At 40.9% G+C, this 55,622-nt stretch carries 53 protein-coding genes and 2 tRNA genes (1 of these 55 cut by a window edge); 32 read left to right on the plus strand and 23 right to left on the minus strand.

Annotated features, from left to right (window positions below; all coding sequences use genetic code 11):
• From AC4HAI_RS07165 to AC4HAI_RS07195, 7 genes are all read left to right on the plus strand, one after another.
• Window positions 1-234, plus strand: partial view of an ABC transporter permease gene (locus AC4HAI_RS07165; RefSeq protein ID WP_491111037.1) — the 3' end only. Its footprint begins 498 nt before the window's first position; 234 of the gene's 732 nt are visible here — the last part of the coding sequence; its start codon lies beyond the left edge, outside the window; its stop codon occupies window positions 232-234.
• Window positions 231-962, plus strand: coding sequence for an ABC transporter permease (locus AC4HAI_RS07170; protein ID WP_491111038.1), 732 nt, complete (start codon window positions 231-233; stop codon window positions 960-962). Before AC4HAI_RS07165 ends, AC4HAI_RS07170 begins: the two co-directional genes overlap by 4 nt.
• A gap of 349 nt (window positions 963-1,311) precedes the next feature.
• A complete protein-coding gene (locus AC4HAI_RS07175; RefSeq protein WP_491111040.1) occupies window positions 1,312-2,082 on the plus strand; it encodes a CPBP family intramembrane glutamic endopeptidase in 771 nt (256 codons plus the stop codon).
• Entirely contained in the window at window positions 2,079-2,864 is a 786-nt protein-coding gene (locus AC4HAI_RS07180; protein ID WP_491078668.1) for a CPBP family intramembrane glutamic endopeptidase, read from the plus strand. The genes AC4HAI_RS07175 and AC4HAI_RS07180 overlap by 4 nt, the downstream gene beginning before the upstream one ends.
• 252 nt (window positions 2,865-3,116) lie before the next feature.
• Entirely contained in the window at window positions 3,117-3,383 is a 267-nt protein-coding gene (locus tag AC4HAI_RS07185) for a DUF2089 family protein (RefSeq protein WP_491078726.1), read from the plus strand.
• 1 nt (window position 3,384) lies between these two features.
• On the plus strand, window positions 3,385-3,672 hold the full coding sequence (locus AC4HAI_RS07190; RefSeq protein WP_491078669.1) for a hypothetical protein: 288 nt from the start codon (window positions 3,385-3,387) through the stop codon (window positions 3,670-3,672).
• A gap of 127 nt (window positions 3,673-3,799) precedes the next feature.
• Window positions 3,800-4,384, plus strand: coding sequence for a DUF5067 domain-containing protein (locus AC4HAI_RS07195; protein WP_491078670.1), 585 nt, complete (start codon window positions 3,800-3,802; stop codon window positions 4,382-4,384).
• A gap of 40 nt (window positions 4,385-4,424) precedes the next feature.
• On the opposite strand, the gene AC4HAI_RS07200 is transcribed toward AC4HAI_RS07195, so the two are convergent.
• Window positions 4,425-5,039, minus strand: a complete 615-nt coding sequence (locus AC4HAI_RS07200; protein ID WP_491111041.1) for an NUDIX hydrolase — start codon at window positions 5,037-5,039, stop codon at window positions 4,425-4,427.
• Between the two features lie 178 nt (window positions 5,040-5,217).
• Between AC4HAI_RS07200 and AC4HAI_RS07205 the strand changes: the two genes are divergently transcribed.
• The 3 genes from AC4HAI_RS07205 to AC4HAI_RS07215 are packed head-to-tail and all read left to right on the plus strand — an operon-like array spanning window position 5,218 to window position 6,984.
• Complete coding sequence (locus AC4HAI_RS07205; protein WP_491111042.1) at window positions 5,218-5,544, plus strand: PadR family transcriptional regulator; 327 nt, start codon at window positions 5,218-5,220, stop codon at window positions 5,542-5,544.
• Entirely contained in the window at window positions 5,531-6,115 is a 585-nt protein-coding gene (locus AC4HAI_RS07210; protein ID WP_491111043.1) for a DUF1700 domain-containing protein, read from the plus strand. The genes AC4HAI_RS07205 and AC4HAI_RS07210 overlap by 14 nt, the downstream gene beginning before the upstream one ends.
• A complete protein-coding gene (locus tag AC4HAI_RS07215) occupies window positions 6,112-6,984 on the plus strand; it encodes a DUF4097 family beta strand repeat-containing protein (protein ID WP_491111044.1) in 873 nt (290 codons plus the stop codon). Before AC4HAI_RS07210 ends, AC4HAI_RS07215 begins: the two co-directional genes overlap by 4 nt.
• A 48-nt stretch (window positions 6,985-7,032) precedes the next feature.
• On the opposite strand, the gene AC4HAI_RS07220 is transcribed toward AC4HAI_RS07215, so the two are convergent.
• The 18 genes from AC4HAI_RS07220 to yfmF all read right to left on the minus strand — a co-directional run bounded on the left by AC4HAI_RS07220 (window position 7,033) and on the right by yfmF (window position 26,583).
• Window positions 7,033-7,236: a cold-shock protein gene (locus tag AC4HAI_RS07220; RefSeq protein ID WP_491111045.1), complete on the minus strand. Its 204-nt coding sequence runs from the start codon at window positions 7,234-7,236 to the stop codon at window positions 7,033-7,035.
• A gap of 509 nt (window positions 7,237-7,745) precedes the next feature.
• Window positions 7,746-8,357 (minus strand): 30S ribosomal protein S4, encoded by a 612-nt coding sequence (gene rpsD / locus AC4HAI_RS07225; protein WP_491111046.1) that lies wholly within the window; start codon window positions 8,355-8,357, stop codon window positions 7,746-7,748.
• Window positions 8,358-8,630: 273 nt separating this feature from the next.
• Window positions 8,631-8,912 carry a Veg family protein gene (locus AC4HAI_RS07230; protein WP_491111048.1) on the minus strand — a complete coding sequence of 94 codons (282 nt, stop codon included), beginning with the start codon at window positions 8,910-8,912 and terminating at the stop codon, window positions 8,631-8,633.
• A 9-nt stretch (window positions 8,913-8,921) separates the two neighbouring features.
• Window positions 8,922-10,283 (minus strand): replicative DNA helicase, encoded by a 1,362-nt coding sequence (gene dnaB, locus AC4HAI_RS07235; RefSeq protein WP_491078678.1) that lies wholly within the window; start codon window positions 10,281-10,283, stop codon window positions 8,922-8,924.
• A 31-nt stretch (window positions 10,284-10,314) separates the two neighbouring features.
• On the minus strand, window positions 10,315-10,773 hold the full coding sequence (gene rplI, locus AC4HAI_RS07240) for a 50S ribosomal protein L9 (protein WP_491078679.1): 459 nt from the start codon (window positions 10,771-10,773) through the stop codon (window positions 10,315-10,317).
• Between the two features lies 1 nt (window position 10,774).
• Window positions 10,775-12,736, minus strand: coding sequence for a GGDEF domain-containing protein (locus AC4HAI_RS07245; protein ID WP_491078680.1), 1,962 nt, complete (start codon window positions 12,734-12,736; stop codon window positions 10,775-10,777).
• Between the two features lie 96 nt (window positions 12,737-12,832).
• Window positions 12,833-14,731 carry a tRNA uridine-5-carboxymethylaminomethyl(34) synthesis enzyme MnmG gene (gene mnmG, locus AC4HAI_RS07250; protein WP_491111049.1) on the minus strand — a complete coding sequence of 633 codons (1,899 nt, stop codon included), beginning with the start codon at window positions 14,729-14,731 and terminating at the stop codon, window positions 12,833-12,835.
• An 18-nt stretch (window positions 14,732-14,749) separates the two neighbouring features.
• Window positions 14,750-15,493, minus strand: coding sequence for a hypothetical protein (locus AC4HAI_RS07255; protein WP_491111051.1), 744 nt, complete (start codon window positions 15,491-15,493; stop codon window positions 14,750-14,752).
• Between the two features lie 152 nt (window positions 15,494-15,645).
• Complete coding sequence (mnmA, locus tag AC4HAI_RS07260) at window positions 15,646-16,767, minus strand: tRNA 2-thiouridine(34) synthase MnmA (RefSeq protein ID WP_491111052.1); 1,122 nt, start codon at window positions 16,765-16,767, stop codon at window positions 15,646-15,648.
• Window positions 16,768-16,983: 216 nt separating this feature from the next.
• Entirely contained in the window at window positions 16,984-18,696 is a 1,713-nt protein-coding gene (locus tag AC4HAI_RS07265; RefSeq protein ID WP_491111053.1) for a hypothetical protein, read from the minus strand.
• 98 nt (window positions 18,697-18,794) lie between these two features.
• Complete coding sequence (locus AC4HAI_RS07270) at window positions 18,795-19,418, minus strand: transglycosylase SLT domain-containing protein (RefSeq protein WP_491111054.1); 624 nt, start codon at window positions 19,416-19,418, stop codon at window positions 18,795-18,797.
• Window positions 19,419-19,619: 201 nt separating this feature from the next.
• Window positions 19,620-20,585: an aggregation-promoting factor gene (gene apf / locus AC4HAI_RS07275; RefSeq protein WP_491111055.1), complete on the minus strand. Its 966-nt coding sequence runs from the start codon at window positions 20,583-20,585 to the stop codon at window positions 19,620-19,622.
• 414 nt (window positions 20,586-20,999) lie between these two features.
• A complete protein-coding gene (locus AC4HAI_RS07280) occupies window positions 21,000-21,794 on the minus strand; it encodes an energy-coupling factor transporter transmembrane component T family protein (RefSeq protein ID WP_491111057.1) in 795 nt (264 codons plus the stop codon).
• The gene (locus AC4HAI_RS07285; RefSeq protein ID WP_491111058.1) at window positions 21,787-22,626 is read right to left on the minus strand and encodes an energy-coupling factor transporter ATPase; all 840 of its coding nucleotides are present in this window, start codon (window positions 22,624-22,626) and stop codon (window positions 21,787-21,789) included. Before AC4HAI_RS07285 ends, AC4HAI_RS07280 begins: the two co-directional genes overlap by 8 nt.
• Entirely contained in the window at window positions 22,602-23,438 is an 837-nt protein-coding gene (locus tag AC4HAI_RS07290; protein ID WP_491111059.1) for an energy-coupling factor ABC transporter ATP-binding protein, read from the minus strand. Before AC4HAI_RS07290 ends, AC4HAI_RS07285 begins: the two co-directional genes overlap by 25 nt.
• A gap of 2 nt (window positions 23,439-23,440) precedes the next feature.
• The gene (gene pgsA / locus AC4HAI_RS07295; RefSeq protein WP_491111060.1) at window positions 23,441-23,983 is read right to left on the minus strand and encodes a CDP-diacylglycerol--glycerol-3-phosphate 3-phosphatidyltransferase; all 543 of its coding nucleotides are present in this window, start codon (window positions 23,981-23,983) and stop codon (window positions 23,441-23,443) included.
• Between the two features lie 76 nt (window positions 23,984-24,059).
• Window positions 24,060-25,331 (minus strand): EF-P 5-aminopentanol modification-associated protein YfmH, encoded by a 1,272-nt coding sequence (gene yfmH / locus AC4HAI_RS07300; protein ID WP_491111061.1) that lies wholly within the window; start codon window positions 25,329-25,331, stop codon window positions 24,060-24,062.
• 1 nt (window position 25,332) lies between these two features.
• Window positions 25,333-26,583 (minus strand): EF-P 5-aminopentanol modification-associated protein YfmF, encoded by a 1,251-nt coding sequence (yfmF, locus tag AC4HAI_RS07305; RefSeq protein ID WP_491111063.1) that lies wholly within the window; start codon window positions 26,581-26,583, stop codon window positions 25,333-25,335.
• 81 nt (window positions 26,584-26,664) lie between these two features.
• Here yfmF and AC4HAI_RS07310 point away from each other — a divergent pair, with 81 nt between their 5' ends.
• Window positions 26,665-27,063, plus strand: a complete 399-nt coding sequence (locus AC4HAI_RS07310; protein WP_491111064.1) for an RNA-binding S4 domain-containing protein — start codon at window positions 26,665-26,667, stop codon at window positions 27,061-27,063.
• A gap of 1 nt (window position 27,064) precedes the next feature.
• Window positions 27,065-28,159, plus strand: a complete 1,095-nt coding sequence (gene recF / locus AC4HAI_RS07315; RefSeq protein ID WP_491111065.1) for a DNA replication/repair protein RecF — start codon at window positions 27,065-27,067, stop codon at window positions 28,157-28,159.
• A 580-nt stretch (window positions 28,160-28,739) separates the two neighbouring features.
• On the opposite strand, the gene guaB is transcribed toward recF, so the two are convergent.
• Window positions 28,740-30,221 carry an IMP dehydrogenase gene (gene guaB, locus AC4HAI_RS07320; RefSeq protein WP_491111066.1) on the minus strand — a complete coding sequence of 494 codons (1,482 nt, stop codon included), beginning with the start codon at window positions 30,219-30,221 and terminating at the stop codon, window positions 28,740-28,742.
• Window positions 30,222-30,456: 235 nt separating this feature from the next.
• A complete protein-coding gene (trpS, locus tag AC4HAI_RS07325; RefSeq protein WP_491111068.1) occupies window positions 30,457-31,479 on the minus strand; it encodes a tryptophan--tRNA ligase in 1,023 nt (340 codons plus the stop codon).
• A gap of 196 nt (window positions 31,480-31,675) precedes the next feature.
• Here trpS and AC4HAI_RS07330 point away from each other — a divergent pair, with 196 nt between their 5' ends.
• A complete protein-coding gene (locus tag AC4HAI_RS07330; protein ID WP_491111070.1) occupies window positions 31,676-33,295 on the plus strand; it encodes an ATP-binding cassette domain-containing protein in 1,620 nt (539 codons plus the stop codon).
• Window positions 33,296-33,354: 59 nt separating this feature from the next.
• The gene (locus AC4HAI_RS07335; RefSeq protein ID WP_491111072.1) at window positions 33,355-35,958 is read left to right on the plus strand and encodes a YfhO family protein; all 2,604 of its coding nucleotides are present in this window, start codon (window positions 33,355-33,357) and stop codon (window positions 35,956-35,958) included.
• A 113-nt stretch (window positions 35,959-36,071) separates the two neighbouring features.
• On the opposite strand, the gene AC4HAI_RS07340 is transcribed toward AC4HAI_RS07335, so the two are convergent.
• A tRNA-Glu gene (locus AC4HAI_RS07340) sits at window positions 36,072-36,143 on the minus strand.
• Between the two features lie 136 nt (window positions 36,144-36,279).
• On the opposite strand from AC4HAI_RS07340, the gene AC4HAI_RS07345 reads away from it, so the two are divergent.
• Window positions 36,280-36,353: transfer RNA gene (locus AC4HAI_RS07345), tRNA-Arg, on the plus strand.
• 45 nt (window positions 36,354-36,398) lie between these two features.
• Here the strand turns inward: AC4HAI_RS07345 and rlmH are convergent.
• The gene (rlmH, locus tag AC4HAI_RS07350) at window positions 36,399-36,878 is read right to left on the minus strand and encodes a 23S rRNA (pseudouridine(1915)-N(3))-methyltransferase RlmH (protein WP_491111074.1); all 480 of its coding nucleotides are present in this window, start codon (window positions 36,876-36,878) and stop codon (window positions 36,399-36,401) included.
• Between the two features lie 194 nt (window positions 36,879-37,072).
• On the opposite strand from rlmH, the gene AC4HAI_RS07355 reads away from it, so the two are divergent.
• From AC4HAI_RS07355 to ftsH, 17 genes are all read left to right on the plus strand, one after another.
• Window positions 37,073-38,269, plus strand: coding sequence for a S1C family serine protease (locus AC4HAI_RS07355; protein ID WP_491111075.1), 1,197 nt, complete (start codon window positions 37,073-37,075; stop codon window positions 38,267-38,269).
• A gap of 123 nt (window positions 38,270-38,392) precedes the next feature.
• Entirely contained in the window at window positions 38,393-39,178 is a 786-nt protein-coding gene (locus tag AC4HAI_RS07360; RefSeq protein ID WP_491111077.1) for a ParB/RepB/Spo0J family partition protein, read from the plus strand.
• 200 nt (window positions 39,179-39,378) lie between these two features.
• The gene (gene dnaA / locus AC4HAI_RS07365; RefSeq protein ID WP_491111079.1) at window positions 39,379-40,764 is read left to right on the plus strand and encodes a chromosomal replication initiator protein DnaA; all 1,386 of its coding nucleotides are present in this window, start codon (window positions 39,379-39,381) and stop codon (window positions 40,762-40,764) included.
• 156 nt (window positions 40,765-40,920) lie between these two features.
• Window positions 40,921-42,057, plus strand: coding sequence for a DNA polymerase III subunit beta (dnaN, locus tag AC4HAI_RS07370; protein WP_491111081.1), 1,137 nt, complete (start codon window positions 40,921-40,923; stop codon window positions 42,055-42,057).
• A 372-nt stretch (window positions 42,058-42,429) separates the two neighbouring features.
• On the plus strand, window positions 42,430-42,627 hold the full coding sequence (locus tag AC4HAI_RS07375; RefSeq protein ID WP_491078704.1) for a DUF951 domain-containing protein: 198 nt from the start codon (window positions 42,430-42,432) through the stop codon (window positions 42,625-42,627).
• Between the two features lie 120 nt (window positions 42,628-42,747).
• Window positions 42,748-43,521, plus strand: a complete 774-nt coding sequence (locus tag AC4HAI_RS07380) for a CPBP family intramembrane glutamic endopeptidase (protein ID WP_491111083.1) — start codon at window positions 42,748-42,750, stop codon at window positions 43,519-43,521.
• 13 nt (window positions 43,522-43,534) lie between these two features.
• On the plus strand, window positions 43,535-43,876 hold the full coding sequence (locus AC4HAI_RS07385; protein WP_491111085.1) for a helix-turn-helix domain-containing protein: 342 nt from the start codon (window positions 43,535-43,537) through the stop codon (window positions 43,874-43,876).
• Window positions 43,877-43,981: 105 nt separating this feature from the next.
• Window positions 43,982-45,097 carry a redox-regulated ATPase YchF gene (gene ychF / locus AC4HAI_RS07390; protein WP_491078706.1) on the plus strand — a complete coding sequence of 372 codons (1,116 nt, stop codon included), beginning with the start codon at window positions 43,982-43,984 and terminating at the stop codon, window positions 45,095-45,097.
• An 83-nt stretch (window positions 45,098-45,180) separates the two neighbouring features.
• On the plus strand, window positions 45,181-45,750 hold the full coding sequence (gene pth / locus AC4HAI_RS07395; protein WP_491078707.1) for an aminoacyl-tRNA hydrolase: 570 nt from the start codon (window positions 45,181-45,183) through the stop codon (window positions 45,748-45,750).
• Window positions 45,743-49,255, plus strand: a complete 3,513-nt coding sequence (gene mfd / locus AC4HAI_RS07400; protein WP_491111087.1) for a transcription-repair coupling factor — start codon at window positions 45,743-45,745, stop codon at window positions 49,253-49,255. Before pth ends, mfd begins: the two co-directional genes overlap by 8 nt.
• 260 nt (window positions 49,256-49,515) lie before the next feature.
• The gene (locus tag AC4HAI_RS07405; RefSeq protein ID WP_491078709.1) at window positions 49,516-49,788 is read left to right on the plus strand and encodes an RNA-binding S4 domain-containing protein; all 273 of its coding nucleotides are present in this window, start codon (window positions 49,516-49,518) and stop codon (window positions 49,786-49,788) included.
• Window positions 49,775-50,146, plus strand: coding sequence for an FtsB family cell division protein (locus AC4HAI_RS07410; RefSeq protein WP_491078710.1), 372 nt, complete (start codon window positions 49,775-49,777; stop codon window positions 50,144-50,146). The genes AC4HAI_RS07405 and AC4HAI_RS07410 overlap by 14 nt, the downstream gene beginning before the upstream one ends.
• 4 nt (window positions 50,147-50,150) lie before the next feature.
• Entirely contained in the window at window positions 50,151-50,264 is a 114-nt protein-coding gene (locus AC4HAI_RS07415; RefSeq protein WP_491078711.1) for an SP_0009 family protein, read from the plus strand.
• Window positions 50,254-51,573 (plus strand): serine hydrolase, encoded by a 1,320-nt coding sequence (locus AC4HAI_RS07420; protein WP_491111089.1) that lies wholly within the window; start codon window positions 50,254-50,256, stop codon window positions 51,571-51,573. Before AC4HAI_RS07415 ends, AC4HAI_RS07420 begins: the two co-directional genes overlap by 11 nt.
• Window positions 51,570-52,838: a tRNA lysidine(34) synthetase TilS gene (gene tilS / locus AC4HAI_RS07425; protein WP_491111091.1), complete on the plus strand. Its 1,269-nt coding sequence runs from the start codon at window positions 51,570-51,572 to the stop codon at window positions 52,836-52,838. The genes AC4HAI_RS07420 and tilS overlap by 4 nt, the downstream gene beginning before the upstream one ends.
• On the plus strand, window positions 52,835-53,383 hold the full coding sequence (hpt, locus tag AC4HAI_RS07430) for a hypoxanthine phosphoribosyltransferase (RefSeq protein ID WP_491111092.1): 549 nt from the start codon (window positions 52,835-52,837) through the stop codon (window positions 53,381-53,383). The genes tilS and hpt overlap by 4 nt, the downstream gene beginning before the upstream one ends.
• 25 nt (window positions 53,384-53,408) lie before the next feature.
• On the plus strand, window positions 53,409-55,385 hold the full coding sequence (ftsH, locus tag AC4HAI_RS07435) for an ATP-dependent zinc metalloprotease FtsH (RefSeq protein ID WP_491111093.1): 1,977 nt from the start codon (window positions 53,409-53,411) through the stop codon (window positions 55,383-55,385).
• Window positions 55,386-55,622 lie beyond the last annotated feature (237 nt).

The raw sequence follows: 55,622 nt of genomic DNA on the forward strand, positions 1-55,622 counted from the left end.
GTCGGGACTTTTATTGGCATGTTGTTACAGCCACAAACACATAATTGGTGGAGTTTTCTGGTTCCTTGGTGTGGGATAGGCTACTTGGCTCCTTATCATATGACCTTTCATAAAATTATGATCTTCTCTCCTAATCCACATCTTATTTGGAAATTCTTCATTTACTTTCTCTACAGCTTATTTATCTATATCGTTACACAATTCTATCTTTCTAGAAGGGAGCTAGCTTCATGATTGCTTACATCTCTGCTGAATGGCTCAAACTCAAAAAAGGCCAATTATTACTAGTTGGGAGTATCTTTCTTAGCATCGCCAGTTTTACTGGACTAACTAACTATTATATTAACCGTCCTGACTTTGTAGACGGCACACAGTCTATCGTCATGTGGGGACAGTTGACAATGTTTTACAGCCAAATTTTTCTTCCGGCTATGCTAGCGATCTTCGTAGGTATCAGCCTTACACAAGAATTTGAGCATGCTACTCTAGATATGCTCAAAGCCAACCAAACTTCCATAAGGCAATTACTATTAGCTAAATTAGTAACACTGCTAATTATTCTAATACCTTTTCAGCTTCTTCTTGTCACCATATGGGGACTAGCGTTGACCATTGATGGTCACAGTATTTATCACGAATTCCTTATGCACATCAAATGGAGCATTCTTTCTCTTTGCGGCAGTGCCACTATTCTAAGTCTCCAAACTTTCTTGATAGCCAAAACTAGAAATTTTGCTAAATCGGTTATGTTTGCTGCACTGGGAACTATAGGTGGTTTTGTTCTCTTATTACTTGGTAGGGGTTATGAGATCTTTCCTTATACTCAACCCGCTCTTGCTCTACGTAGTCGGGAGTTTACTGATATGTCTTGGCAAGGTTGGACTCTATTTCTGATACTTAACCTCTCCTATTCCTTATTCTTTATATTCCTAGCTAGGAGAACGTTAACGAAAACCTCTTAAATCATTCATTGCGTAAGTATTAGTCTCTTAAAAAGCAAATTTTCAGATCCGTTCGTACTGTTCTAGATTTACTAGGTTGACTCAGTAGTTGGTCATAACCAAGTCATTTCAATTAAGATAAGCCATAAAACAAATGATGCTCATCTTATTTCTAGCCATGGTAATTTATCAGTAAAACCAAAGCAATCAATCCTACAGGCTGGGAACTTTTGTTCCAGCCTATTTTTAGTACTGATCTCAGCTATAAAAAAATTATATATAAAATATTGACACACTCATGTAAAAGGATTACACTATGGGTGTAAAATTTATATATATTTTTTTGATATATGTGGAAAGGAAAAAGATTATGGCTATTATTACGAAACTTAGAGGTTTGACACCTCTTACAAAGTCTATTTTAATGACTCTTATTTATTTGGTAATGAGCTTTTCAGCTTATGTTTTGCCTATTATGTTTGGGGTTACCTGGTTTTTCACTCGGAAGATTGATCAGGTTCCTTGGAGCTCTTTGGCATTAGGCGTCAGCAAGAAAGCTCTGCGAAGCTTTGGGATTGCTCTCGCCCTAACTGCGGTCATTGTTTTTCTAGGTTCTGCTATTTCCAGATATTTACTCCAGGATAGTATTTACCATATTCCTAGCTCTGTTGGTCCAACTAAGATCGCTTTGAGTCTGGTCATGGCTTTTGTGGTTGCTTTTCTTATGCAAGGCTTCCCAGAAGAGTTGGTCTTTCGTGGCTATTTAGTGCAAACCCTAAGCACCAAGTATAACCAATTAACCACAATGACTTTATCTGTTGGTCTCTTTACAGCTATACATGCTACTCATCTTGTCATGGAGGGTTTTCTATACGGCTGCTTGACCATGTTTTATGCCTTTAGCTTTGCTTGTCTGGCTTATCTGCTAAAATTCTTATTCCAGACGACTTGGGCTGCTGTAGCTGTTCACGGCGGTGTACACTTGACAAGGATGTTGCTCATGTTTTTTGGTTTTGCTGAGTCTAATCAAGCCATCTTTATCCAAGGTATTTTATTGCTACTGGTATCGCTTGCCTTGCTTTATACCTTAAAAGACCAGTTAGCTGCAAACACTCATATCACAAAGGAGGAAAAATCATGATTACGATTAAAACCATGTCAACTTGGAAAATTATTGGTATCTGCCTGTTAGCCTTCCTGGCATTTTGGCTCAGTGGTAACTGCTCTGTCTTGATCTATCAGGGCTCACAATGGCTTGGTCTTGCTCCTATTTTTAGCTATGGACTGTTTGCCCTTAGTTACATAACTCTATCTCTACTGTCCCTCTATCTGATCATCAGTAAGGTCATCCATCTAGGTTTTAAGGATTTTCGTATTAATCTGACTTTTCCTCACTGGTCTTGTCTCCTTATCGCCTTTCTTATGCCCTTAGCTGTTCAGGTGCTCTTACACTTGCTGGGCGGACGCAGTTATCTGGATAATGATTTGTATCAGACTATTATCCTAGGAGGAGTCGCAGCTCCCATTGCTGAAGAGCTCTTCTTTAGAGGGTTTATCATGAGACTGCTGGAAATCAGATATTCTATCGCCATTGCTATACTTTTGCCGTCCTTTGCCTTTGCAGCTCTACATTTGCTAAATGGCGCACTGCCTCTTATAACCGCCCTTCAACTGTTAGTGGCTGGAACTGCTGTGGGGGTCCTCTTTTCCCTGACGACCTATCTAACTGGCTCTGTTGTCAATAGCATTGCCATCCATGCGATTTGGAATCTCATCATGGGAGTCATACTATTTAAACAAGACTCCTTCTTATTCGGTGCCCAATACGGTTCAGATATTTCTCCTCTAGCAATTTTAGCGTATGTGCTAGCTAGTGTCACGATCTTTTACCTCTTTAAGAAGAACAATCATCATTCTGATTGAGCCAGCCACTATTTAATCATTGATAGAAAATCTTTAAGACGCTCCACAAGAATAGCCCCAGTTAGAGATTAACTGAGGCTATTTTCTAAAGCTGTTTTAACCCTTGGCTACAAGTAGTATTATTTGTGATAAACCTTCCTCCATGATTATCATTTTTATAATTTATTTTTATTTTTTGTTTAACTTTTTTTAAAAAATATTGATTTTTTTAAAGTTATAACCTATAATGACATGGAGGTGGCATCAATGAATATCGACTGGTTTTTATTTTTGGACGATGAGGATCGTGAGTTTATTAGAAAATTCGTTATAAGTTCTGGTTCTCTAAAAAAGATTGCTGCAGAGTATGATGTTAGTTATCCTACAGTCAGGTTGCGATTAAATAATATTATCGATCAAATACGACTTTATCAAACGCAAGGTCATCCCTTTGAAGCAAAAATTATGAAAATGGTTATTGAGGAAAAAATTTCTTTAGAAGTAGCCAAGGAAATTATCACTTATCACGAGGAGGACTAATATGTCAATATTGTTAACCATTGCTCTCACTGCTATTGTTATGTATATTCAGCATTGGCTGGGGTACCATGAACATTTTATTTTAGTGTGGATTCTTCCGATCTTATTTATTATTGTCTATATTGTCCTTATGGTACTAGAACCTACTTTTGATTTTCGTAGTCTCATTACACCGTTTATTGGACTTTTTTCATTAGTAATTGCAGCAGGGGATGGACAGTCTAAAAAAGAGAAAGAAGTCAAAAAAGAATTAGATAAAATGAAAGCAAAGGATTACTCAAGCCAGTAAATTTCAGCTGCATTAAGTATTAAACTCCCCTTATCTACTTCTGGATAAGAGGCTCATTTCTCGATAGAAGTTTTACTAAAAATCCTAACCAATCATACTGATATACTATAGTAAGGAGTCATTATAAATGAAGAAACGAACCAGTATCATTCTAGTCTTAATCGGAATAATAGGACTCATTATCCTTTGGTTTTCAACAACAGCCGTGCTTAGAAACTATTATCAAAACCAGACGAAAAAAGAGTGGAGCTTTTCTAAATCCCATGCAACCTTTACCAATAAAGAAGCTAAGATACAGGTGCTCAAGGCTACTAAAATCCCTCTCCAAAACGATAATTACGCTGTTCGCATTCATTATAAGATTACTAATCTCACCTCAAAAGCTGAGGATGGGTATAGTCTTATTTTAGATACGGTCGATAAAATTACCAAAAATAAAGAAGAAATAAACAGTGTTAGTGTCATTGGTCATGATAAGGAAGAAGATAAAGATGCTAGCTCTGTCAACATTGCACCAGATGAGACTAAGGAGGTTGTTCATGATTACGATGTTGGACAACTCGGGACACCGATCGTCATTCATTTTAGAGATTCTGACTATAACGCTGTTGCCAGCTATTCTATGAAAACTGATAATCTTCCTAATGCTCCACTTTCGGCTATTGATATTCCTACATTCCCATCAACCGACGCCGATACAAGTACACCATAGAAAAAACATACGATCCAGACTTTTGGGATCGTATGTTTTATTAATCAGACTGGGCTTTTATAAGCTGGATAAAATTATCGGTGAAGTTAGCCGTCATTCCCCAGAGATTTTCACCGGCTAAATCGTAGAAGAGAATGGTCCGTTTATCCTGACCGAAATTATAATCAGCACCTTGAGGCAGACGCTCCAAAGGAAAATCTGGTGATGGCTGAGCCTTTGCTATTAAGTGATAGGACTTAGGATTAGTGCTTAGGAGGTCTGTCAATCTAATCGTAAAGAGGCGATCAACTTCATCGGGGTTGGGTTTTAAGGCTCGCCAATCAGTAAAGAGGACGGCGACAAAGCAGTGAATGCTGCTACCTTGATAAAGGAGGTAGTCAATCTCACCTAATACCTCAATGCTGCTGGCTGAGATATTCAACTCCTCCGTCGTTTCCCTAATAGCAGCTTGCTCATAGGACTCCCCTGCTTCTACTCGTCCACCTGGAAAGGCGACCTCTCCAGGCTGAGAAATGGTTTGACTTCTTACTTGGTACAAAATTTCCCAATCTTGAGTTTCCTTGTCCCACACCAAGGGGAGTAAGACGGCATAGCGTTTCGTCTCACCTAGGGGCTTGGGATGGTAATGGGTCAAGATCTTTTTAAAATCAATCATCAGCAGGTTCCTTATCAGCTTATTTTTATTATAGTACCATGTTTAAGGGCAAATCGGCAGCGATTCGCCCTTTTTTATCTATATAAATATTTTATATATTTAATCTTGACATATCCTCCTATTAGCGCTATGATTAATATATAAAATTAATATACATAAAACCTTAGGAGGTACCTCTATGTATTATCCTGTATCCTCCGTCCTTATTGAGACCCTAATTCTATCTATTGTAGAGAAGGGGGATTCTTATGGTTATGAGATCAGTCAAACCATAAAACTCATCGCTAATATCAAGGAATCAACTCTTTATCCTATCCTTAAGCGATTAGAGAAAGCTGGCTTGATGACAACTTACAGTCAAGACTACCAAGGACGCAGACGAAAATACTATGCTATCACTGATGCTGGACGAGATGATCTCAAACAGCGCAAGGAATCTTGGCAGGAGCACACGACCACTATCGACGGCATCATAGAAGGGAGCATACGCCATGACAAGAAATGACTACCTAAAAGAGCTGGAGCGCTACTTAAAAAAATTACCGCCCACTGACTATGAAGAGGCTATGGACTATTTTACGGAATATTTTGATGAAGCAGGTCCTGAAAATGAAGCCAAGGTTATTCAAGAATTAGGCAGTCCCAAAGAAGCTGCTAATGAGATTCTCAACACCATCTTAGATGAAAAGACCCAGCAATCAGGGGTTTCTCCTAAGAGTCATGCTACCATCATTTGGATTGCTATCTTAGCCGTGCTAGCATCACCTATCGCTTTTCCCCTAGCCCTCACGATGATTGCCTTAATTTTTTCTTTGGTTGTCATCATTTTGTCACTGATCCTTTGCATTTTCCTAGCTGCTGTTGCTAGTCTGTTATCTGTCTTTCAATTCTTATTTGATAGTGTTACCTACTTTAATATTAGCTTTGCGGCTGGGATGCTCAATGTGGGATCGGGGCTTGCTCTCTTAGGCATTACTCTTCTTCTCATACTGTTGGGCATTGAATGTTCACGCGCTGCTGGTCATGGTACGGTCAAACTGGTAAGTTGGATTGCTAAGAAAGGAAAACGCTCATGAAAACCTGGAAAAAATTCTTACTGATCACTGGTATTAGCCTCAGTCTGATCGGTGGTCTACTGGTACTCATCGGACTGCGGCAAGGGGGACTGAGGGACGTTGCCAATCACCTGCGAGAGGATCGCAACTATGTTTCAACTGACCTCGGCCAGATCAAGGCGATTAACATTGATACCTTTAGCCATAATGTCGTCATCGAAGAAACAGCTGATAAAAATGCCAGTATCACTTACTACCAAAATAAAAAATCCCCCATTACAGTCAGCAATGACAAGGGGCAACTAACTATTAAAAATAAGGATAAGGTTGAGATCAATGTGTTTGGTCTTAAGGATTTGGGACTGATTCAACTCGGTCGTGATATAGATACTATTGTCATCAAGGTTCCCAAAGGCACTAAGATTAGCAAGATTAGCGCCCTTAATGATTTAGGTGATCTCGATATCTCCAAACAATCAATCAATGATCTGGAAGTCAGCGGCAACCTTGGCGATCTTAGTATCGATCAAAGCCAGGTCAAAAAAGGGCAACTGGACTTGGATACTGGTGATGTAGAAATCAGCAATAGTCAGTTAGCCGACTTTGACATGACCCTTAGTGCTGGCGATGTCGAACTAGATAGGGTTACACTAACGAATAGTAGCATGGATGCTGACACGGGTGATATTGATGGCTCCTCTCTCACCTTTAATAAGACCAACCATATCTCTGTAGAAACTGGTGATGTTGACTTAGAGCTGGCTGACTACCGATTGAATATCAGCAGTGACAGTGAGGTAGGTGATGAGGATATTACCGATGAGCTCAGCACCTCTCATGATAACTTCCTTGATATTCAGGCCGATACAGGCGATATATCTGTGGATTAACTGATAAGTAAAAGAGCTAGGCTCAAGCCTAGCTCTTTTATAATGTTATTAATCAATCTTAGTGATATTAACAGCTTGAGGGCCACGTTGACCTTCTTCAATATCAAAAGAAACTTTTTGTCCTTCGTCAAGAGACTTGAAACCAGTTGACTGGATAGCTGAGAAGTGTGCAAAGACGTCTGGACCATCTTCTTGAGTGATGAAACCAAATCCTTTTTCGCTGTTAAACCATTTTACTGTACCTTGTGCCATTGAGTTACCTCTTTAAAAATTTATTTGTAAAAATATTAAGAGGAAAAACAAAAGATCACTAATACTTCAACTCAAAAAATTATTACTCTCTTACTTTAACAGTATTATGGCATTAAGTCAAGTCATGTCTCTTACTTTTTGATTATAAGATAACTCTTCCCTCCAACTTAGCACCTAGAGGGGTAAGCAGCATATTTGCAGTCTTATTTTTCCAAAAGAAAGAGAGTGGGACACCTCCAACAGTTCCCCAAACTGTTGAGGTGTCACTTGCATGGTAGTTAAACAGTCCAGTGGACTGTTTAAGGGGGTGCCTGAAAATAAGAATGCGCCCCAAGATAAGGACTACCAATCAGCAGTGATTCATTGGTGCTAAAGCACCTAATGAACTGTGCAGGGGTAAGACTAAAGTTGGCATAGCCAACAAGTCTTACTCCCAACCACTGGAAATTGACTAAATAAATAAGGCTGAGAACTTTTGTCTCAGCCTCTTCAAATATTTAGACTCAGCATTAAAGCATTTTGTTGTAGAATTCAACGATAAGGGCTTCGTTGATTTCTGGATTGATTTCGTCACGTTCTGGCAAACGTATCAATGAACCTTCAAGTTTGTCAGCATCAAATTGGACAAATGATGGACGTCCCAAAGTTGCTTCAACAGCTTCCAAGATCGCTGGGACTTGAGCTGATTTTTCGCGAACTGAGATCACTTGACCTGGAGCAACACGGTATGACGGAATATCAACACGTTTTCCATCCACAAGAATGTGGCCGTGGTTAACGAATTGACGAGCTTGGCGACGAGTAGTTGCAAGACCCAAACGGTAAACAACATTGTCCAAGCGACGTTCAAGCAAGATCATGAAATTGTAACCAAGTGTTCCTTCTTTGATCTTAGTAGCTTGTACAAACAAGTTACGGAATTGTTTTTCACCCAAACCGTAAGTGAAGCGCAATTTTTGCTTTTCAGCGAGTTGCAAACCGTATTCAGAAAGTTTTGAACGGTTGTTTGGACCATGTTGTCCTGGTACGTAGTTACGACGTGCCAACTCTTTACCTGTACCTGTAAGTGACAAGCCAAGGCGACGTGATTGTTTCCATGATGGACCTGTGTAACGTGACATTTAACTGTCCTCCTCTAAGTTAATAAAATACTGAGGAAATAACGTCTTAGGCAAACCTAATTCGTGCAGATGCCCTTCGCCTAAACAGCCAAGGTTACTGGTTTTTCAGAACATCTGTTGACGAGCTTTATTTTGCCCTGCTGTTATTTCACACAAAGGTTAGTATAGCATAGAAAAAAGGCTCTGTAAAGCCTTTTAGAGTTTACTGGTAAAAAACTAGAATAAAACTAGAATAGAGATATTCCCAGTTCTTGTGCTTTTCCTCTATACAGCTTAAGCCTCGTCATCTATATAACGGATAAGAGTCTTTTCAGTCAGGATATCAGAATAGGTATAGGATTCCACATAGGTGTTACTGATTTCTCCGGGATTATTGGCACGGTCGCTGTATTCCACGATAAATAGGGAGGGATAAACCTCGATCAAGCGGCCAATCTTGGTCTTTTCACGCTTACGGCCGTGATCTAAAGTCATCTCAACTTCTTTTCCTTCATGGTTTTTGACCGCTTCTTTGATTTTTTTCATTTTTGCTACATCTGTAAATGCATCACTCATGGTTGCTTATTACCTTTCTTCAAACTGGGCGATAGAGGAGAATTTGTTGTATTCTTTTTGGAAAATCAGCTTAACCGTTCCACGTGCACCGGCACGGTTTTTTTCTAGGATAACCTCGATCGTATTATCTTCAAACTGATCATTGCTTTCTTTTTGATCACCACGCTCATAGTAGTCATCTCGGTAGAGGAAGGCGACAATATCGGCATCTTGCTCAATCGATCCGGATTCACGGATGTCTGATAAGATAGGGCGCTTATCTTGTCGCTGTTCAACTCCACGTGATAGCTGACTGAGAGCGATGACTGGAACCTTTAATTCCTTAGCCAGGATCTTAAGCTGGCGAGAAATATCAGAGACTTCCTGCTGGCGATTCTCAGTCCTGGTCCCAGTAATCAGCTGGAGATAGTCAATGACAATGAGACCTAGACCCCCGACTTCTTGGGCTAATTTTCGAGATCTGGCACGAATCTCGGTTACCTTAATCCCCGGGGTATCATCGATATAGATAGGCGCATCAGCCAAGGTTCCTTGAGCTAAAGTGAGATTTTGCCAATCTTGATCGGTCAGCTGACCTGTACGTAAGGCATGGGAATCCACCATGCCTTCTGCTGCCAACATCCGATTGACTAGGCTGTCTGCTCCCATTTCTAGGGAGAAGATGGCAACTGGCGCATTTTGCTTGGTTCCTATATTCTGGGCGATATTTAGGACAAAGGCTGTCTTACCAACGGCTGGACGGGCTGCTAGGATAATCAGCTGATCCGGATGCAGACCTGTTGTAATCTTGTCTAAATCTCTGAAGCCCGTTGGCAGGCCGGTCACATCTGATGTCTGCTTGGAGCGCTCTTCTAGGCTTTCGTAGTTTTCTTTGAGGACTTCTGCAATCCGCTTAAAGCCACTGTTGCTAGTGCGCTCATTGATATCCACCAAAGCTTTTTCCGCATGGGCGATGATATCATCTGACTCCAATGAACCATCATAAGCTTCGTTGACAGTATCTGTCAACTTGCTGATGATATTGCGCAGCATAGCCTTCTCGGCTACAATCTTGGCGTAATATTCAGCATTGGCACTGGTTGGCACACTATTGACTAACTCAACAAGGTAAGCAATCCCACCAATATTTTGAAGATCATCTTGACTATCTAAGATAGCACGGACAGTCGTCGCATCAATGGCATCATTACGGTCATTGAGCGTGATCATAGCCTTGAAGATCACTCGGTGAGAATACTTGTAGAAATCCTCAGGCTCGATATATTCACGTACAGAGATTAGCTTCTCTGGACTGATAAAAATAGATCCAAGTACTGACTGTTCAGCTACCAAATCCTGGGGCTGAACACGTAATTCCTGAGTATCTGCCACTCTAGCTCACTCCTTTTAGACTGTTATCGACTTATGCTCTGCTTTCTGTAACCTTGAGCTTGATCTGTGCGTCAACTTCCTTGTGAAGTTTGACAGGGACTTCAATCAGACCGATAGCACGGATGGGCTGCTCCAAGTCAATCGAGCGTTTGTCAACTTTGATGCCAAATTGCTTTTGTAATTCTTCTGCGATTTTCTTAGCTGTAATTGATCCGAAAGTTCGACCATCTGGTCCTACTTTTTCAGTAAATTGCAGGCGTGTTTCTTCCTTTTCAAGCCTAGCCTTGAGATCTTTAGCTTCTTGCAAGATTTCTGCTGCATGCTTATCTTCAGCTTTCTGTTTACCTTTCAGCTCGTTAATGGCTTGGTTCGTAGCTTCTTTGGCTAGGTTCTTTTTAATCAGGAAGTTTTGGGCATAACCTGTTGGAACTTCTTTGACTTCGCCTTTTTTACCTTTGCCTTTAACATCTGCTAGAAAAATAACTTTCATATTAGTCTTCCTCCTCAAGTATTTGGTCAATGATTTGGGTTAATTTTTGATAGGCTTGGTTGACAGTCGTGTCATCCAGCTGACAAGCAGCAAGGTTAAAGTGACCGCCACCTCCCATTTCTTCCATAATGCGTTGGACGTTGATGCCATCGCTAGAGCGTGCTGATATGGCGATCTGTCCTGAGGCATTTTTGGCAATGACAAAGCTGGCATGGACATTAGCCATTGTCAACAAGGTGTCAGCTGCTTTACTTGCAATGACATTGCTGTAGGTCTGGTTTTGATCACCTCTAGCAATCATGATGCCATTCCCATAGTCCTGGCCTGTCAAGATGAGCTCATTGACTCGGCGGTAATCCTCGAAATCAGTCGCTGAAATTTGCTGGATTTCCGTACTATCACTGCCTAGACTTCTTAAGTAGCTGGCAACGTCAAAAGTACGATTGGTCACCCGAGTTGAGAATTTCTTGGTATCTAGCATGATCCCAGCCATCAAGACACTGGCTTGTATTTTTGTCAACTTTTCCTGCGCATTTTGGAATTGGAGCAGCTCTGTCACTAGCTCGCTGGCACTGCTGGCTCCGCTTTCGATAAAGGTCAAGACAGCCTTATCTGGGAAATCTTCGTCCCGTCTATGGTGGTCAACAACAATGACTTCTGTAAACCTGTCGTAAAGCTCCCTAGAGAGCGTCAAAACCGTTTTGGAGTGGTCAACCATGATCAGTAAATCATTTGAGCTGGCCTTACTGAGAGCCTCCTCAACTGTGATCAGGCTGGTCTGTCCGTCTTTTTGAATTTTTTCAATGGCACGGGCAACATCTGCATTTAAATCGTTCTCATCAAAGACAGCATAGCTGGCATCCATAATATTGGCAGCAAAGCGCTGCATCCCGACGGCTGCACCAAGTGCATCCATGTCCATATTTTTATGACCTACTATGAAGACTCTGTTGGCTGACTTGATCCGATCGGAGATAGCTGTCATCATAGCTCTGGTCCGCGTCCGTGAGCGCTTGACCGTCGATACTGTTCCTCCACCAAAGTAGAGAGGGTTCTTATGATCATCGGTAGCATTGATGACCACTTGGTCCCCACCTCTCATCAGGGCAATATTAAGATTTTGCTGAGCCATTTGTCCAATCTCTTGGTGGTTATCTTCTCCATACGAGATCCCCATACTCAATGTCAGAGGCAATTCAAGCTCCTTGGCTGCTTCTCGGAACTTTTCTAGGATCGTAAATTTATCCTCAATCAGGGTCGATAGGACCTTGTAATCTGTAAAGAGGTAAAAGCGATCAACACTCATGCGGCGATAGTAAATATGCTGGCCTTGCGCAAACTCTGAAATAAAGCTAGCCACAAAACTATTGATCTGGGCAACATCACTGTCGGAAAGATTAGCCGTGGTATCATCATAGTTATCCACTGAGATAATCCCAATAACTGGCTGTTTCATCGAATCGTCGCCAGCAGCGTCACCACTAGCAGAGTCAAAGAAATAAAATAGACCTGCTGAAAGATCAAGATTGACAATATAAGTGTAATCATTGATCTGGATACGGTAGTTGGCTGAACCGGATTTTTTTTCTTGAATGATCTTACGTAATAGGTCGACATCCATCTTGCCGTCTTCCTTAGTAAAAATCAATTCTGCATAGGGATTGAACCAGCCGATCTCATCGCTTTCTGGATCAAACTGAACCACACCAACCGGCATTCTATCTAAGAGCGTCTTTAGACTCAGCTCCGTCTGGTCATTAAGGCGCTCAATCTGCTCTAACTCAGAGAGTTCATAGGCCTGTTTTTGGTAGTAGAGCAGCCCCACCATAGCCACCAAAACAAGAAAGATGGCCAGTAAAAGAGCTGTCTCAGTGTGTACAGTCTTGACACAGATGGCAAGAATCCCAAAGAAGATCAAACCAATCATGACCAAGTGGATGGTCTCTAGTCGAATTTTTCTCATTAAATTTAACCTCATTAATCTCTTTATTATACCACAAAAAAGCCTAGAATCCTAGACTTCTTCTTGGTTATTGACCAACTTGTGGCTGGTCTTAGATTAGGCCTTGCGGCTGGCCTTTTGATTGCCTTCTAAATAGACCATGAGAATGGAAATATCAGCTGGGTTGACACCTGAGATCCGACTGGCTTGGCCGATGGTTTCGGGATTGATCTTTTTGAATTTCTGGCGGGCTTCGGTGGCGATGGAGTCAATGTCGTCCCAGTCAATATTAGCGGGAATTTTCTTTTCTTCCATACGCTTCATCTTGGCCACTTGATCCAAAGCCTTGTTGATGTAGCCTTCATACTTGATTTCAGTCTCTAGGAGTTCGATGAGTTTATCATCCAGATCCTCCGCAGCTGGTCCGATGAATTTGACGACATCTGTGTAGCGGACCTCTGGACGGCGCATAAACTCTTTGGCTGTCACGGCATCTGTCAAGGGCTTAAAGCCCATAGCAGCAACTCTTTCATTGGTTTCCTTGACAGGTTTTAGCTTGATAGTTGACAGACGTGTCATCTCATTGTCAAACTGCGCTTTCTTGATCTCGAAGCTGAGCCAACGCTCTTCATCAACCAGACCAACTTGACGACCTATTGGAGTCAAACGCATATCGGCATTGTCATGGCGCAGAATCAGACGGTACTCGGCACGAGAAGTGAGAAGGCGGTAAGGCTCTAGGGTTCCTTTTGTCACCAAGTCATCAATCATAACACCAATATAGGCATCGCTGCGCTTGAGAATAAGCTCAGGCTTGCCTTGCACCTTGAGGGCCGCATTGATCCCAGCCACTAAGCCTTGGCCGGCTGCTTCCTCATAGCCAGAGGTGCCATTGGTTTGACCTGCCGTAAAAAGACCTGAAATCAGCTTGGTTTCAAGAGTAGCCCGCAGCTGGTGGGGCAGGACAATATCGTATTCGATAGCGTAGCCCGTGCGCATCATCTCTGCCTTTTCGAGGCCTTTGATGGAGCGCAGCAACTCTCTTTGAACGTCCTCAGGCAGACTCGTTGACAGACCTTGGACGTAAACTTCCTCTGTATCACGCCCTTCGGGTTCAAGGAAGAGTTGGTGGCGATCCTTGTCTGCAAAGCGGACAATCTTGTCCTCGATCGATGGGCAGTAGCGTGGTCCAACCCCCTTGACGACACCAGAAAACATAGGCGCACGGTGGAGGTTTTTATTGATGATGTCATGGCTGGACTGGTTGGTATAGGTTAGCCAGCAAGGGACTTGATCCTGCAGATAGTCCTTATCTTTTGATAAGAAGGAGAAGTGGTTGGGCGTGGTATCGCCGGGCTGGATTTCTGTTTCGTCGTAGTTGATCGTTGAAGCCTTGACACGTGGCGGGGTCCCTGTTTTGAAACGCCCAATTTCAAGCCCCAGCTTTTTAAGGTTATCCGCCAGAGTTACAGAGGCTAGACTGTTATTGGGACCTGATGAATACTTGAGGTCGCCGAGGATGATTTCCCCACGCAGGGCAGTCCCAGTCGTGACCACGACAGCTTTGGCGCCGTACTTGATCCCAGTTGCTGTGACAACACCAACAACCTTGCCATCTTCGACCAAGATATCATCGATCATGCTTTGGCGTAGGGTTAAGTTTTCCTGCTGCTCAACGGTGTGCTTCATCTCACGCGCATAAAGGGCCTTATCAGCCTGCGCTCTCAGGGCACGAACCGCTGGACCCTTACCGGTATTGAGCATCTTCATCTGGATGTAGGTCTTATCGATGTTCTTGCCCATCTCACCGCCCAGCGCATCGATCTCACGCACCACGATCCCCTTGGCAGAGCCGCCGATGGACGGATTGCAGGGCATAAAGGCCAGCATCTCAAGGTTGATGGTAGCCAGCAAGGTCTTGCAGCCCATCCGGCTGGCAGCCAAGCTAGCTTCAACACCAGCATGCCCAGCTCCGACCACGATAACGTCAAATTCTTCTGCAAATGTGTGTGTCATTTAATTTTTTTAAACCTCTCAATATATTTTTTGTTGTATCTGCCCATGTTTTAAATCAATCAAATATTTTTTAACTTTTAATTTGTAAAATCTTTTATCTATTATGTCCATTTTGATAGATATGACAAGTAAAGTAAGGAAATAAAATATAATAAAAATTGGTAAAATCACTAAAATATACTCCGTTAGTCTTTCTGATCTATTATTAATAATGAAATTATTAATATCAACTTTTTCTAGCTCAACAAAAAATGTCAAAAGAGGCAGACCAGCAAATAGATAAAATAAATTTCTTGAAAATGCATTATATCTTCTTTTTTCATTTTGAGTGTTTTCAATTTCGTCCAATAGTAAATTAATTTTTTCCTCACTTAGGTCAGTTCGAAATTCTAATAAACTTGTACTATAATAAAATTTTAACTGCCGTAATTTGTAAAGAAGAAACCAAATAACATAAAGGGTAAATAATGCCACAAATGTATGCATAAATACCTGAAAATTATTCAATTTTATATATTTCATCCAAATATTTCTAGTACGGATTAAAAAGAGCGATAGGGGTAACTCCGCTATAAAAATCATGTAAAACCAAAATCTAATTCTACGTAACGGGAACTTTTGGTTTTTGTTTTCCCATTTTATAATACTCTCTAAAAACTCATTATATGTTTTACTCATTGAGGTGTCTAAGTATTCAAAATTATATAATCGCCGTTTTACCAGATCACAGACATCTCTCATTTTCTGTGAAATCACTTCCATTTCCCTTCCTCCATACAAAAATAGCCAAAACTCTCGAAAACTGTACGTCAAAAAACGCACAATTCTCATGAGCTTTGACCATCATGATGCTTGTTAGGGTAATTGTATCAAAATCTTTATTTTTGTCAATCTACCTGACTGAGTAGAATCTATTAAACATATTGACGAACCTCTTGGTTGTTATAGGCATTGTCAATAATGGCACCGCCTAGGCATTCATCCCCATCATAGAAGACAACGGCCTGCCCTGGTGTGATGGCACGCTGAGGCTCATCAAAGATAACCTCTGCCTTGTCGCCTGATACCTTGACAGTTACTTTACTATCTGGTTGACGGTAGCGGAACTTAGCTGTGCATTCAAAGGTGAATTCCTCAGGCATATCACGGGTAAAGTGGACTTGACTAGCCTGTAAAGAAGTTGACATGAGGGACTCATGGTAGAAACCTTGGCCGACATAGAGGATATTTTTTGATAAGTCCTTGCCGACAACGAACCAAGGGGCATTGTCCCCACCGTGCTGACCGCCGATTCCCAGACCGCCGCGCTGACCAATCGTGTAATACATAAGACCAGCATGCTCACCCATATCACGACCATCGACAGTCATCATGCGACCGGGTTGTGCTGGTAGGTAGTTTCCTAAGAACTCTTTAAAGTTCTTTTCACCGATGAAACAGATACCAGTCGAGTCTTTCTTTTTAGCGGTCGCTAGGCCAGCTTCTTCGGCAATACGGCGTACTTCAGGCTTTTCAAGGTGTCCCAGAGGGAACATGACCTTTTGCAGCTGTTCTTGTGAGAGCTGGCTGAGGAAATAGGTTTGATCCTTATTGTTGTCAGCCCCACGCAGCATGTGGACAGTGCCATCTTGGTCACGGCTAACTTGGGCATAGTGACCAGTTGCCACGTAGTCAGCACCCAGACTCATAGCGTAATCAAGGAAGGCTTTGAACTTAATTTCCTTGTTGCACATGACGTCTGGATTGGGCGTCCGTCCGGCACGGTACTCGGCCAAGAAGTACTCAAAGACACGGTCCCAGTACTCTTTTTCAAAGTTGACAGAGTAGTAGGGGATCCCAATCTGGTCTGCAACCGCAGCAACGTCCTTGTAATCTTCGGTCGCTGTGCAGACACCGAACTCATCTGTGTCGTCCCAGTTTTTCATGAAGACGCCGATGACATCATAGCCCTGCTGCTTAAGCAAGAGGGCTGTCACTGATGAATCGACACCGCCACTCATCCCGACGACGACACGTGTTTTAGCATTATCCGTCATAGATAATCTCCCATCAAATATAAGATGCTCAGGACTAAAAAGGCTAAAATACAGCTGTTTTTAGCCCCTGCTCAATTGGAAATAGTGACCTAAATTTAGCCACTATTTCTTGGTTAACATAGACTTGAAGGGTCTAGTTATTCAACAATCGATTTGAAGGTCGACAGTGAAAAACGGCGTTAGCAAGGCTAACACCGTAACAGATTATAACATGATTTAATCAGAAAGCAAAATAGGATAAACCTTTCCTGTGCGGACTTTGATGATACTGATGACCGCTAAGGCCAGCCAAGTGGGAAGCGTCAGGGCAATCACAAAACCAAAGTAACCAGGGGACTTATAGGTAAGCGTCAAGCTATTGTGACCAGTCTTGGACGATACCGTAGGGACTCCGAAGGTCGATAGGGTATAATCTTTTGGTGAGAGCGTCTTACCATTTAAGGTCAAGACTGTCCGCTTATAAACCTCGATGGGAAGCTCTGTTCTCCCACCTTTGGAGTCCCAGCTCAGGGTCAAGTTCCCTTCTTTATTGATGGTTTTTTTGACATCTTTATTAAAAATAATCTTCTTGGCATACTCATCATAGGTATTGTAGCCTTTGATCGAACCATAGAGAGGGACATAATCAGGTGTTGACTTTTCAATACGGCGTAAGAGCAGGCTATTTTCTGGCTCAAACATGGCATAGTATTGTTCTTCATAGCTGCCATTAGGATGGGTATGCTTACCTGGCTTCATGACATATCGGGAGGCTTTAGCTGCTTGATCCGCCTCTTGCAAGCTATTGATCGCTTGCCCTGCCCCTAATAGGGCACAGATTAACAGGAGGATACTGAGATATTTTTGCTTGGGCAGGCGGCTGATGATCAAGGCGACAATAACAATGATTAAGATCGTCGCTGGTACAAAGAAACGAAAGGGAAACTGAACTAGCTTGGCAAAGCTATTGCCACGAGCGATCAACCAACCCCAGGGGAAATAAGAAGAAGCTAGGAAGAGGAAGAACAGGTAGACACCATTTAGGATACGCTCCCAACTTTCTATCTTTTTCCAGCGGTAAAGCAGGTGGACCAGCTGAATCACCATTAATACGGCCAATGCTACAGGGGTTACCAACCAATATTTGGATCCATTATTAATGGTATTAAAGGCCATCGTTTCATTGATAAAGGGATTGAGCAAGTTATTATCAGCTTTTAAAAATAGCAAGGCCAGCCAGACATTGGCTGTTAGAAGCAAGGTTATCCCTACAGCAAGCGCAACTTGAGCCAGAATACGCTTTTTATTTTGACTGATCATAAAGCCGTAAGCAAAGAAAGGAATATAGATCAAAATTAAGAAGAGGGTACTCAGTAAGTGGATATGAAACATCAAACTCACTGAAAATGCCAACTGCAAAGGATTGATCTCTTTTTTTAGGACAAAGCGGAAGGCTGGGATCAGAGAGAAGGGCATGACAGCCGCTCCCCAGCTCGTGAATCCCTGTCTCATGGTCCAATATTGGATGGAAAAGGTCGTCAGATATAGGAAAGCTAAGGGAAGGGAAATCTTATCTTTGATTTTTAATGTCCGCAGCAGGCTATACATGGCTGTTCCAGAAACGATGCCTAATACTAGACGCGATACTAATTGGTAACCAAACCAGGTCCTACCCAGTAGGACTAATATCCCTTGAAAATAGGCAAAGAAGGGACCATAGAGAGCGTTGACAATCCGTCCTGACTGCTGGAAGCCGTAGATCGAGACAAAGTAAGAGAAGTTGTGCTCTCGAATCTGCATAGCAGCATCATAAAACCTATTGTAGTGAAAGAGGGAATCCGCCCCCATAGCAAAGGTATTGCTCCTCCATTGTGGAAGGACGAGCAAGAATGAGAAAAGAGAGATCAATAGAACTGCTCTTATATAGTGAAACCAAGTCTTTTTCATCATGTCAATCTCCGAATGTCGTCAAAATCAGTTTCTAGTATAGCATAAAAAAAGAATTTGGAACAAACCTTCCAAATTCTTTCTTAGATACTATTTATGGCTTACATTCCCCAAGCTGATAGGCCTTGAGCGTTATAAGCATTGATGGCTGCATTGACTTGGTCATCGACAGTTGCTGTGGATCCCCAACCTGGCATGGTTTGGAAGAGACCTGATGCGCCTGAACCATTCGCAACATTTGGGTTTCCATTTGACTCACGCGCGATGATGTATTCCCATGTTGACTGGCTGACACCTGTAGCCGCAGCCATTTGTGCAGCTGCTCGGCTACCAACTTCACCGGCTTGATTACCATTTGCCAAGGTATAGTTAGCAGATTGTGCGCCTTGTGATGGAGCTGCTGTTTGAGCGTTAACATTGGCTGTTTCAGAGGTTTCTGTCGCTGCTGTTTGACCAGCTTGAGCACTGTCATTTTCTGTTGTTGCTAGCTCGGTAGAGGCTGTTTGCGTAGAATCGTTTGCTTCTTGTGTTTTGCTTACTTTTTCTTGTTTATTATCATTGGCACTATCGGATGTCGTTGAGACTTCTTCGGCAAAGGATAGGTCAGATACTGGATCTTTGTGGTTATGTTCAGAAATAAAGCCGAATACCATGGCTGCTAAAGTCGTTAAGATCGTAAAGATAACGAGTTTATCAGATTTTTTATTTTTTTGTTTCTTATGCATTGGGCTACTCCTTTTTTGCTTTTGCGTGCTTCCATACTATCTAAAAGTTATTACTGTTGAATTGTTTTAAGGTTAAAAATATTACAAGTGCATTTTTTTTAGATAAAAAAGAGAGTGGAACACAATCAATAAACCGTGATTTTATCACGGTTTAGATTTTCTTTGCTGCTTTTATTCCACTCTATTTCCTGTATCAATCTACTAATACCAGCCATTAGCGTTCCAAAACTCTAGGGCTTTGCTCCATGATCCATAGCGTGAGGTGACATATTCGTCAGCTACACGTTCCTGATTTTCAGGAGATAGATCATTATTCAAATAGGACTTGGTCAGCTGATAGCGGCCATAGTATTGGCCATTTTGTGCTGTATAGCTGCCTCCAGATTCTTTTTGGGCGATGGTTTCCTTGGCTGCAGCCTCTGAGTCTTTCTTTGAACTGGATTTACTGCTTTTAGCTGACTCGGTCTCACTCTCACTATGACTTACAACTTGGGTAGCTGTGGCTTCTGATGTTGCTGTTTGACTGTGCCTTGCTGCTGGCGATTGGGAAGCAGAAGCAGCTGACGCTTGTGATTCTGGCTCAGATGAACTAGATGATAGGCGACTAGGAGCTTTAGCTGATTGCTGAGTTGGCTTTAGATCCGTCTTGGCCTTTGTTTCTGGACTATTTGACTGACTCGCTGACTCAGAGCTAGGCATCGCTGCTTGTGCTGTCTCACTAGATGATGCTTGTGAGGTAGCCGATAGGGAATCACTCGCTGGTGTCTGGCTGGATTTTTTCTGACGAGGCTGTTCAGGCACTGTCTCACTTGGGGCCTGTGCTGTAGTTTGAACCTTGGTCTGCTGAGTATTTTTTTGATCCGCATCGGTAGGCTCCAGCTTAAGCGCTTGACCAGCCATGATGAAGTCTGGATTTTTTATATGATTCAGCTGGGTTAGATTGGTAACGCTAGTATTGTTTTTTCTAGCAATAGCAGATAGGGTATCTCCACTTTTAACAGTGTAAGTATCTGCTTGAACGACATGAGATACGCTGACTGCTCCAAGAGCTGTTGCAGCAGACAGGCCAAGTAAGGCCAATTTTTGTGATTGGCGATTATTTTTTCTGTGTGTTTTAATTGTCATGATCACCACTCCTTTAAAAAATATAGTGACCACTATACACATTTATTATTACTTTGGCTTTGATCTTGGGTTAAAAATATTACAATCGCATTGAATCTCTATGAGTAATCCTGAATTCTTCCTAATAAAATAGGAGTATTTATAAAAAAAGCTGTTTAAAAGACGAGCCTGAGATAAAAGTCCAGACTCGTTAATATTATCTTAAATTTATCAGATTAACGCAGTGGTTGGGAGTCCTTATCTTGGGGCGCATTCTTATTTCAGGCACCCCCTTAAACAGTCTACTGGACTGTTTAACTACCGTGCCAGTGATAGCTCCAACAGTTTGGGGAACTGTTGGAGGTGGGCGGAGGTGGGACAACAAAATCAAAACCGTGATTTTTTTCACGGTTTACTGATTGAGTCCCACTCTCGTCTTAAAACGATTATTTTCATTATCTTTTCGAGAAAATTAGTCTAGTTCTTGAGCCAAAAAAGTGTTAGGGCTAGGATCAACATGGCTAAAAGAAAGAGGCTGTCTGCTAGGCGCCAGCGAAGCTGACGATATTTCGTCCTCCCATCGCCACCTTGATAGCCTCTAGCTTCCATAGCTATAGCTAGAGCATCCGCACGCTTAAAGCTAGACGCAAAGAGCGGAATCAAAATCGGGATGACTGATTTAATTTTTTGGAGTAGGTGACCCTCGCCAAAATCTACGCCACGTGCTTGTTGTGCCTTCATAATCCTAGTCGTATCATCCATAAGTGTAGGAACAAAGCGCAAGCTCAAAGATAACATCAAACCAATCTCGTGGACCGGAACCTTTAAGAGTTTGAGAGGTTTGAGTAGGGATTCTACTGCGTCAGACAGGCTTAAGGGGGTTGTCGTCAAAGTGACCAAAGTAGAAAAAGAAATAATTAGTATAAATCGCATCAAAATCAGTCCCGCCATATGCAAGCCTGTATCTGTGATGCTTAGAAAGCTGAAGGTCCAAATTACTTGTCCTTGATGATTGAAAAAAAGCTGGAAGGCAGTTGTGAATAATATGAGTACGAATACAGACCTAAGACCATTGATAAAAAAGCTCAATTTGACTTGGGATAACAAGATCAAGATCATGGTAAAACCAGCCATGATAAGGTTAGTTAGAAGGTTATTGGCCCAGAAGATGATCAGGATAAAGGCAAACATGGCTAACAATTTGCTCCTGGGATCCAGTCTATGAATTAAGGAATGACCAGGGATGTAGCGTCCTAGAATGAGATTATCCATTAAGTACCTCCACGAATTCCTCTATAGTAATGGGAAGCTGGTCGATCATCCAACCTTTCTTGACTAAATCATAGGCAAAACGGGTAATTTTGGGAACTCCTAGTTGCTTGCTTTCTAAAAACTCCACCTTTTGAAAGACAGACTTAGGTAGTCCTTGATCGATGATGTGACCCTTTTCTAAGACATAGACATAGTCCGCAAAATTCGCCACATCATCCATGAGGTGGGTGACAAGTACAATGGTTTGTCCCTTATCATGGAGCTCTGAAAACAGTTCCATTAGCTCTTTACGCCCCTTAGGATCAAGACCTGCTGTTGGCTCATCTATGACTAGGACTTCTGGCTCCATGGCTAGGATACCTGCGATAGCGACCCGTCTCATCTGTCCTCCTGAGAGCTCAAAAGGATTTTTATCGAATAAGTCCTCAGCAATCCCCACCTGCAATAACTTTTCCTTGGCGACCAGCAGAGCATCTTCTCTAGTGACCCCAAAATTTTGGGGACCAAAGGCGACGTCCTTGAGTACTGTCTCTTCAAAGAGCTGACTTTCAGGAAATTGGAATACCAGGCCAACTTTACGGCGGAGAGGACGGATGGTCTTGTTTTTGGATTGCGCTGTTATTTGGATATCATCGACTTGTACCAAGCCCTTAGTCGGCTTATTGAGCCCATTTAGCAGCTGCATAATCGTAGACTTTCCGCTGCCTGTATGACCGATAAAGGCTGTGTAGGAAGCGTCCTCAATCTGCACGGTCGCATCAAAAAGCGCCCGCTCCTCAAAGGGGGTTCCTTCTTGATAGGTAAAACTTACTTGCTCGAGAGTAATGCCCATAGGTCATCTCCTAGTTCTGATTCGGTGGCATATGCTTTATCTATGGCAAACGAGGTCTCTTTAAGGGCGCTTAAGAGAGCTGTCGTAAAGGGACGATCTAAGCCAAGCAGATCCAGCTCATGTCCTCGTCCTAGGAGCTCTCTTGGTGTAGAGGTGGACTCGATTCGTCCTTTTTTCATGACGAGGACACGATCGCTCAGGGCTACCTCATCTAAGTCATGTGTAATAGACAAAATCGTCATTCCATAGTTATCCCTAACTTTTTTGATGGTTTCCATCAGTTCCAAACGCCCTTGGGGATCAAGCATACTGGTTGCTTCATCTAGGATCATAATATCTGGTTGCATGGCTACAATACCAGCGATTGCCACTCTTTGTTTTTGTCCGCCGGAGAGTCTGGCAGGTTCCCTATGAGCAAACTCACTCATGCCAACTAAATCGAGACTCTCTGTGACACGCTTTTTCATGTCCTGATAAGGTATCCCTTGGTTTTCTAAACCAAAAGCGATATCGTCTTCAACCGTTGCACCGACAAATTGATTATCAGGATTTTGAAAGACCATCCCTATTTTTCGTCTGATGTCCCAGACAGTATCTTGTGTCAATTCTTGGTCTGCAATTTTAATTGTGCCGGATTTTGGCTCAAGGAGACCATCAATCAATCTCACGAGAGTTGACTTTCCTGAGCCATTGTGTCCGACGATGGAAAGCCACTCCCCTTGTTTGACGTGAAACGTCACATCTGTCAGGGTGTTTTCTTGGCTTTCAGGGTAAGCAAATGTCAGACCTTCTAGTGATATTATTGCTGTCATCGTTAAAATGTATCTTTGAATAAATAGCCTGCACCTTTGAAGTAGTCATAGCCTGAATAAATGGTGAAGATCAAGGCGATGTAGAGCATGACTAAACCTGCTGTTTCTAGGTGGCAAAGCAAGAGGATAACACTGAGCATCTGAGTCACAGTCTTAATCTTACCAGGCATAGCAGCAGCAAGGACTGTTCCTCCGTTTTCGACTAGAAGTAGACGCAAGCCAGTCACTGCTAGCTCTCGACAGATGATAATGGCCGATACCCAGGCTGGTGCTAGATCCATCCCGACCAGCATAATAAAAGCTGACATCACCAGCATTTTATCCGCTAGCGGATCTGCAAATTTACCAAAGTTGGTCACGACTCCCCATTTTCTTGCTAGATAACCATCCAGATAATCTGTGAAGCTGGCAATAGCAAAAACAATGGCGGCAATCACATGCATAACGATCCCATGCCCTTTAAGTGAGGTCAGGATAAGAAATAGGGGAATCATAAAGATACGAATAATAGTCAATAAGTTTGGTAAATTTTCTTTTTTTGTCATTGAGATCTCTTTTCTATTTTTGGTCAGTCTCGTCTTTTATACTCTCTTATTATAGCAAAAAATATGGGGTTTTAAACTAGTCTGGGAAGACTGTCATCTCTGATAAGGCCATCTGGTCCAAGACCAACTGCCCCGTCTCGATTACATCCTCTAGTGTTAGCTGGGTTAGATAAGTCGGTACCTGGAGGTAGGACTCCTCATCCGTTTGGTAGGCGGCTAATTGTGTCATGAGGTGCTCGACGCTATCTAAGCTCCTGATAAATTCTCCGTAGTATTCACGCTTCAGGGTATTTAAGTGCTCCTCATTTAAGTCTGGATTGGTCTTGAACTGTTTGATAGCTCTTTCTAATTGATTGCCTAAATTAATCGGCTCCAAAGTGTCAGAACTGATAATGACAAACTGGTAACGACGTGATACCTCAATATCAATATCAAAAGAATCATCAATGATTCCCTGATCATAATATGTTTGATAGTTCTGACTCGTCCAGCCAAGGATCATGGAGAAAAAGAAACGCAGTTTCAGTTTTTGGCTGACTAAACTTCCTTCACTAAGGGGAGCCAGTCTAATACCCATGGCTAGCTTAGGCTTCGCTACCTCTCGTTGAACAGAGGATTTCTTGACAACTTCTGTCAAGTTGATACGTTTTCTGTCAATATTATGTTTATGACTTGTAAACTTCTTTTGCTTTTCCTGGATACGCTGGCTGACTAACTCTTTGTCAAAGTTGCCAACAACAAAGAGGCTCATGTTCGATGGTGTATAATAGGCTCTATGACTGTCTTTTAAGTCTTTTAAGGTGATATTAGCTAAACTTTCCTGACTCCCTGCGATATCTTCAGCTAAGGGTGTTTCAGGATAAAGATTACTCAAGATTCCGTTGTAAAGTTTGTAGTCAACATCGTCAAGGTACATGTCAACTTCCTGTTTGATGATGGCCTTTTCAGCCTCAACTGATTCTTGGTCGAAGTCTGCTGTCATGATAAATTCCTGCAGCAAGTCTAAGGCTTCTAAGTTTTCACCATGGGATGAAAAATAGTAGGCTGTCTTTTCGTAACTCGTAAACGCATTGCTGTCAGCTGAGAGTTTTGCAAATTCTAGAGCAGCATCTTTGCCATCTGCTAACTCAAACAACTTATGCTCTAAGAAGTGGGCGAGCCCTGCTTTGTTTACAGGTGCTTCATTTTCTTTTGTTGCTGGAGCATCAAGGGAGCCAAACTTAACCTCAAGCAGGGCAGACATCTCAGCAAAATCTTCCTTGGGGTACAAATATAGATGAAGGCCATTATCTAAAACCTGATGATAGACAGGTTCATGGGTATAGTCAAACGCTTGTTTTTCCAACATCTCATTCTACTCCTTCTAGATAATAGATTGCTTGTAGATGGCATTGCCGTGCGGCTGCAATAATATCAGCCTTACTAACTGCTTGAATGCGCTCATCCCAAGAAGAATCATCTGTCTTTTCACTAAGGAAAAGAGCCCTGTTATAATTTTTCTCAATGAGATACTTAGGATGGTCGCCAGCAATATGTCTCTGAGCAATCAAGAGATCTTTGGTCTGTTTCAGGAGGTGACCAGAAAAGCGGCCCAATTTAAAATCATACCATTGTCTATTGATTAGATTCAAGGCTTGCTCTCGTTTGCTGCTATCGATACCTGCGTAAATTTGTAGTAAACCTGTGTAGGGGTCTATTTGGCTACCAATACTGTAGGCTAAGCCAGCTTTTTCTCTAACTTGTGTAAATAATCTGGAATGACTAAAAGCTCCAAGCATACTATGTAAGACCTGATAAACAGGATAGGTATCGTCACTCAAGCGCACAGGTAAATTGTAGGCTAACTGGAGAATTGACTGCTTGTCCGATTGTTGTTCAAGCTGCTCCTTGATGATGGCTTGCTTATCTTGCTGATAGGTGGTAGCCGCTATTTCTGATCGTGCCTGAAAAGGAAATTGATTTAGCTTGTCAAGGGCAGCAGCCGTATCAAGGTCGCCGAGTAAAAAAATATCGATCTGATCTTCCCGCAACATTCTTTGCAACTCTTGATAGGCGGTATAAGAGGTTTCTTGCTCAACTAGCTTTGGATCAGCAAATCTAGACACCTGTAAATTTTCATCTCTATAGTAAAGTTTGTGTAATCCTAATTCACTGTAATAAAAACTGTCCTCTTTGTCTGCTTTTAGGTAGTTTATCAGATTCTCTTTCTCAATATCAAATGCTGTTGATTGGAATTGCTCAAGAGTGCTCAAAGGGTTGTAAAGGACATTGTAAAGGATGTCAAAAACTTCCTCTAGGATAGTTTCTTGCCCTAGGAGGTAGCGATCATTTAAAAAATCAATGTCAATATCGATTAAGTGATACAGTCCTCGATCGGAAACATGTGTTGACAAGCTGGTCCCATACATATCGGCTAGAGCCCTTCTAAATGCCTGGTTGGTCGGATACTTTTGGTTGGCTAACCCAAGCATCTGGGCTACTAATACTCGTTTGGCAACCGTCTCTTTGCGGCGATTCCCTGTAAACCTAACTGTCAACTTATTAGTTTTAAACTTCTTTGTTTGAATGTGGTGCAAATTGACACCATCAACAATTTTCATGACAAGTCCTCATCCGTTTGTTAATGCCTTAAATTATAACAAAATATGCTATAATATTCTCATTAGAAAGTCGAGGAACGTATGGAATACAAACTCTTTGATGATGTCATTCTTTTACAGTCTCTTTTGAAAGATTTGCGAATTATTCCAACCGGCGGTGCTGTTAAGTCTTTTTTAGCTGAGACGACTGTACTCTTAAATGGCAAAGACGAAAAGCGACGTCGTAAACAATTAAAAGCGGGGGACACCATCACTATTCCCTCTGAGAACTTAGAGATCACTATTGTTTCACCATCTGATGAAGAAATTGCTCAGCATGAAGCTGAACGAGCTGAGGAAAAACGGGGCGCTGCTCTGGTCAAAGAGATGAACCAATCCTATAAGGCTAAGAAAAAACAGTCTAGACAGGTTTCTAGTGGGCGTGGACGGACTCCTAGACAGGGGAAAAATCAAGCACCAGTCAGATTTCCAGGTAGGTAACATGTGGCTCGAATCCATTAGACTTAATAATTTCCGTAACTATCATGAAATGTCAGCAGAATTTTCCAAGGGTCTAAACGTTTTTCTTGGAAAAAATGCCCAAGGAAAGACCAATTTCCTAGAGGCCATATACTTCCTTGCCTTGACCCGCAGTCATAGGACACGAAGCGATAAGGAACTGATTCGTTTTCATGAGACAGCTCTTCGAGTTTCAGGACAGCTCCAACGCTCTAGCGGTAAACTTCCTTTAGAAATCAATTTATCTGATAAGGGGCGTATTACCAAGATCAATTATCTCAAACAAACGAAATTATCCGATTATATTGGTAATATGACGGTTGTCCTTTTTGCGCCAGAAGACCTGCAGTTGATTAAGGGATCTCCTAGTTTACGTCGTAAATTTTTAGACATCGATCTAGGGCAGATTAAACCGGTCTATTTATCTGATTTATCCCATTACAACCATATCCTTAAGCAGCGCAATGCCTATCTCAAGACAGCTTCGATCATTGATGCCGATTATCTAGCCGTTATTGATGAACAGCTAGCTGACTACGGCAGCCGTGTTATGGAGCATCGCTATCATTTTATCAAAGATCTAGCCAGGGAAGCTGACCAGCATCACCATACTATCTCTAATCAGATGGAACATCTGAGCATCTCTTATGAGTCATCAGTCAAGTTTGACCAAGTTGAGCTGATCAGGGAAAATTTCCTTGAACAGCTCAAGAAAAACTACCATCGTGATAGCTTAAAAAAGAATACGGGAGTTGGTCCCCATCGTGATGATCTGACTTTTTTTATCAATGATATGAATGCTTCCTTTGCTAGTCAAGGTCAGCAGCGAAGTTTAATTTTATCCCTAAAGTTAGCAGAAATTGAGTTAATCAAGCTGACGACTGGTGATTATCCTATATTACTGCTTGACGATGTTATGAGTGAACTTGACAATCATCGTCAAGTGAAACTTTTAGAAGGCATCAAAGAAAACGTCCAAACCTTCATTACAACAACGAGTTTAGAGCATTTACATCATTTACCAGAAAACTTGAAAGTCTTTACAGTAGACAAGGGCTCTATCAAGTTAAGCCAATAAAATGCTTATTTCTTCTATATTATAGGTATCAACATTGTTGACAGGAGCTTTACAGAGAAACGAGTCTGAGACAAAAGTCCAGACTCGTTAATATTATCTTAAATTTACCAGATTAACGCAGTGGTTGGGAGTAAGACTTATTGGCTATGCCAACTTTAGTCTTACCCCTGCACAGTTGATTAGGTGCTTTGGCACCAATGAACCACTGCTGATTGGTAGTCCTTATCTCGGGGCGCATTCTTATTTTCAGGCGCCCCCTTAAACAGTCCACTGGACTGTTTAACTACCATTTATCCCCAACCTCCAAAGATCCACCGGATTTTTTGTGATGAACTTACTGTTCATTTTATTTTCAACCTCAAAAGGTCTCCCAGACCTTTTGAGCTATGCGGAGGTGGGTTAAAAAGCTCTAGTAGAGCTTTTTAATCGGGAAATAAAGCTTGCAAAGCAAGCGTCAAAATGCTCCAGTGGAGGATTTCTACCCGAGTCTAAAAATGGGAAAGCGAGGTAAATCAAAACCGTGATTTTTTCACGGTTTACTGATTGAGTCCCACTCTCTTTTAATCGCTTTATTACTACATTATTGCACTGAGTAGTTGGGTGCTTCGTTAGTAATTTGGACATCATGTGGGTGACTTTCAATCAAACCTGCACCTGACATTTCGATAAATTGAGCTTTATCATGAAGCGTAAGAATATCTTCAGCTCCAGTGTAGCCCATACCTGACTTGATACCACCCACTAATTGGAAGACGATATCTGCCGCTGCACCCTTGTAAGCTACACGGCCTTCAATTCCTTCTGGAACTAGCTTGTTAGCTTCATTGACAGACCCTTGGAAGTAACGATCGCTGGATCCCTTCTTCATAGCGGCTACAGATCCCATACCACGGTAAGTTTTAAATTTACGTCCTTGGAAGATTTCCGTTTCACCTGGTGCTTCATCAGTACCAGCCAACATTGAACCGAGCATAACAGCATGGCCACCAGCAGCTAAGGCTTTGACAATATCACCTGAATACTTGATACCACCGTCAGCAATAATCGTCTTACCGTATTCACGAGCAACACCAGCTGCATCGTAGATAGCTGTAATTTGCGGAACACCAACACCGGCTACAACACGAGTCGTGCAGATAGATCCTGGACCGATTCCAACTTTAACGACATCAACACCAGCATCATAGAGGGCACGCGCCCCTTCAGCAGTTGCAATATTACCAGCAACTAAGGTCTTATCTGGGAAAGTTGCACGAATTTCGGCAATCTTACGGAGAACACCAGCTGAATGACCATGAGCTGTATCAATAACAATAGCATCGGCCCCAGCTTCAAAGAGAGCTGTTGCTCGTTCAAAGGTATCTGAAGTGACACCGACCGCAGCTGCCACTAGGAGACGGCCAAATTCATCCTTGGCAGCATTTGGAAACTCGATGACCTTTTCAATATCTTTGATGGTAATGAGGCCAGATAAACGACCATTATCATCGACTAATGGTAACTTTTCAATGCGATGCTGCTGTAGGATTTGTTCAGCTGTTTTTAGATCTGTACCGACAGGGGCTGTTACAAGATTAGCACTTGTCATGAAGTCTTTAATGGGCTTGGTAAAATCTGAAATGAAGCGCATATCACGATTGGTGATGATACCGACCAACTTGCGGTTATCCATAGTCTCAACGACAGGGACACCTGAGATACGATAGCGACCCATCAATTCATCTGCCTCGGCAACGGTATGCTCTGGTGTTAGGAAGAATGGGTCAATAATCACACCATTTTCCGAACGCTTAACCTTGCGTACCTCTTCAGCCTGTGCTTCAATTGGCATATTTTTATGGATAACACCTAGACCACCAGCACGCGCCATAGCAATGGCCATACCACTTTCTGTGACGGTATCCATAGCAGCAGTAATAATAGGGATATTTAGAGTCAAATTGTCTGCCAATTTCGTTTGCATATTCACATCATTTGGCAAAACATGACTCTCAGCTGGAATAAGCAAAACATCATCGAATGTGTAACCTTTTTTCAAAAACTTAGTGTCCCAATTTGACATCACTACCATCCTCTTTTCTATATAGGTTAAGGCCTATAAACCTCATATTATTAGTATATAATCATATCACGCCATTTTTTTTTGTCAATATGAAATAAAGGATAAAATAACTTGTCATAAAAATGTGATTAAACATCGCTATCACTTGGAAAAGGGCTAGATAAAAACAGAGGTCGGAACAAGTGTTTCCAACCTCTGTCAACTTTTACTTTACTTAAGTATTGCAGCATTCAGCTTAAAAATAATTGATTCCCATAGCTGATTTTACTTGATCTAGGGTCTGAGCGGCGATTTGACGAGCTGCTTGGCTTCCCTTTTCTAGCATGCGATAAACTTCCCCCATGTCTTTGGCCAACTCCAGACGACGCTCACGAATAGGTCCCAACTCACGCTCCAAGATTTCAAGCAAATAGCGCTTGGTTTTGACATCTCCCAGGCCACCACGCTGGTAGTGGTCTTTCATGGCTTGGATTTCTTCTTGGTCCTCTGGACGACCAAAAACATCCAAATAGTGAAATACCATATTGCCCTCGATCTGACCGGGATCTTCGACCTTGATATGATTGGGATCTGTATACATACTCATGACTTTTTTCTTAAGCGTATCTGCGTCATCAGCTAGGTAGATACCGTTACCTAGAGACTTAGACATTTTGGCATTGCCATCCAGTCCAGGTAAGCGGCCAGCTGATTCATTGTCAGGATAGATCCCTTCTGGCTCGACTAAGATATCTGTCGTATAAGCGTGATTGAAACTGCGAACAATCTCACGTGTCTGCTCAATCATGGGCTTTTGGTCATTACCAACCGGCACAAAGTTAGCTTTAAACGCTGTAATATCTGCTGCCTGAGCGATAGGGTAAACCAAAAATCCCGCTGGAATAGACTCCCCAAAGCCTTTTTGGGCAATCTCGGTTTTGACTGTCGGGTTGCGCTCGAGACGTGCCAATGAGACAAGGTTCATGTAATACATGGATAACTCGGCCAATTCAGGAATCTGACTTTGAATAAAAATCGTTGATTTTTCAGGCGATAGGCCTGCTGCTAAATAATCCAGAGCAACATTGCCAATGGAGTCAACAATGGTCTTTGGATCCTTGGCATGATCTGTCAGGGCTTGCTGGTCAGCTAGGAAGACAAACATTTGATAGTTTCCTTCATTTTGGAGACGGACACGGTTTTGTAAGCTACCGACATAATGACCAATATGTAATTGACCAGTTGGACGATCTCCTGTCAGGATAATAGGTTTAGACATGGTAATACCTCTTACTTTAATTGGTTCGTTCCTTAGATTATACCATAAATCGTCATGAACTTATCAGTCTTGAACTAGTCAGACCTTTTAAGAGACAAGAAGATTGAGGGGTTAAAGCTCGGTCATTATTTGAAATATCTACCTATTTCTAGTAGAATGTAATGAATACAAAAAAGAGATAAAAGAGGTAGTTTCATTGCTCACAGTTTCCAATATTTCACTGCGTTTTAGTGATCGTAAACTTTTTGATGATGTCAATATTAACTTTACATCTGGTAATACTTATGGTTTGATCGGTGCCAACGGTGCTGGTAAGTCAACCTTCTTAAAAATTTTAGCTGGTGATATTGAGCCCTCAACAGGACATGTGTCTTTAGGGCCAGACGAACGCCTCTCTGTTCTTCGTCAAAACCATTTTGACTATGAAGATGAGCGTGCTATCGATGTGGTTATCATGGGAAATGAGCAGCTCTATACCGTTATGAAAGAAAAAGACGCTATTTATATGAAGGAAGATTTTTCCGAAGAAGATGGTGTCCGTGCAGCTGAGTTAGAGGGGACTTTTGCAGAGCTAGGTGGCTGGGAAGCAGAGAGTGAGGCTTCACAGCTCCTGCAAAATCTCAATATTCCAGAAGATCTTCACTACCAAAATATGAGTGAACTTAGCAACGGTGATAAGGTCAAGGTTCTCCTAGCTAAAGCCCTCTTTGGTAAGCCTGATGTTCTTCTTTTAGACGAGCCGACCAATGGTCTTGATATTCAGTCTATTGCTTGGTTGGAAGATTTCTTGATCGATTTTGAAAATACCGTGATTGTGGTTTCCCATGACCGTCACTTCCTCAATAAGGTCTGCACCCATATGGCTGACCTTGACTTCGGTAAGATTCAGATCTATGTTGGTAACTACGATTTCTGGAAAGAATCTTCTGAACTGGCTGCTAAGCTACAGGCAGATCGCAATGCTAAGGCTGAAGAAAAAATCAAAGAGCTTCAGGAATTTGTTGCTCGCTTCTCAGCCAATGCTTCAAAATCCAAGCAAGCGACATCACGTAAGAAAATGCTGGATAAGATTGAACTAGAGGAAATTGTTCCGTCGAGTCGTAAGTATCCTTTTATCAATTTCAAATCTGAACGAGAGATTGGTAATGATCTTTTGAGCGTAGAAAATCTCTCTGTTACCATCGATGGTGAAAAGATCCTTGACAATATCAGCTTTATCCTTCGTCCTGGTGACAAAACAGCCTTTATCGGTGAAAATGATATTCAAACGACAGCATTGATTCGTGCTTTGATGGGTGAAATTGACTATGAAGGAACCATCAAGTGGGGCGTGACAACCAGTCGTTCTTATCTGCCCAAGGATAACTCAAAAGACTTTGCTGGAGGGGAGTCTATTCTTGAGTGGCTTCGTCAGTTTGCCTCAAAAGAAGAAGATGACAATACCTTCTTGCGTGGTTTCTTAGGTCGCATGCTCTTTTCCGGTGACGAGGTTAACAAGTCTGTCAATGTCTTATCTGGAGGGGAAAAGGTGCGCGTCATGCTCTCCAAACTGATGCTACTTAAGTCTAACGTCCTTGTGCTAGATGATCCTACCAATCACTTGGATTTGGAGTCCATTTCTAGTTTGAATGATGGACTGAAAGATTTCAAAGAGTCTATTATCTTCGCTAGCCATGACCATGAGTTCATCCAGACCTTAGCCAACCACATCGTTGTCATCTCAAAAAATGGTGTTATTGACCGTATTGATGAGACCTATGATGAATTCCTTGACAATGAAGACGTTCAAGCTAAGGTCAAGGCGCTCTGGAAATAATCTAGCCTGCCTTACGAGTCTGGACCATGCTGTCTTGGACTCTTTTTTAGAAATAAGATATGAAAAAAATTATTAACCTCTATAACCATAATAGATTATTTTATAGTCTCAGTTTTCTGATACCAGCCTTAATGATGGCTATTGTTCTATGGTCAAAAGGTATTTACTGGGGAAGTAGTACAACGATTTTAGCGAGTGATGGTTTTCATCAGTACGTTATTTTTGCTAACCAATTACGCAATATTCTGCATGGTAGTGACAGTATCTTTTATACCTTTACTAGCGGTCTAGGACTCAATTTCTATGCTTTGATCAGTTATTATTTAGGATCCTTTTTGTCGCCTCTTTACGGATTCTTTACACTATCAACCATGCCTGATGCGGTCTATTTGTTCACGCTTGTCAAGTTTGGCTTGATAGGATTGTCAATGGGCTTTACACTTAAACATCGGTTTAAAAACTTGTCAATCTGGTTGATATTGTCCCTGTCAACCTCCTATGCACTCATGGGCTTTGCTGTCAGCCAATTAGAAATTAACACCTGGCTGGATGTCTTTATTCTAGTCCCCGTAATTCTTCTTGGATTGCATCTCCTTTTAGAGAAACAAATGTTTCTCCTCTACTATGTCAGTCTAACTTTACTCTTTATACAAAACTACTATTTTGGCTTTATGACAGCCATCTTTCTTACTTTTTATTTTCTAGCCCAGTTGACACGACTAAGCAGTTGGAAGTCAGCAGGAGTAGCCTTTATCCATTTTAGTGTGCTCTCCTTGTTATCTGGCCTTACATCATCCATTATGCTGACCCCTACTTATTTGGATCTCTCTACACACGGTGAAGAGTTTTCAAAGGTGTCAACTTTGTTTACAGAGAAGAGCTGGGCTCTTGATATCTTTGCTAAGAATTTAGTTGGAGCCTATGATACCACTAAGTTTGGGGCTTTACCTATGATCTATGTAGGACTTTTTCCTCTCTTAATGGCCCTACTTTTCTTCTTTGCCAAAGGGATCAAATGGTCAACCAAGCTCGCTTATTTTCTTCTCATTGCCATCTTTATTGCTAGTTTTTATCTCAATCCTTTAGACCTTCTGTGGCAGGGCATGCATGCCCCTAATATGTTTTTACATCGGTATGCTTGGCTGTTTTCAACTCTGATTATTATGATGGCTGCTGAAGCCCTATCTCTTTTCAAAAACATTAGTAGCCTGCACTTGGGAATCGCCTTTGGTCTTTTAGCCTCAGGGTTTGTTGTTACTCTGGTTTACCATGATTACTATACCTTTGTCAAACCTGTCAATTTCCTGTTAACCTTTACTTTCTTGATCACCTATGCTGTCATTCTTGCTTCTAGACAGTACCAGCAATTAAGCAGAAGACTCTTTCTAGGTGTCATCTTACTGTTTAGCTTATTTGAAATAGGAATAAATAGCTATTTTTATGTCACTGCTCTAGGTGATGAATGGGTCTTTCCGACCCGAGATGGTTACCAGGAAAATTTACAGGCGATTGACAAGTTAGTATCTGGGACGAAGGAGGCGGAGAGCTATTTTTACAGAACTGAGCGTCTTCTCCCCCAAACGGGAAATGATAGCATGAAGTATAATTACAATGGCATTTCTCAGTTTTCTTCCATTAGAAATACCCAATCCAGCAGTGTTCTGGATCGTTTAGGCTTTCAATCATTTGGAACTAATCTTAATCTGCGCTATCAAAATAATACCATTATTGCAGATAGCTTGTTTGCCATTAAGTACAATATTTCACAAGCTCCTATCAATAAATACGGCTTTCATCTAGCAGAAGAAGTTGGTTCTCAAAAACTTTACAAGAACAATCAGGCCGCATCGCTTGCTATCATGACCGAAGGGCGGTATCATGATCTTCCTTTCACTGTCAATACTTTGGATAATCAAACGAGGCTGCTTAATGCCCTCAGTGGTAGTCAGGAGCAATACTTTACCCGTCTTCATTATGATCTAGATGATAGTGCTTCAAGTTCATCACCCAATCGACTGAGCACTGTTCAAAATGATGGGGAAAATGCATCTAGTTTTTCCTTTAGTCTAATGGCTCCTGCTCATAAGCAAGTCTATGTCAGCCTACCTTCTATCGTCACTAGTCATTCAGATACCTCTAACTTAACCATCACTATTAATGGTCAACAGACCACTTATACCACTGATAATGCCTATAGTTTCTTTGATCTAGGATACTATGATGAGAATACACCGCTTTCAGTAACTGTCAGTTTTCCTGAAAGTGACCAGGTTAGCTTTGATCGTCCAGTCATCTATGCTTTAGACACTGTTAGCTATCAAAAAGCAATGACTCACATCAACCAAAGAAAGGTTGATGTGAGTACATACAAAAACACGGTCACAGCTAAGTTTAAGAGTAAAAAATCTGGTTCCTTATTTTTCACACTCCCTTATGATAAAGGCTGGAAGGCCACTTTAAATGGAAAAGCAGTCCCTATCAGAAGGGCTCAAAAAGGATTTATGGCTGTTGATATTCCAAAAGGGCAGGGACAGGTTCAGCTAATCTTTAAACCTCATGGTTTCACCCAGTCAGTCTGGCTGTCCCTGCTTGGCATCCTACTGTTTGCCAGCTACCATTACCTCTATAACCATTTCTGGAAGGTTAAGCATGACGAAAAATAAAGTCAGGATCATTCATTAAACGATAATAGCGTTTGAGGCTAGGACCTCAAACGCTTTTTTATATGATAAATATAAAAAATGGAGATTGCCTTTGCAATCTCCATTTTGAGCTATAGTCCGTACGGGATTCGAACCCGTGTTACCGCCGTGAAAAGGCGGTGTCTTAACCCCTTGACCAACGGACCATATGTTTGTATTTTACGGTATTTATGTTTGTATGTCAACACTCTTTTTCCAATTTTTATCTTTGCTGCTCTAACCTTTCCATTCCTTTCCATATTGACAGTATTCAGCCTATTTTGTTAAAATATAGCGAGTGTCGGTTCCATAGCTCAGCTGGATAGAGCATTCGCCTTCTAAGCGAACGGTCGCAGGTTCGAATCCTGCTGGAATCATCTCTCAAAAAGTCTTGAGCAATAGGCTCAAGACTTTTATTATGCCTACTTATGATAGGGACTGCCTTCTTGAATCATAAAGGCACGATAGATCTGCTCCACCAAGACCAGCCTCATTAGCTGATGGGGCAGGGTCAGCTTCCCAAAGCTCATCAATAAATTGGCACGCTTTTTGACTTCTGGTGCCAACCCCAAGCTCCCTCCGATAATAAAGGTTAGCGTAGAAAAGCCTCTAAGGGTCGCTTCCTCTATTTTTTTCGCAAATGCTTCTGAAGACCATTGCTGCCCCTCTATAGCTAGGGCAAAAACAAAATCACGATCATCAACTTTTGCTAAGATCCGTTCGGATTCTTTTTTCATAATTTGCTTATTTTCTGCCTGACTGGCTCTGTCTGGTGTTTTCTCATCTGGGAGTTCAATCATCTCTAGCTTACTAAAGCGGCTCAGGCGTTTTTGGTATTCCTGAATACCGTCTTTTAGATACTTTTCTTTTAATTTTCCAACACTGATTATTTTTATTTTCATAATCTTATTATAGCATAGTCCTTGATTTTCAAAGTTTTCCACAGGAGTTGCTAGTCTATTTTTCTTAGTTTACTAGGATTTCTGATCTTAATCCACAAGGTTTTCCACAGACTGTGGATTCTTGCCTTTCTGGTCAGATTAGGGTATAGTAGTTAGGAAAAAAAGAAAAGCTTATTAGCCTTGGAGGTTTAACAGTGAAAAAACATACTATATGGTCCTGGCTCAAGCCAGTTTTAGTCCTTATCCTTGGATTCGTCGGTGGGTTATTGGCGTCCTTGTTGGTTTTAAAGCTAAACGACAGCGGAAATGTCTTCAAGCCAACTGTCCAAGATAAATATCAGTACAACAATTCTTCAGATATTACCAAAGCCGTTGATTCCACTAAAGATGCGGTGGTGACTGTAGCCAATTATCAGAAGATCAACGACTCTGCGACAAAAGAAGCAGCCCAAGCACAGGGTATGGAAATTGATGAGAACGGTCTTGCGCCTATCGCACAAGGATCTGGTGTGGTCTACAAAAAGGATGGCGATGATGCCTATATCGTGACCAATGCCCACGTCGTAGCCGATGCCGAGAAGCTAACTATCATGCGTGGCAAGGAGAAGGATACTAAGAAATCGATCAAAGTAGAGTTGGTTGGATCGGATACTTACTCAGACTTGGCTGTCTTAAAGGTCAAGTCCTCTGCTGTTTCAAAAGTTGCAAAGTTTGCTGACTCTTCAAAGCTCAAAGTCGGTGAAACAACCATTGCTATCGGTAGCCCACTGGATACTGAATTGGCTAATAGTGTAACAGTTGGTATTGTGTCAGCACTCGATCGTTCTATGCCTTCTAAAGCTGAGGATGGCACAACTGTTCAAAATAAATACATTCAGACAGATGCTGCCATCAACCCAGGTAACTCAGGAGGCGCCCTTATCAATATTGAAGGACAGGTCATCGGAATCAACTCAAGTAAAATTAGTGCAGCTGGTTTAGAAGGTTTAGGCTTTGCCATTCCTGCTAATGATGCTGTCACTATCGTCAACCAATTAGAAAAAGACGGTAAGATTGTCCGTCCAGCTCTGGGAATCACTATGGCTGACCTAGCGACTGCTAGTGAGTCTACTAAGAATAAGGTTGATATCCCAGATGAGGTGACAGCAGGTGTTGTTGTTGGCTCTGTCCAAGAGGGTATGCCATCTGATGGTAAACTTGAAGAATACGATGTCATCACTAAAATTGATGATACGACTGTCAACACCGTTGCTGAGTTACAAGAAGTTCTTTACTCGCATAAAGTTGGTGATTCTGTAACCCTTACCTTCTACCGCAATGGTAGTAAGAAGACAACAACGATTAAGTTGACAAAAACCAGTCAAGATCTTGAAAAAGAAGACAAGGAATAGCACAGACTAGAAATGGGTTCGAGAGGAAAGTCTCGGACTCCTTTTTTAAACGTCTCCCCATCAGTTGATATTCTTGCCAGTATTAGCTTATGCTGGCCCCCTCTCACTTCGAAAGGAATTGCTATGACACAAGAATTAACCCTCATTCCTATCAATGATATTTCTCCTAATCCTTTTCAACCACGCCTTCATTTCCAGCAAAAAGAGCTTGAGGAATTGGCGCAGTCGATCCAAGAAAATGGTTTGCTCCAACCCATCGTTGTGAGACGATCGGCCATTTTTGGTTACGAACTCATTGCCGGGGAAAGACGCTTAAGAGCTAGCCAATTAGCTCACCTTGATAGGATTCCTGCTATCATAAAAGACTTATCTGATCAAGAGAGCCAAATTCTAGCCGTCATTGAAAATCTTCAGCGCTCTGATCTCAATCCTATCGAAGAAGCTTTGGCTTATCAAAACCTGATTGCCTCCAAAAAAATGACACATGAGGAGATTGCTCAAGTGATGGGGAAATCTCGGCCTTATATTTCCAATAGTCTTCGCTTATTGCAGTTATCGCCTGCTGTCAAACGGGCCATCGAACAAGCAGACATCTCTCAAGGGCATGCACGACTGCTTTTACGCTTGTCCGAAGAAGAACAAGATAGGTGGCTGCAAAAGATTATCGATCAAGATTTATCCGTTCGTACTTTGGAGCACCTACTAGCTCCTAAAGCTAAGCAAAAAAAACAAGCTAAAAAAGAAGATCTCTTTAAGAAAGATCTTGAAAGTCAACTGAGCCAAGCTCTCGGGAATCCTGTCACTATTTCGATCAACCGTTCTCAAAAGGGAAAAATTACTATTTCCTTTTCTAACCAAGAGGATTTCAACAGAATTATTCACAAGCTGCAAAATGATGTGGATAATTAATCTTAGATGTTTTCTTTTTCAACAGTAAAAAAATCTTTAAATACTACTTATTTCAAGTCTTGTGTGATATTCCACAGGTTGTGGAAAACTTCTTTGAACAATGTGGATTTTTACCCCACAGGTTGTGGAAAACTTCTTATTTTTATGGTAGAATACTTTTCAAAACCAAGAACAGATTTTAATCACTTAAGGAGTCACCTATGACCGAAAAAGAGCAAGTTTTTTGGAATAGAGTGTTTGAATTGGCTAGAGAACAGCTGAGTCAAGCGACTTTTGAATTTTTTGTCCTTGATGCCCAGCTCATTCGTGTGGACAATAATGTTGCCATTATTTTTATCGATCGAATGAAGGAGCTGTTCTGGGAAAAAAATCTTCAACAGGTATTGATTACAGCCGGATTTGAGGTTTTTAATACCCAACTTCAGGCTAAGTACATCTTTGAAAGTTCTGAAATTCCATCACCAGTAACCCCCTCTTCTAACACTCAAGGAGGAAGTTACCAGCAAGGCTATGGTCAAATAAGAGCACCTGAGACTAATCTTCAGCCAGCTATTCAATCGAACCTCAATACCAAGTATCGCTTTGATAACTTTATTCAAGGGGATGAAAATAAATGGGCCAAGGCAGCATCTATGGCGGTTGCTGATAATCCTGGTACGACCTATAACCCACTGTTTATCTGGGGAGGTCCAGGGCTAGGTAAGACACACTTACTAAATGCCATTGGGAACACTGTCTTGGAGAATAATCCTAGTGCGCGTGTTCGCTATATCACAGCTGAAAACTTTATCAATGAATTTGTCAATCACATTCGCTTGGAAACAATGGAAGAGTTACAGGATGAGTTTAGAAGTTTAGATGTCCTCCTTATTGATGATATCCAGTCCTTGGCCAATAAGGAAAGTACTCAATTTGAATTTTTCAATACCTTCAACGACCTCCATTCCAATAATAAGCAAATTGTCCTGACTAGTGATCGCACACCCGATCATCTCAATAATCTTGAAGAGCGCTTGGTTACCCGTTTCAAGTGGGGCTTAACTGTTGACATCACCCCACCTGATTACGAGACACGGATCGCTATCTTGACTAATAAAATTATGGAACAGGGGTTTCCTTATACCTTTGCTTCTGATACTATTGAATATCTGGCTGGCCAGTTTGATTCAAACGTGCGTGATCTTGAAGGGGCTTTAAAGGATATCAATCTTGTTGCTACCTTCAAGCAGGCAGAAATTATCACTGTCGATATCGCAGCCGAAGCGATTCGGGCGCGTAAGCAAGATGCTCCTATTATTAATGTCATCTCTATTGAGGAGATTCAAAAGCAGGTCAGCAAATTCTATGGGGTTACTGTCAAAGATGTCAAGTCAACCAAGCGCAATCAAAACATTGTCTTAGCCCGTCAAGTCGCTATGTTCTTAGCCCGTGAGATGACCGATAACAGTCTCCCTAAAATCGGTAAGGAATTCGGAGGACGGGATCACTCCACAGTTCTTCATGCCTACAATAAAATCAAAAATATTCTGGCACAAGATGATAGTCTGAGGATTGAGATTGACACCATAAAAAATAAGATTAAATAGAGCTGTGGAGAAGTTAGTGATTGATGCTAGACTTTTCCACAGCTTGTGCACAAGTCTCATCGTTAGAGCTTTCTAGGTTAGGCTCGATTTTCCACCTTATACACAGGACCTACTACTACTACTAAACTAATACTAATAAATAATAAAGGAGTTCCTATGATTAATTTTTCTATTAATAAAGCTTTTTTCCTTCAGGCTTTAAATGCGACTAAAAGGGCTATTAGCTCTAAAAATGCCATTCCTATTTTATCCAGTATTAAAATTGAGGTAGCCTCTACTGGTATTACGCTTACAGGATCCAATGGACAAATTTCTATTGAGAATACTATTTCAACTGCTGATGAAAATGCTGGTCTTTTAATTACTGAGTCAGGCAGTATTCTTTTAGAAGCAAATTTCTTTATTAATATTGTTTCTAGTTTGCCTGATGTTAGTCTTGATTTCAAAGAGATTGACCACCATCAGGTTCTATTAGTCAGTGGTAAATCTGAAATCACACTAAAAGGAAAAGATGTGGAGCAGTACCCACGTTTACAAGAAGTTGCTACTAGTAATCCTTTGGTTTTTGATACCAAAGTTCTCAAAGGAATCATTTCTGAAACTGCTTTTGCAGCTAGTACCCAAGAGAGTCGCCCTATTTTGACAGGGATTCATTTTGTTTTATCTGATCATACTAATTTCAAGGCTGTTGCCACTGATTCTCATCGTATGAGTCAACGTAAACTAGTCTTAGAGCATTCTGGTGATGATTTTGATGTTGTTCTGCCAAGCCGTTCTTTACGTGAGTTGTCATCAGTCTTTACAGATGATATTGAGACAGTCGAAGTCTTTTTATCAGGTAATCAGATTCTTTTTAGAAGTGAAACCATTAGTTTCTATGCTCGTATGCTTGAGGGTGCCTATCCAGATACTGACCGCCTCTTGAGTTCTGAGTTTGAAACGGAAGTTCTTTTCCATACTCACAATCTACGTTCTGCTATGGAGCGTGCTCATTTAATTTCTAATGCTACGCAAAATGGTACGGTTAAGCTGGAGATAGAAGCTGGTAAAGTATCAGCCCACGTTAATTCTCCTGAGGTAGGAAAGGTTAATGAGGAAATCGATGCCCAAGAGGTCAGCGGTAGCGACTTAACAATTAGCTTTAATCCTACTTACTTGATTGAATCCTTGAAAGCTCTTAAAAGTGAAACCGTACGCATTCGTTTTATTTCACCAGTTCGTCCATTCACCTTAACACCTGGCGATGATGGTGAGAATTTTATCCAGCTGATTACACCAGTTCGTACCAATTAAGCTAAAAAAATAAAAAAGTTTGGATATTTAAGGCAGTTTTAAGTACCTAAGGGTATACTATAGTCAATCCTAAATAAACTTTTCTTTTTCATAATCTCCGGAAAGAGCTCAACACTAGTTGGGTTCTTTCTTTTTTATATCATTTTTTAAACTTTCCCTAGAGCGACTCCGCTGCTCTAGGACCCGTCCTTCTAACTCACTGGCGTATCGTAGAATGACGTGTCTTTTTCATAATCTCCGGAAAGAGCTCAACATCAGTTGGCTTCTTTCTTTTTTTATTTTAGAGCAGTTATAAGTATTAGGCTTCAGAGTCATTGTAAAGCTAATATTTTTTGGCTATAATGAGATATTAAATAAGATTTGGAGGACATTATGTATCAAGTTGGTTCCTTAGTTGAGATGAAAAAACCGCATGCCTGCACTATTAAGGCGACGGGTAAAAAGGCTAATGCCTGGGAGGTCACGCGCCTAGGGGCAGATATTAAGATTCGCTGTACTAATTGTGATCATGTTGTCATGATGAGCCGTCATGATTTTGAGCGCAAGATGAAGAAAGTTTTGCAACCCTAGACTATTAGCAGATCAGTGTTTTTAAAGCCCTCCGCAACTGTTGGTTGCCTTAAAAAGTGCTAGCTTTTTCCTAATAGTTTGCCTATAGTCAAGGTAAACTTAGTAAAGGAGAAAGTCTTTATGAAAAAGCAAGTCGTATTACCATCTCTCTGTAGGGGCATTTTGATAACAATTTCTTTTTTAGCCATCTCTATGCTAATGGGATATTTGCCTTTACCGTCTCCCTTTTTTGAATTTGTCCAGTTAGTGATCTATTTATTATTAGCGTGGATTTTTACCAAAAAGATAGACAAAAGTAGCTGGTCTTCATTAAGATTAAAAATTGATAAAAATGCTCTTAAAGGCTTTACCATAGCATTTATTATCATAGCTACTTTAGTTAGTGCGGGATCACTGCTCTCTAGAAACATTTTCCATGAGCCTGTTTTTCATCTTCAAGGGAAGATAGATTTTTGGTCTGTTTTACTGATACTGGTATCCTTTTTTGTGGCGGCCTTTGTTAATCAAGGAATTCCAGAGGAAATAATCTTTAGAGGTTATTTAGTGCAAACATTTTCTAAACGTTATACACCTCTTATAACTATGATGCTATCTGTGGGATTTTTCACACTGATTCATGGTTTTCATATTTTTAGAGAAGGGTTAACTTATGGCTTGTTAACGATGTTCTATGCCTTTAGCTTTGCTTGTCTAGCTTATATTTTACAATTTCTTTTTAATACAACTTGGGCAGCCATAGCTGTGCATGGTGGCCTACATATGACTAGATTATCGTTACAACTGGTAGGTTTTTCGGATACTAGTGGTGCTATGTTGATACAAAGCATTATAATATTGATTAGCTCACTTATTTTACTCATGCTGTTTAGAGATAAATTTCAATCTAAAATATAGAAAGTAGGTAATCATGACAGTATTTTCAGAGCAATTGAAGAAATTAAGAGCAGCTAAATCATTTTCACAAGATGATTTAGCTGAACAACTTTTTATTTCTCGACAAGCCGTCTCTAAATGGGAAAATGGAGATGCAACACCGGATTTAGATAATCTTATTAAATTAGCTGATATTTTTGATACCACACTTGATGAACTTGTTTTAGCTAAAAATCCCGAAAAGACTGTTGTTCGTATTATTGAAAAAGATACAGAGCCCCAGATGAATTTGTGGTCTTTCTTAAGTAATGAGAAAAATCGCTGGATTTTAATAGTGGTATTTGTTTTATTGTTATTGTGGATCATATTTAGATAATGTTTGTGCGTTATCTTTGTTTGACAAATTTCCTTAAGCTTGCGATTTGCAAGCTTTTTCTGCTATAATAACGCTGATTGAAAAATAGAGATGGAGACTATAGAGATGGCTTTAACAGCAGGTATCGTTGGTTTACCAAATGTTGGTAAATCAACCCTTTTTAATGCAATTACTAAAGCAGGAGCAGAGGCCGCCAACTATCCTTTTGCAACGATCGATCCAAATGTAGGTATGGTAGAGGTACCAGACGAGCGTTTACAGAAGTTGACAGAAATGATTACGCCTAAAAAGACAGTGCCAACAACTTTTGAATTTACTGATATTGCAGGAATTGTAAAAGGCGCTTCAAAAGGAGAAGGTCTGGGGAATAAATTTCTGGCTAATATCCGTGAAGTGGATGCTATTGTGCATGTCGTAAGAGCTTTTGATGATGAAAATGTCATGCGTGAACAGGGTCGAGAAGATGCTTTTGTGGATCCTTTAGCTGATATTGATACGATCAATTTGGAATTGATCTTGGCTGACCTAGAGTCTATCAATAAACGTTATGCGCGTGTTGAAAAAATTGCACGCACTCAAAAAGATAAAGATTCTGTTGCTGAGTTCGCTCTTCTTGAAAAAATTAAGCCTGTCCTTGAAGATGGAAAATCAGCACGTACGATTGAGTTTACTGAGGATGAGGAAAAGATTGTCAAGCAGCTTTTTCTTTTGACGACCAAACCGGTTCTTTATGTGGCAAACGTCGATGAGGATCAGGTAGCTCATCCTGATGAGATAGACTACGTTAAGCAAATTCGTGAGTTTGCTGCGACTGAAAATGCTGAAGTTGTTGTCATTTCTGCACGTGCTGAAGAGGAAATTTCAGAACTAGATGACGATGATAAGGCCATGTTTCTTGAAGATCTGGGATTGGAGGAGTCGGGAGTTGATAGGCTGACACGTGCAGCCTACCATCTCTTGGGACTTGGTACTTATTTCACAGCTGGTGAAAAAGAAGTACGAGCTTGGACTTTCAAGCGTGGGATCAAAGCGCCTCAGGCAGCTGGTATCATTCACTCAGACTTTGAGAAGGGCTTTATCCGTGCGGTTACCATGTCTTATGATGATCTGATTAAGTATGGTTCTGAAAAAGCGGTCAAAGAGGCGGGTCGCTTACGTGAAGAAGGTAAAGATTACATTGTTCAAGATGGAGACATCATGGAATTTCGTTTCAATGTTTAAAGGGTCATAGGACTAAGGCTGGAAAGGACTTTCCAGTCCTTTTGCTGTTTATTTAAAACTAATAAAGGAGAAGGTGCATATTCATGACAAAATTAATCATAGGATTGGGCAATCCTGGAACAAAATATGATGAAACTCGGCACAATGCTGGGTTTATGGCTATTGATACTATCGTTAAGTCATTACCTGTAACTTTTTCGGAAGAAAAAAACTTTAAGGCAGCGGTAGCGTCAGATTTTATTAGGGGTGAGAAGGTTTATTTTGTGAAACCCTTGACCTTTATGAATGAGAGTGGTCAGGCTGTTCATGCCTTGATGACTTATTATAATATTGCGCTTGATGATATCATTGTCATCTATGATGATCTGGATATGGAAGTGGGGAAGATCCGCTTTCGTCAAAAAGGCTCAGCTGGTGGTCATAATGGTATCAAGAGTATTATTAAACATGTCGGTTCTCAGGAATTTGACAGAATTAAGATTGGTATTGGTCGTCCCAAGCCTGGTATGACAGTCGTTAATCATGTCCTTGGGCGTTTTGATAAGGATGATTATGCGACTGTGCAGGCTTCTTTGGATAAGGTTTCAGAAGCCCTTAACTTTTATTTAGAGACTCAAGATTTTGAGCAAACGATGCAAAAATACAATGGATAAGACACTGATAAGCCTATTTGGGCAAAATAAACAAATTCAAGAATGGCAAGATAAGACAGGTTTAGTGGATCGTCAGTTGGTTATGGGGCTGACTGGCAGCAGCAAGAGTTTAGCGATCGCGTCTAATTTCCAATCCAATCAGGGTAAGCTAGTTGTGATTACTGCTACGCAGAATGAAGCTGAAAATTTGGCTGCGGATCTGATAGGATTGATCGGTGAGAATCACGTTTATCAATTTTTTGCGGATGATATTGTGGGTGCGGAGTTTATTGTAGCTTCCCAAGAAAAGTCTTTATCCCGTATCGAGAGTCTTAATTTCTTGTTGGATCAGGAGGCTAAGGGTGTTTTGGTTATCAGTCTCTTAGCCAGTCGTATTCTTTTGCCGGATCCGCAAGATTATGCCAAATTTGTCCTCGATTTTGCAGTGGGGAAAGAGTATCAACTTCCTGATATTATGAAGCAGCTAAGTAGTATTGGTTATAAGGCAGTTTCTCAGGTTTTATCGCCAGGTGAGTTTAGTCACCGTGGAGATATTTTGGATATCTATGATGGGCGTACTGATAGCGCCTATCGTTTGGAATTTTTTGGAGATGAGCTTGATGGTATTCGTGTATTTGATCCAGAATCTCAAGTGTCTCAGAAGAATTGTGAACAGATTCGTCTAAGTCCAGTAGATGAGGCAGTCCTGACATCAAAAGATCGTGCGCGTGCTATGGTTCATTTTGAGGAGGCTATGGCAAAGGCTCAGACTGACGGTCTCAGGGAGTATTTGGAAGATCTCTATAGGACAGTAGCAGATGGGCATCGGCATGAAGATCTAAAAAAATTTTTGGGCTTCTTTTACGAAAAAACTTATTGTCTGCTGGATTATATTCCAAAGGGGACTCCGATCTTCTTTGATGACTTTCAAAAGTTGGCAGACCGCAATGCTAAGTTAGAGCTAGAAATTGCTAACTACTTAACGGAAGGTCTTCAGCAAGAAAAGGCTCTAGCTAGCCAGGTTTATTTTGCAGATACCTATCAGACCTTACGCCATTATCAACCTGCTACCTTCTTTTCAAATTTCCACAAGGGATTGGGCAATATTCGTTTCCATCAGATATATAATTTGACCCAATATGCTATGCAGGAGTTCTTCAACCAGATGCCCCTCTTGGTCGATGAAATCAATCGATATCAAAAATCAGGGGCGACGGTTGTCTTGCAGGCTGATACCGAAATCAAGCTGGAAAAGCTTCAGGAGGTGCTCTCTGAGTATGAATTAAAGATTCCTATAGTAGCAGACGATGAGTTGCAAGTAGGTCAGAGTCAGCTGACTACAGGTCACTTGACCAATGGTTTTTACTTTGCGGATGAAAAGCTAGTCCTGATTACAGAAAAAGAAATCTATCATAAGGCCCCTAAACGTCGGATCAGGCGTCAGCATATTAGCAATGCTGAGCGGCTTAAAGATTATAATGAGCTAGAAAAAGGGGACTATGTTGTTCATAATACGCATGGTATTGGTCGTTTTATGGGGATTGAGACCATTGAAATTTCTGGTATTCATAGGGACTATCTAACAGTTCAATATCAAAATAATGATACGATTTCTATTCCGGTTGAACAAATTGAGCTGCTGTCCAAGTATATGGCCAGTGATGGCAAAGAACCCAAGATTAACAAACTCAATGATGGGCGTTTTCAAAGGGCTAAGCATAGGGTTTCCAAACAGGTTGAAGATATTGCTGATGACCTTCTCAAGCTTTATGCTGAGCGCAGTCAGTTGAAGGGCTTTGCTTTTTCGCCAGATGATGATCATCAGCGTGAGTTTGATGAGGATTTTCCTTACGCAGAGACGCAGGATCAACTTCGATCCATTAAGGAAGTTAAAGCTGATATGGAGTCAGATAAGCCTATGGATCGTTTATTGGTTGGGGACGTCGGCTTTGGTAAGACAGAAGTGGCGATGCGGGCTGCTTTTAAGGCGGTCAATGATGGAAAGCAGGTTGCTGTTTTGGTGCCTACTACGGTTTTGGCTCAGCAGCACTATAACAATTTTAAAGAGCGCTTTGAACATTACGCTGTCGAAATTGGAGTGCTCAGTCGTTTCCAGACTAAAAAGGAGCAAGACCATGTTTTAGAGGCTATTTCTAAAGGGCAAATTGATATCATTATCGGAACTCACAGACTTCTTTCCAAGGATCTCATTTTTAGAGATTTAGGCCTTATTGTTATTGACGAAGAGCAGCGTTTCGGGGTCAAACATAAGGAAAAGCTAAAGGAGTTAAAGACTAAGTCTGATGTTTTGACCCTTACTGCTACACCTATTCCGCGAACTCTTCATATGTCTATGTTGGGGATTCGTGATCTCTCTGTTATTGAGACGCCTCCAACCAATCGCTATCCGGTTCAGACCTATGTTTTGGAGACCAATCCTGGTATGATCCGTGAAGCGATCATCCGGGAGATTGATCGTGGTGGCCAGAGCTTTTATATTTACAATCGTGTTGAGAGCATCGAGCAAAAAGTGGCAGAACTTCAAGACATTGTCCCAGAAGCTACTATTGGTTTTGTCCATGGTCAGATGAGTGAGATCCAGCTGGAAAATACTCTCTTTGATTTTATCGATGGTGTCTATGATGTTTTGGTAGCCACGACTATTATCGAGACAGGTATTGATATTTCTAATGTTAATACTCTCTTTGTTGAGAATGCTGATCGTATGGGTCTATCTACGCTTTATCAATTACGCGGTCGTGTTGGACGCAGCAATCGTATTGCTTATGCCTATCTTATGTATCAACCAGATAAACTCTTGTCTGAGGCTTCTGAGAAGCGCTTGGAAGCGATCAAGGGCTTTACTGAGCTCGGATCTGGATTTAAAATTGCCATGCGAGATCTCTCTATTCGTGGTGCCGGAAATATTCTAGGGGCTTCCCAGAGTGGTTTTATTGACTCAGTTGGTTTTGAGCTCTATTCTCAAATGTTGGAAGAAGCGATTCGACAAAAACAAGGCCAGTCGCAAACGCGACAAAGAGGTAATGCTGAGATTAATCTGCAAATTGATGCTTATCTACCATCTGACTATATCAGTGATGAACGGCAGAAAATTGATATTTATAAGCGTATTCGAGAATTGATGACCTTGGCTGACTATGAGCAGCTGCAAGATGAGTTGATCGATCGTTTTGGTGACTATCCAGATCAGGTTGCTTATCTCTTGGAAATCGGTCTTCTCAAATCTTATATGGATAATGTTTTTGTTGAATTGGTTGAGAAAAAGCAGCAGGAGATTATGGTCCGTTTTGAAAAATCAACTCGACAATTCTTTTTGACACAGGACTATTTTGAAGCCTTGTCCAAGACCCAGCTTAAGGCTCGTATTGGGGAATACGATGGTAAAATCGAAGTTATCTTTGATGTTCGTCGCAAAAAAGATTATGAGATCTTAGAAGAACTCATGGCTTTCGGCCGTGCTTTTGCGGAGATAAAGGAGCGAAAAGCAACCAAAGATAAAGATTAGCTTGACAGTCTTGTAAATCATTTTAAAAATCCAGTGTTATCAACCTTGACAAAGATTTTTGACAGAGAAAAGATTAGTATGACAAAAGTCTTGTATGGTAAATTATAGGAACTGTCGTTTCGGCGTTAATATTTTGGTAAGAGGGCATTTTTAGCTCTCTTTTTATTACCTTCTTTTTTGCAAGTCTTATCAGTTCTGCTTTTTTCCTAAAAAAATGGTAGAATAACGAGGATGGACTCTGGAAAGAAAGGAATCCTGATATGAGATTGGATAAATACCTAAAAGTATCCCGTATCATTAAGCGTCGGCCGGTTGCTAAAGAAGTGGCAGATAAAGGCCGTATCAAAGTCAATGGTGTCTTAGCTAAATCATCTACGGATTTGAAAATTAATGATGTCATTGAAGTGCGCTTTGGTAATAAATTGTTGACCGTTCGTGTTTTAGAACTGAAAGATAGCACGAAGAAAGAAGATGCTGAAAGTATGTATGAGATTGTCAGTGAGAAGAGGATAGAGTCAGATGGGCAAGAATGATAAAGTTGTTCGCTTGAATAATCGATTTATCAAGGAAAATCTTATTACTAAACGTTATGAGGAGGAAGAAACGCGTAAGCGTCACCGTTTTATGGGGTGGACCTTGATTTTAGTTATTCTATTGTTTATTTTGCCAACTTATAATCTTGTAGCTAGCTATCGTGGTTTGCAGGAGAAAAAAGCACAAATTACTCAATTAAAAAAAGATTATAATAAGACAAAGACAGAAACTGAGGATAAGGAAAAATTGGCTGATCAGCTGAAAAATGATGATTTTGTTGAAAAGTATGCGCGTGCAAAATATCATTATTCTGATTCTGATGAAGTCACCTTTATTGTCCCAGAATTGATCCCGTAATATCATGGAAAATTTAATCAGCCTTATCGAGACGTTTTTAGAACATTCAGATGAAAAATTAGAGGAGCTTAGTCAAAAAAATCAATCCTTAAAAGAGGAGGAGACCCATGAGGATTAATTCACCAGTCAATCCTGTGTTGGTGACTATAATTCTAACGTTTTTTCCCGTTTTATTATTGGTGATGGCTACTCAAGTATCAGGTGATTGGACTGGTAAGGAGGGATTAGAGTGGCAACAAGGACGTTTTCAACGGTCTAGTCAGTTCTATTTTTCTGACATTCCAGCTAATCCAAATGTTTTTGAGTCTATTGCGACTTATAAAGATGCTGAATTGACCCAAAAATCACAAGCATTAGCACCTAATTTTACGGATACGATTACAAATTTGAAGACTAATAAAAAGGGTGTTCCCGTTTTTAAGTTTTCAAATGGGCGTTATGCTGAAGCTAACTACAAGCAGTTTTATAATGATCAATTACTCAGTCAGCAAGTTTTCAGTCAGTCAAAAGCTTATTGGACTAAGGATAAATTCACCGTTTACAAAAAGGCTTTTGTAGCGGGTGTTGCGACTAAAAAAACGAAGTTGTCTGCTTATAAGGAGGTCGCTGTTACCAAGAAGGCTCGTACCTACCATGGGAATTATTTGTATGCTAGGGGTCAAGGGTGGTTTCCGGAAAATTCTCTATCTAGTGAAGATAATCGCATAGAAGCTGTTCAAGCTATGTTAGAAAAAAAATATAAGAACCCTAAAAAATTTAGTGTTTACGTTAAGCAGATGGACACAGGTAAGGTTGCTGAGCTCAATGCAGATAAGGTTATGTACTCTGCCAGTGTTAGTAAACTTCCTCTTCTTTATTACAGTCAAAAACAAATTGATGATCATCGCTTGAAAAAATCACAAAAGGTTATTTATAAGCCAGCTGTTAACAAATTTCGAGGAGCCTATGCCACAGAAGGCAGTGGAGATATTTCCAAAGTTGCTGATAATAAACCTTATACGATCGAAACTTTGATGAAAAAAGTGGCTCAAAAATCTGATAATGCTGGAACTAATATCTTAGGTTATTATGCGACGGACCAATATGGCAGTGATTACCGAGCAACTATTAAGAAAATTGTTGAGCAAGATTGGGATATGAAGAGTCGTAAGGTATCAGCAAAGACAGCTGGTCTTATGATGGCAGCTATTTACCGTCAAGATGGTGATATTATTGGCTACCTTTCTAATACAGATTATGACAAGCAACGTATCTCTAAAAATATCTCTGTTAGAGTTGCTCATAAGATCGGTGATGCTTATGATTATCGCCATGATGTTGCTATTATATATGGCAAAACGCCCTTTGTTTTAGCAATTTTCACAAATCATTCCAGCTATGATGATATTACAGCTATAGCTGATGATGTTTATAGGATTTTGAAATGACTAATCAATTATTATTTAACACTATCAAGGAACAGGGTTACTTTGATAAGCATAAAAGGGTTCTGATAGCCGTATCAGGTGGAGTAGATTCGATGAATTTGCTCCATTTCTTGCATTATTATCGTCATGAACTGGCTATTGACATTGCGGTTGCCCATGTTAATCATAAGCAACGTAAACAATCTGACGAAGAGGAAGCTTATTTACGCCGGTGGGCTTCTGATAGGGCCATTCCTTTTTATCTGGCTACTTTTTCGGGGTCCTTTACAGAAGCTAAGGCTAGGGCATTTAGATACGAGTTTTTTGAAAAAATCATGCGAAATTACGGCTATACTGCATTGACGACTGCCCATCACAAGGATGATCAAGCTGAGACCATTTTCATGAGGATATTAAGAGGAAGTAGGCTCAGACATCTGGTGGCTATGCAGCCAGTCATTGAATTTGCCAATGGCCAGCTCATCAGACCTTTTTTGACTATTGCGAAATCTGACTTGCCTGAGGTTTTTCATTTTGATGATCAAACCAACCATAAGCAAGATTATTTGAGAAATCGGGTGAGACTGACCTATTTACCTCAGCTATCTGAGGAAAATCCTCAATTGGTCAATCATTTAACTGATCTAGGTCAAGAAGTAGCCCTATTTCTAGAAGCTATTAAAGATCTTAGCTCTGATATTGATGTTCAAGACAAACGTCAACTTAGGGAGCAGACGCCAGCTGTTCGTTTTGTACTCATTCAAGATTACTTGCAAGATTTCCCAAATCTCCAGCTTACAAAGCCTCAGTTTAATTGGCTAGTGTCATTAGCTGTTGAGGCAAGCAGTGGTGACTTTTATTTAAAATCAGGCTATTATTTCCATGCCACAAGAGAGCGTTTTTGGATTGATAAAATCAGCCCCAGGTCGGATGGTTTATTTGAACCTAAGCGATTAGAATATGGAGATGCTGTGACTCTAGGCTCTAAAACATTTATGTTTGGTAATCAGGGAGCTATTTCACTTTACAGCCTATCTCCTTTAATTTTACGCCCAAGACAGTCAGGTGATGTGATTGATTTTGGAACTTTCCATAAGAAAGTTCGTCGGTTATTCATTGATGAAAAAATTCCCCAACATCTTAGGGACAAAGCCATTATTGGTGAGCAAGATGGCAGTATTGTTTTTGTTTCAGTGGGTGATGATTTATATTTGAGTAAACCCTCTCATTGTGTTACAATTAGAGCTAAATTGTGTATCAAAACTAAGGAAATTGGTGATCTATGACACTAGATAATGATATAAAAAAAGTTCTTTATTCAGCCGATGCTATTACCTCTAAGGCAAAAGAACTTGGTCGACAATTATCACAAGATTATGAGGGAAAAAATCCTCTTTTGGTTGGTGTCCTAAAAGGTGCAGTTCCCTTTATGGCTGAACTGATTAAGCATATCGACACTCATATAGAGATGGACTTCATGGTCGTTTCTAGTTATCAAGGTGGAACTCAAAGCAGTGGTGAAGTAAAAATTCTGAAAGATGTAGATACGAATGTTGAAGGTCGTGATGTTGTTTTTGTAGAAGACATCATAGACACTGGTCGTACCCTTCTATATCTTCGTGACATGTTTAAGTATCGTAAGGCTAATTCTGTTAAAATTGCAACGCTCTTTGATAAGCCTGAGGGTCGTGTCGTTGATATTGAAGCTGATTATGTTTGTTACGATGTCCCAAATGAGTTTGTTGTTGGGTTTGGTTTGGATTATGATGAAAAGTATCGTAATCTTCCTTACGTAGGAGTCCTCAAAGAGGAAATCTACACTAAAAAGTAAAAATAGAAAGTTATTTTGTTAGTCAATGAACAATAAAAATAATAAAAATGGATTAGTGAGAAGTGCTTATCTTTATTTGATACTTATCGTAGTTGCCGTAGCTTCACTAAATATTTATTTTCGGGGTAATGCTGGGCAATCCAATCAGCTCAGTTATTCTGAGCTGATTAGTGATATCAAAGCGAATAAGATTGATTCTATCACCTACCAGCCTAGTGGTAGTATTGTTGAGGTGTCCGGTAACTATAAAAAACCTCAAAAGAGCAAGCAAAACAGAAGTAGCTCTCTTCTAGGCTCAAAAAGTGTTAAAGTTAAAAAATATACTTCTGTAATTCTTCCAAGTGGTCCAGGTTTGGATCGGTTAGAGGATGCTGCAGAAAAGCATGACACTTCTTTAAAGGTTATTCCAGAAAGCACTAGTGGCGCAATTTTTTGGAATATTATTAGCCTGATACTACCGCTTGGTATTCTGGGACTTTTTTTCTACTTTACCATGAGTCAAGCTGGTGGTAATCGTGGAGCTATGAGCTTTGGCCGTAATAAGGCTAAAACAGCTAGTCAAGATGACATCAAAGTTCGATTCTCAGATGTTGCAGGGGCTGAAGAAGAAAAACAAGAATTAGTAGAAGTTGTTGACTTCTTGAAAAATCCAAAGAAATACCGTGCTTTAGGAGCGCGTATACCCACAGGTGTTTTACTTGAAGGCCCTCCAGGGACAGGGAAAACCTTACTTGCTAAGGCAGTAGCTGGTGAAGCCGGAGTCCCATTTTTCACGATTTCGGGTTCAGATTTCGTTGAGATGTTTGTTGGTGTCGGTGCTAGCCGTGTCCGTTCATTATTTGAAGATGCCAAGAAGGCTGAAAGAGCATTGATTTTTATTGATGAAATTGATGCAGTTGGACGTCGCCGTGGTACTGGTATGGGTGGCGGCAATGATGAGCGTGAGCAAACCCTTAATCAACTTCTAGTTGAAATGGATGGTTTTGAGGGTAACGAGAGCATTATTGTTATTGCGGCAACTAACCGAAGTGATGTTCTTGATCCTGCTCTTCTTCGTCCTGGACGTTTTGACCGGAAAGTTTTAGTCGGTCGACCTGATGTTAAGGGACGTGAAGCTATCCTTAAGGTACATGCTAAAAATAAACCGCTTAAAGATGACGTTAACTTAAAGGTTGTTGCTCAACAGACCCCAGGTTTTGTCGGTGCTGATCTTGAAAATGTCCTAAATGAAGCAGCGCTTGTGGCAGCCCGTCGCAATAAGCAAATGATTGATGCTAGCGATATTGATGAGGCTGAGGATCGTGTCATCGCTGGTCCATCTAAGAAGGATAAGCAAGTTTCTGAAAAAGAGCGTCAAGTGGTTGCTTATCATGAAGCCGGTCATACAATTGTAGGATTAGTATTATCTAGCGCACGTGATGTACATAAGGTTACGATTGTACCACGCGGTCGTGCCGGTGGTTATATGATTTCTCTACCAAAAGAGGATCAATCACTTTTATCCAAAGATGAGTTACAAGAGCAGCTTGCTGGTTTGATGGGAGGAAGAGTGGCAGAAGAGATCATCTTCAATGTCCAAACTTCTGGAGCGTCAAACGATTTTGAGCAAGCAACATCGTTGGCAAGAGCTATGGTCACTGAATATGGTATGAGTGACAAGCTTGGTCCTGTTCAATATGAGGGTAACCATGCTATGAATCCAGGTCAAGTGCCAGGAGATAAGTCTTACTCAAATCAAACCGCTCAGATAATTGATGAAGAAATTAGAAATCTTCTAAATGAAGCCCGCAACAAGGCTGCAGATGTTATTAATTCAAATCGAGAAACGCATAAGTTGATTGCAGAGGCTCTGCTGAAGTATGAGACTCTTGATGCGGCACAGATTAAATCTATTTATGAAACTGGTAAGCTTCCTGATGACATTTTGGAAGAAGAAAATGATAATCCAGCATTATCTTATGATGAGATCAAAGAAAAAATGGAATCAGAAGATGCAGAATAAAAAATCTAAATGGTTTGTGCTCTGTGTAAATTAGAAAAAGTGGTTGTTCTTCAGCTGCTTTTTTATATACAACAACTTCAGAGAAAATTCAGTATAGTATTTTTCTTTTTTAAAAAAATAAAAAGAAAAATGAGTTGACAAGAGGCGTAGAAGTATAGTAGAATAATGGAGTTGTCTCGAGAGGACAACAAAGACCTTTGAGAACTGAATAGACAAGAAACCAAGCGTGCGGGTTGT

The sequence above is a fragment of the Streptococcus sp. ALY_208 genome (assembly GCF_058314295.1).

What these genes read in the sequence shown, in the direction of transcription:
- AC4HAI_RS07170 (WP_491111038.1), top strand. Translation starts at nt 231, where the DNA reads ATGATTGCTTACATCTCTGCTGAATGGCTCAAACTCAAAAAAGGCCAA.
- AC4HAI_RS07175 (WP_491111040.1), top strand. Translation starts at nt 1,312, where the DNA reads ATGGCTATTATTACGAAACTTAGAGGTTTGACACCTCTTACAAAGTCT.
- AC4HAI_RS07180 (WP_491078668.1), top strand. Translation starts at nt 2,079, where the DNA reads ATGATTACGATTAAAACCATGTCAACTTGGAAAATTATTGGTATCTGC.
- AC4HAI_RS07190 (WP_491078669.1), top strand. Translation starts at nt 3,385, where the DNA reads ATGTCAATATTGTTAACCATTGCTCTCACTGCTATTGTTATGTATATT.
- AC4HAI_RS07195 (WP_491078670.1), top strand. Translation starts at nt 3,800, where the DNA reads ATGAAGAAACGAACCAGTATCATTCTAGTCTTAATCGGAATAATAGGA.
- AC4HAI_RS07200 (WP_491111041.1), bottom strand. Translation starts at nt 5,039, where the DNA reads ATGATTGATTTTAAAAAGATCTTGACCCATTACCATCCCAAGCCCCTA.
- AC4HAI_RS07205 (WP_491111042.1), top strand. Translation starts at nt 5,218, where the DNA reads ATGTATTATCCTGTATCCTCCGTCCTTATTGAGACCCTAATTCTATCT.
- AC4HAI_RS07210 (WP_491111043.1), top strand. Translation starts at nt 5,531, where the DNA reads ATGACAAGAAATGACTACCTAAAAGAGCTGGAGCGCTACTTAAAAAAA.
- AC4HAI_RS07215 (WP_491111044.1), top strand. Translation starts at nt 6,112, where the DNA reads ATGAAAACCTGGAAAAAATTCTTACTGATCACTGGTATTAGCCTCAGT.
- AC4HAI_RS07220 (WP_491111045.1), bottom strand. Translation starts at nt 7,236, where the DNA reads ATGGCACAAGGTACAGTAAAATGGTTTAACAGCGAAAAAGGATTTGGT.
- rpsD (WP_491111046.1), bottom strand. Translation starts at nt 8,357, where the DNA reads ATGTCACGTTACACAGGTCCATCATGGAAACAATCACGTCGCCTTGGC.
- AC4HAI_RS07230 (WP_491111048.1), bottom strand. Translation starts at nt 8,912, where the DNA reads ATGAGTGATGCATTTACAGATGTAGCAAAAATGAAAAAAATCAAAGAA.
- rplI (WP_491078679.1), bottom strand. Translation starts at nt 10,773, where the DNA reads ATGAAAGTTATTTTTCTAGCAGATGTTAAAGGCAAAGGTAAAAAAGGC.
- AC4HAI_RS07245 (WP_491078680.1), bottom strand. Translation starts at nt 12,736, where the DNA reads ATGAGAAAAATTCGACTAGAGACCATCCACTTGGTCATGATTGGTTTG.
- mnmG (WP_491111049.1), bottom strand. Translation starts at nt 14,731, where the DNA reads ATGACACACACATTTGCAGAAGAATTTGACGTTATCGTGGTCGGAGCT.
- AC4HAI_RS07255 (WP_491111051.1), bottom strand. Translation starts at nt 15,493, where the DNA reads ATGGAAGTGATTTCACAGAAAATGAGAGATGTCTGTGATCTGGTAAAA.
- mnmA (WP_491111052.1), bottom strand. Translation starts at nt 16,767, where the DNA reads ATGACGGATAATGCTAAAACACGTGTCGTCGTCGGGATGAGTGGCGGT.
- AC4HAI_RS07265 (WP_491111053.1), bottom strand. Translation starts at nt 18,696, where the DNA reads ATGATGAAAAAGACTTGGTTTCACTATATAAGAGCAGTTCTATTGATC.
- AC4HAI_RS07270 (WP_491111054.1), bottom strand. Translation starts at nt 19,418, where the DNA reads ATGCATAAGAAACAAAAAAATAAAAAATCTGATAAACTCGTTATCTTT.
- apf (WP_491111055.1), bottom strand. Translation starts at nt 20,585, where the DNA reads ATGTGTATAGTGGTCACTATATTTTTTAAAGGAGTGGTGATCATGACA.
- AC4HAI_RS07280 (WP_491111057.1), bottom strand. Translation starts at nt 21,794, where the DNA reads ATGGATAATCTCATTCTAGGACGCTACATCCCTGGTCATTCCTTAATT.
- AC4HAI_RS07285 (WP_491111058.1), bottom strand. Translation starts at nt 22,626, where the DNA reads ATGGGCATTACTCTCGAGCAAGTAAGTTTTACCTATCAAGAAGGAACC.
- AC4HAI_RS07290 (WP_491111059.1), bottom strand. Translation starts at nt 23,438, where the DNA reads ATGACAGCAATAATATCACTAGAAGGTCTGACATTTGCTTACCCTGAA.
- pgsA (WP_491111060.1), bottom strand. Translation starts at nt 23,983, where the DNA reads ATGACAAAAAAAGAAAATTTACCAAACTTATTGACTATTATTCGTATC.
- yfmH (WP_491111061.1), bottom strand. Translation starts at nt 25,331, where the DNA reads ATGTTGGAAAAACAAGCGTTTGACTATACCCATGAACCTGTCTATCAT.
- yfmF (WP_491111063.1), bottom strand. Translation starts at nt 26,583, where the DNA reads ATGAAAATTGTTGATGGTGTCAATTTGCACCACATTCAAACAAAGAAG.
- AC4HAI_RS07310 (WP_491111064.1), top strand. Translation starts at nt 26,665, where the DNA reads ATGGAATACAAACTCTTTGATGATGTCATTCTTTTACAGTCTCTTTTG.
- recF (WP_491111065.1), top strand. Translation starts at nt 27,065, where the DNA reads ATGTGGCTCGAATCCATTAGACTTAATAATTTCCGTAACTATCATGAA.
- guaB (WP_491111066.1), bottom strand. Translation starts at nt 30,221, where the DNA reads ATGTCAAATTGGGACACTAAGTTTTTGAAAAAAGGTTACACATTCGAT.
- trpS (WP_491111068.1), bottom strand. Translation starts at nt 31,479, where the DNA reads ATGTCTAAACCTATTATCCTGACAGGAGATCGTCCAACTGGTCAATTA.
- AC4HAI_RS07335 (WP_491111072.1), top strand. Translation starts at nt 33,355, where the DNA reads ATGAAAAAAATTATTAACCTCTATAACCATAATAGATTATTTTATAGT.
- rlmH (WP_491111074.1), bottom strand. Translation starts at nt 36,878, where the DNA reads ATGAAAATAAAAATAATCAGTGTTGGAAAATTAAAAGAAAAGTATCTA.
- AC4HAI_RS07360 (WP_491111077.1), top strand. Translation starts at nt 38,393, where the DNA reads ATGACACAAGAATTAACCCTCATTCCTATCAATGATATTTCTCCTAAT.
- dnaA (WP_491111079.1), top strand. Translation starts at nt 39,379, where the DNA reads ATGACCGAAAAAGAGCAAGTTTTTTGGAATAGAGTGTTTGAATTGGCT.
- dnaN (WP_491111081.1), top strand. Translation starts at nt 40,921, where the DNA reads ATGATTAATTTTTCTATTAATAAAGCTTTTTTCCTTCAGGCTTTAAAT.
- AC4HAI_RS07375 (WP_491078704.1), top strand. Translation starts at nt 42,430, where the DNA reads ATGTATCAAGTTGGTTCCTTAGTTGAGATGAAAAAACCGCATGCCTGC.
- AC4HAI_RS07380 (WP_491111083.1), top strand. Translation starts at nt 42,748, where the DNA reads ATGAAAAAGCAAGTCGTATTACCATCTCTCTGTAGGGGCATTTTGATA.
- AC4HAI_RS07385 (WP_491111085.1), top strand. Translation starts at nt 43,535, where the DNA reads ATGACAGTATTTTCAGAGCAATTGAAGAAATTAAGAGCAGCTAAATCA.
- ychF (WP_491078706.1), top strand. Translation starts at nt 43,982, where the DNA reads ATGGCTTTAACAGCAGGTATCGTTGGTTTACCAAATGTTGGTAAATCA.
- pth (WP_491078707.1), top strand. Translation starts at nt 45,181, where the DNA reads ATGACAAAATTAATCATAGGATTGGGCAATCCTGGAACAAAATATGAT.
- mfd (WP_491111087.1), top strand. Translation starts at nt 45,743, where the DNA reads ATGGATAAGACACTGATAAGCCTATTTGGGCAAAATAAACAAATTCAA.
- AC4HAI_RS07405 (WP_491078709.1), top strand. Translation starts at nt 49,516, where the DNA reads ATGAGATTGGATAAATACCTAAAAGTATCCCGTATCATTAAGCGTCGG.
- AC4HAI_RS07410 (WP_491078710.1), top strand. Translation starts at nt 49,775, where the DNA reads ATGGGCAAGAATGATAAAGTTGTTCGCTTGAATAATCGATTTATCAAG.
- AC4HAI_RS07415 (WP_491078711.1), top strand. Translation starts at nt 50,151, where the DNA reads ATGGAAAATTTAATCAGCCTTATCGAGACGTTTTTAGAACATTCAGAT.
- AC4HAI_RS07420 (WP_491111089.1), top strand. Translation starts at nt 50,254, where the DNA reads ATGAGGATTAATTCACCAGTCAATCCTGTGTTGGTGACTATAATTCTA.
- tilS (WP_491111091.1), top strand. Translation starts at nt 51,570, where the DNA reads ATGACTAATCAATTATTATTTAACACTATCAAGGAACAGGGTTACTTT.
- hpt (WP_491111092.1), top strand. Translation starts at nt 52,835, where the DNA reads ATGACACTAGATAATGATATAAAAAAAGTTCTTTATTCAGCCGATGCT.
- ftsH (WP_491111093.1), top strand. Translation starts at nt 53,409, where the DNA reads ATGAACAATAAAAATAATAAAAATGGATTAGTGAGAAGTGCTTATCTT.